This window comes from Arthrobacter sp. E1SS-5 (assembly GCF_057073715.1).
In genome coordinates this window covers 2,328,729-2,384,849 of sequence record NZ_CP172703.1, presented here as the reverse complement: position 1 = coordinate 2,384,849, position 56,121 = coordinate 2,328,729, and the positions used below count along the sequence as shown (strand labels likewise).

The window sequence follows — 56,121 nt, the reverse complement described above, 5'->3', positions numbered from 1 at the left end:
TCGAGGACGGGGTAGCGGAAAAGCTTGGCTCCGTACTCGTGTGCTCGCTTGGGCACAGCTCCAGCGACAATGGGGTCCTGCTGCTGGCGCGCTCACAGGGTACTGCTGTGTTCAGCCAGGCCGAGGCAGAGTCCAGCGCCATCTTCGGAAGCCGGATCGGACTAGCGCTGGACCTTGCCCGTGTGAACGCGTTGCGCGAACAGAACCTTCTGTTCACGGACCGGGAACGGATTGCCCGGGACCTGCACGACCTGGTCATCCAGCGTCTGTTTGCTGCCGGGCTGAGTATCCAGAGCCTGCGGCGCTACACCCTGGATCCGGTGGCGCATGAGCGCATCGCCGCCGTGACCACCGAACTCGATGAGACCATCCGCAAGCTGCGGGACACCATCTACTCCCTCCGCACAGCGGATGAGGAACGTGAACCGTTGACGGGCCGGATCCTGCGGGTGGTCCGGGAGAATTCCCGCAGCTACGCCCTGACCCCCAAGGTATCCCTGGACGGACCGGTGGACTCGATCCGCGAGGATGTGGCAGTGCATCTGTTGTCAGTACTGTCGGAGGGGCTCAGCAATGCACTCCGGCATTCCGGCGCCGACGACATCCAGGTCACCGTTGCCGTGGGGCCTGGCGATGCTTCGGGTACGAACGGTGATGGCAGGAAAGCCCGTGCCGGGAATGCAGTCCAGCTCCTCATCCATGACAACGGCCGGGGGTTCGCCGAGCCCGGCCAGGTGAGCGGCCTGGCGAATATGCGCCACCGCGCTGAATTGCTGAAGGGCAGCTGCCTCATCGAGAGCGTTCCGGGGCAGGGCACGTCTGTGCGTTGGTCGGCACCACTCGGTTGACCTGTCCGGTCAGGCGGACTCCGGTGAGCTCCTGGTGACGTAAACGGCCGCCTGCGTCCTGCGCTCGAAGCCCAGTTTGGCCAGGATGGACGAAACGTAGTTCTTGACTGTCTTTTCCGCCAGGAACAGCTCGTCGCCGATCTGGCGGTTGGTCAGCCCCTGGCCGATCAGCGCCAGCACCTTCTTCTCCTGCGCGCTCAGGCCCTCCAACCGGGGATCTGTCGGTACGGTGGAAAGCCCGGTGATGATCTGCTGCTCCATCCCCGGGTCAAACAGTGATTCGCCGGCAGCGGCCTTCCGGATCCCGGCCAGGAGATCGTCGCTCCTGATCTGTTTCAGGATGTATCCGGAGGCACCTGCCAGGACTGCCCCGCGCAGGGCCTGTTCGTCGTCGTAGCTGGTCAGGATTAGGCAGCGCAGGCGGGGATCGAGGGAACGAACGTCCCGGCAGACTTCGATGCCCGTACCGTCAGGAAGCCGCCCGTCGAGAATGGCAATGTCCGGGTGCAGGGCCGGGATGCGGCGGGTCGCTTCGGCCGCAGACCCGCTTTCGCCTACTACCAGGAACCCCTCGCCTTCCAGCAGGTCCTTCAGCCCCTGCCTGACAAGCTCATGGTCATCGAGGATGAACACGCGGACCGGCCCCAAGGATCCTGTTGGCCCATAAGTCCCTGCTTCATGCTTGTGCACCGAACGCTCCCAATGTCTTCAGGATCATGACCCCGCGGCATGCGGGGTAGCCCCGGGGAGGGCCTGGTCCCATTGTTACCCGGGGAGGCGGGTGCGGGAAGGGACCAAAGTCCACGTAACCGGATCCCACCGCCCGATGGCCCAGCCGCTCCTGCCGCGCGGACCTGATGACCTTCGGCCCTTCCCCGGGAAGCGTTTGTGGCCCATTCTGGGACGATCCGCCGGAGAGTACCCGGCCACAGGAAAGTACATGGCAGGACAGCGATTGGAGCCGGCATGAATGCCCCTGAACAGCACCCGAGGATCATCGTTGGCGTGGACGGATCCGAAGCCTCCGTCGCCGCGCTCCGGGTGGCCCGGGCCATGGCGGAACCTATGTCGGCGAAAGTCGAAGCCTGGGCGTGCTGGGACGTTCCGGCCGGCTACGGGGTGTACCTCGCCGTCGGGATCGAAGGGTTCAAGTATGCCGCGGAACAAGTACTCCACCAGGCCCTCGCAGAGGCTTTCGGGGAACTGCCTCCGTTCGTGCACCCCCGGCTGGTCCGGGGTAAGCCCGGCCCGGCGCTGATTGACGCCAGCCGCAATGCGTCCCTGCTGATCGTCGGCAAGAGGGGGCACGGGAGCTTCGTCCCCGGTTCGGTGAGTTCGGCGTGCGTGAGCCACGCGCACTGCCCGGTGCTGGTGGTTCACGGTCCGGAGGCGGAAGCCCCGGAGACAGAGACCCGGACAGAGGCGGCGGCTGAAGAAGCGGGCGGAGCCCATCCCCGTTCAGCCGTGGTGCCCTGACCGGCCTTCTCCCACCAGTTCATGCAGTCCTTCAACTGCATGGGCGAGTGACAGCCCGGGAGACTGGACGACGAAAGGCATCAGGAGGCGGTTCTCCTTGTCCAAATGCAGCGCGAAGATCCGCTGGATGGCACCGGCCGCAACTGCGGCAGGGACCCCGTCAGCCGTCCTGAGTTCCTCGACCAGGCCGACGATGACGTGGTGCTCGGCCAGCATGCCGTCCACCAGCAGTTTGGCCTCAGGCGTGCCGTGCGGCCCGCTGTAGAGCGGACCCTCCTCGGCCAGGGCATGGGGCACCAGTTCCTTGTCACACCAGTCGAGGAGGGTGGCCTGCGCAGCCTGCCCAGCGGCAGGTTCGGCCGCCTCCACGGCCTCGGTGAGCAGCCCTACCAGCCCGTTGAGGTGCCGCAGCATATCCGCATGGTGGGCCTCCACCGCCTGCAGCGCCTGCTGCTCGGACGAAAGGTCCTTGCCGTTCCCGTTCATTCGTTGTTGCCTTCCAGTTGCCCAACGTGCCGGTTCCTGCTGCGCAAGGACCACCGAAGGTCCTTGATGGCCCAGTAGGCGCCGCCGTTCATGACGGCAAACCCTGCGATGCCCACCGAAGGGACCCGGATCACCAGGCCAAGGAGGAGGACGCCCACGCCTGCGGCGAAGAGCAGTAATCCCCGGCTGATGCGGGTCCGGAGGGACAGCGCTGCGATGTCCCGGCTGAGCAGGCCGGCGAGCCGGGGATCGTCTCCTTCCAGGCCATGACCGATCAGTTCGAGTTCGCGTTTCTCGAATTCAGAGAGTGGCACAGCTGCACCCCACTGTCCGTTGCCTGCGGAAAGCACGGAATCAAGTACCCGGCTGGCCACGCAGGACGGCCAGCCTGTTCTGGTATTCCACCGCGTCGATCTCCCCGCGGGCGAAGCGCTCGGCGAGCACATCCTCCGCCATCCGCGGGGATTGCTGCATGGGGTGCTGGGAGGGTGCCCGCAGGGAACGGGCCAGCAGGACAATACCGGTGATGATCGCCCCCCAGACCACCACCATGCTGATGCTCATCAGGACATAGCCCCACAGGCCCATGCCGTCATTCCAGCCGTACACTTCCACGACCTCCGGTCTTACAAGGCGGGCGCCAGCCGTCTGCCTTTCCCTTTCAGTATCGGGCGCTCCCGGCGTGGGCGGGAGAGCCGTTGGTCCTGTTCAGCGCTGCCGGGACGGTGCTGTAATCGCATCGGCCTAGGCGGGCTGCTGAACCCGCGGCACTAAAAGCCCCGGCGCCGGAAGCGCTTGTCCACGGCGACGACGATGGCGGCCAGCAGCGCCAGGCCGAGGATCCGCAACCACGCCTCTGCGCTTATGGCAGCGGTGTGGAAGAGCTCGTTCATCAGCGGGATGTAGGTGAGGGCCAGTTGGCCGGCTGCCTGGACCAGGACGCCGAGGAGCAGCCAGCGGTTGCCGAAGGGCCTGAGCCGCCAGGCGGGGCGGGTCAGGGACCGGCAGCTGAAGAGGTAGAACACCTCCACCGCCACGAAGAGATTCACCGCGGAGGTGCGGGCCTGCGCTACCGACGCGCCTACGGCCACCTCGTGTTCGAAGAGCCACCAGGCCCCGGCCACCAGGAGGGCCGAGACGAGCAGGATCCGAACGGTGAGTGCCCATGTCAGGAGGGGGCGGTCAGGTGCCCGGGGCGGCCGGGACATCAGGCCCGGTTCCTTTGGCTCGAAGGCGAGCATCAGTCCAAGGGCGACGGCGGTGGTCATGTTGATCCAGAGGATCTGGGTGGGCAGGATAGGCAGCGTCGCCCCCAGCAGGATGGCCACGAGAATCACCAGTCCTTCGGCCATGTTGGTGGGGAGGGTCCAGACGATGAATTTGGTCAGGTTGTCGAAGACATTCCGCCCCTCTTCGACCGCTGCCTCAATGGTGGCGAAGTCATCATCGGTCAGGACGATGTCCGCTGCCTCCTTGGCCACCTCGGTTCCGGTGCGCCCCATCGCAATGCCCACGTTCGCCTGCCGCAGGGCCGGGGCGTCGTTCACGCCGTCGCCGGTCATGGCGGCCACGTGGCCGCGGGACTGCAGGGCATCAATAAGGCGAAGCTTCTGTGCAGGCGAAACGCGTGCAAACACCGTGGCGCGCTCCACGGCATCCGGGAACCGGTCGGCCGGTATGTCGTCCAACTGGGCACCTGTCAGGGCGGTCCCGGCGTCATGGTCCGCTGCCAAACCAACCGCCGAGGCTACGGTCACCGCCGTCCGTATGTGGTCTCCCGTGATCATCTTGACTCCCACCCCGGCGCGCCGGCAGGCCGCGACTGCGGCCGCGGCCGCTGACCGCGGCGGATCGTGCATGGCCTGGAGCCCGGTCAAGGTCATCCGGCCCCGCAACTCCATGGCGGACAGGTGGCCGTGGTCGGCTGGAAGGTGCATCACGGCGGTGGCAAGCACCCGGAGCCCGGTGTCCGCGAGCGCGTGTGCAGCAGTGAGCACCGAATGTCTGCGGAGGGGCCTGGCGCCGCCGGCGGTGTCCATTTCGTGGGCGCAGAGGTCCAGGACCCGTTCCACGGCGCCCTTGACGAACACTGTGCCGCCGCCGCGGGGAAGCGTCGAAGCGTGCAGTGTAGCCATGAACTGCCGCTCAGAGGTGAATGGCTGCTCCGCCTGCCGGGGGTTGGAGGCCAGGAAATCCCGGACCCGGATGCCGCCTTTGCCTGCTGCCACCAGCATCGCAGCCTCGGTAGGGTCACCCCGGACCTGCCAGCTGGACCCCTCGGACCGAATGCCTGCATCATTGCAGGCAGCACCGCCCAGGAGGGACCAGTACAGGGCCGCGTCCCGCTCCTCCGGCCGCGCTGCCGCGCGAGGCGCCTGTCCGCCGCGGACGCCGTCTCCGGTTGACGGGATGATGTGCCCCTCCGGTCCGTAGCCGGAACCCGTGACGTCATACCTTCCTGACGGCGTCCAGATTGTCCGGACTGTCATCTGGTTCTCCGTGAAAGTGCCCGTCTTGTCCGAGCAAATCACCGTGGTGCTGCCCAGCGTTTCCACCACGGGAAGCCGGCGGACCACTGCACGGCGGCGGGCCATCCTGCGGACGCCGATGGCAAGGGTCACCGTCACGGCGGCGGGAAGACCCTCCGGAATGGCGCCCACGGCCAGTGCGACGGCGGCTGTGAACATTTGTCCCGGACGTTCCCCATGGGCCAGGCCGGCGAGGAAGGCCACGGCGGCGAGGGCAAGGATGGCCAGGGTGAGCGTGGTGCTGAACCGTGCCAGCTTCAGGGTCAACGGCGTGGCCACAGGGCGGACGGCGCCCATGAGGCGGTGGATCTCGCCGAGTTCGGTTTCGCCGCCGATGGCGACGACGATTCCTGCGCCGGTGCCGGCGGTCACCAGCGTGCCGCTGTACAGCATGTTCCTCCGGTCAGCCACGGGCGTGACCCGGGGGAGTACCACCTCGTCCTTGGCCACGGGCTCAGATTCTCCCGTAAGTGCGGATTCGTCCACCCGGAGGGAGGACAGGCGTACCAGGCGCAGGTCGGCGGGTACCTTGTCTCCCGCCTCGAGCAGTACCAGGTCTCCTGGAACCAGGTCCTCGGAGGGGACCTGCTTCCTTTCACCGCCGCGCATCACGGCGGCGTGCGTGCGGACCAGCGAGTGGAGGGCATCCAGGGCTGCTTCTGCCCGCACCTCCTGGACGAACCCGATCAGCGTGTTGACCAGGACCACCGCGAGGATGACCCCCGAATCCAGGAATTCACCAAGGAACACGGTCACCACGGCGGCGGCCAAGAGGACATAGACCAACGGGTTGTTGAATTGGCGTCCCAGCTTGCGGGCAATGCCCCCGCTGCGCGACCGCGGAAGCTCGTTTCTCCCGAATTGCGCGCGCCGGCGCTGCACCTCGTCATGGCCCAGGCCCCCGGCGGCGTCCGTTCCCAGCAGGATCACCACCTCGTGGACCGGCAGCCCATGGTGGGCCGGATCCTGGGCACCCTCCTGCCTTCGGCTGCCCGATCCCGGCACCGGACTCTTCAACCGCCCCTTCCTGGTGGTCCGCCGTCGTGCTTCACTGGCCGGCACCGCCCTCACCCGTCCCGGACGTTAGTGGCCTGCCCCGGAGCTGTCCCGGTCAGCTGTTCCCGGAACCTTCGGGGTGCTCCTCCGGGGTGTGCACCACCAGGACGGGACAGTGGGCGTGGGCCACGATGGCGGAGCTGACGGAGCCCAGGAGCAGGCCGCCGAATCCGCCGTGCCCCCGGCGGCCCACCACGATCATGTCGGCGTCGCGGCTGGCGTCGATCAGCGCTTCACGGGGGTGGCTGCGGACCAGTGTGGAGGTGACATTTGCCGGCGTCTCCGCTCCGAACGCCTGCGCCACGGCCTCGTCCAGGACCTTTTTGGCACCTTCCTCGAAGCCTTCGATCCCCATCATGACGTAGCCGCTGTACATCTGCGGGTACTCCCAGCAGGCAATTGCCTGGACCTTCGCGCGCAGCGGAATGGCGAGCCGCTGCGCCTGGCGGAGTGCTTCCACGGACGGCTCAGAACCGTCAACGCCTACTACGATCCTGGCGATTGGTGCCCCGGCAATGCTCATTTCGCTCCCTAAGGTCCGGCCCGGCAGGGTTGCCCCGCGCTGTCACGCCAATCATGCCTGCATGCCTGGGCCCGGGCTAGGGCCGAAGGTCATGGCGCCCCGGCCGGTGGCATAGAGACGGGTGGCGTACCGGCCGGTGGAATGGCCGCGCCGGGCCAAACAGGCTCGGTGGCGCCCTGGTCCAGCCGGAACGGCGGATATTCGTCCCGCATCAGTGCGGTATACGCCAGGACCCGGTAGATCCAGCGGTCCACGCCGAGGATGAAGTCGAACAGCGGGCGCGGGTAGCGGCCGGTGAACAGCAGGATCACTGCCGCGATCAGGGCGTACCGGCCGGTGGAATGGCCGCGCCGGGCCAAACAGGCTCGGTGGCGCCCTGGTCCAGCCGGAACGGCGGATATTCGTCCCGCATCAGTGCGGTATACGCCAGGACCCGGTAGATCCAGCGGTCCACGCCGAGGATGAAGTCGAACAGCGGGCGCGGGTAGCGGCCGGTGAACAGCAGGATCACTGCCGCGATCAGGACCAGCACCCCCAGCAGGGACGGTCCCGCGTCCTGTACATAGGTTGTCCCGCCAAAGTTGTTGTCCGCCCGCCAGCGCCACGTGGTGTTGGTAAACGCGCCGATGACCAGCAGGTGCGGGATCGAGAGAAGCCACCATTTCACCAGGACCAGGCCGCGGGAGAGCCGCTCGGGGTAGTCCACGTCAAAGTCGGCGGGGTAATTGGTGCGCCTGAGGGTGAACGGCGGATACAGGTCCGTGCCGACGGCGGCGTAGGCGTAGAACGCCACCCGCCAGTTCCACCGCATGACCCCGACGTTGAAGTCGAACAGCGCCCGCGGGTAGCGGCCGGTGAACAGGATGCCGAACCCGGCCACGATGGTGGTAATGACTAAAGCGAACCAGAGGAAGAAGAGAAGGATGAAATGCGGGATGGCGAGGAACCATTTCACCAGCCACATCCACCGTGACAGGGCGGGATCCAGCTCACCGAAAAGCCTTGCGGGATAGCCGGGACCGCTTGGTACCGGGGCGAAGGGCCCGGAGGGCGTCGCAGCCCCGGGTGCCGGTGGCGCTCCCGTCAACGGCGGGGGATATGCGGGCGCGCCTGTTGCCGGGCCGCCGTAGGGCGGTCCGCCTGTTGCCGGGCCGCCGTAGGGCGGTGCGCCTGTTGCCGGGCCGCCGTAGGGCGGTCCGGCGGAAGGGGGTCCGGCAGGGGGCGGCGCGGCGTGCCGGCCGAGGCCGGAGGCCCCAAAGATGATGAGGGGAATGCCGATCACCAGGGCAATGATCCCGCCCACCAGCAGGCCCGTGGCTGCCGGCTGGAACAGGTCCGAGTGGAAGCCTGCCTGCAGCCGCACATCCACCCCCTGGGAGGCGTCGGCGTTCATCACCACTACTTCCCAGGTACCTGGCGCGATGTTCCAGGCGAGCTCCTGCTGCCCGGAACCGGAAGCGGAGGCAGTCCAAAAGCGCTGGTCCCCCGGGGCAGACGCCGGGTTGCCGCCCGGCACGTCCCGGTAGTCCGCACGGAACGGCTGCTGGCGGATGTTCAGCAGCTCCGAGTGGTGCACGCCTGACAGGTACCGCTCCACGTCGGCCTGGGGACCGATGCCAATGAACACCGGTTTGTCCGGGGTCTCTGATGCAGCCCGCAGCCGCAGCGTGCCGATGTCAAAGGGCAGCCTGCCGGGAACGTCCTCGCCGATTGCGTCAGCCCGCGGCGAGGTGAGCGCAAAGGAATTGACGGAAAAGCGTGACGTACCGGACGTCAGGTAGCCGTCGCCCTGGATGGTTCCCACCGCTGACGCCACGGCACCGCCTGCCAGCGCAGCCAAGCCAGGGAGCGTGATGAGGATCCCGAGGATAAGCATGATGATGGCAGCGGGCTTTTTCATGGGGTCAAAACCTTCCGCGCGCGGAATACAGGGTGCTGGCAGGAAGACCGGCAAAGGCGGTACTGCCTACAGAGCGTTGGCAGCGTCAGTCCGGGTGATGATCACGGGGCACGGAAGGTGCTTCAGGACGCCGTGCGCGGTGGACCCGAGCAGGAGGCGCTTGAAGGCGCCCTTGCCCCGGCTGCCCACCACCAGCAGCCTTGCCCCGGCGGCGGCCTCGACAAGGGCGGCAACCGCGCCGCGTTCGGTTTCAAGCCGCTGGTGCACAATCAAGTCCGGGTAGTCTTCCTTGAGCCCTGCCACCGCCTCGGAGAGCACCACCCGTTCCTCGTCGGCGATAAGCTCCGCCATGGCTGCGGGCGACAGGCCGGCGTCGATGATGGGATCCGGCACGTCAACGGCGTACACGACGGTGAGTTCGTCGCCTTCGCGGTCTGCCTCCGCGGCCGCGAAGGCGACCGCCTGGGTCGATTCCGGGGATCCGTCAACGCCCACCACAACACCGGACCTGCCTTCGAGATCCTGTGTTCCGACGACGGCGACAGGGACCTTGGCGGCTGTGGCCACCTGGAGTGCGCGGTCGGCAAGGGTGCCGCCGAAGTGGCCGCTGCCCGAACCGATGACCATCATCGAGGTCCTCTTGGAGTACTTGGCAAGGGACCCGCCCACGCTGCCGGTCAACAACTCCGTTTCAGGGGTGACCGTAACCGTTCCTTCGAGGCGTCCGGCGGCTGTTTTCAGGAGTTCCTCCCCGGCCTGCTGAAGCGTTCCAAACCACGGATACGGTTCGGCAACCCACCGGTCGTCCACCACATGGAGGATTACCAGCGGCAGGTCCGCACGGTGGGCGCGGCGGGCGGCCCACACGACGGCGGCCTGGCTTTGTGCTGAGTCGTTGGTGCCCACAGCGATGGGTTTCCGGGATGTCATGGCCGCACTTCCTGCCTGTCGTGAACTGGCTTCTGCCATTCAAGACTGGCCCGGGTTCCGCCGGCTCTCTAGGGCCGAAAGTCACGGAAGCGCTGTTCAGGGGCGCTTCACGCCCCGGGCGCGGCCGGAGCGATAGGCTCCGGGCCGGGTGTGTCCCTGTCGGCCAGCGTCTTGTAGATGGTCCAGCCGACGGCGGTCAGCGGCACGGCCAGCAGCGCACCGATGACGCCGGCCAGCGTTGCCCCCACGGCCAGTGCCAGGATGATCACCAGCCCGTGGATCCTCAGGACCCGGCCCATGAAGAGGGGCTGGAGGAGGTGGTGTTCCAGTTGGTTGGCAGCAACGAGGATCACCAGGACCACCAGCGCGGGAACCGGTCCGTTCTCCACCAGGGCCACCAGCACCGCCAGGCTGCCGGCGGTGGTTGCGCCGATAATCGGTATGAAACCACCCAGGAAGACCACTGCGGCGAGGGGGACCGCCAACGGAACCCGCAGGATCAGGAGCCCGGTAAGGACGATGACGGCGTCAATGGCTGCGATAATGAGTGTCCCCCGGACGTAGCCGCCCAGCACCACGATGCTGCGTTCGGCCGCCAAATGTGCCTTGCCCTGGCGGGTCCCCGGGAGGAATCCGATCAGGAACCCCCGGATCTTCTCGCCGTCCTTGAGGAAAAAGAACAGGATCACGGCTGTCAGGACTGAACCTGCCACAATCTCCCCGGCCGTCCGCAGGCCCGTCAGCGCGTCGGCGCCCAGGGTTCCTCCAGCCAAAAACTTCTGGAACTCGCCGCGGGCTGCGTCGATCTGGTCACTGGTAAGGGCCCCAGGGCCGGTGGTGATGAATTGCTGCAGCTGGCCAATGCCTGCTTCTGCCCGGGCAGCCAGGACGGAGGCCTGCTGCCTCACCAGGGCGATGATTCCACCCACCACTCCGGCCGCCACCGCCAGGATCACCAGGAAGGAAGACAGCACCGCCAAGGCGCGGGGCCAGCCCCGAGCCGCGAGCCAGCGGACGGCAGGAGCCATTGCCGACGCCAGGATTAACGCAACCAGCACCGGGATGGTGACCAGCGGGACACGGATGGCGGCCGTCACCGCCACCCAGGCAAGTGCCAGGACGGACAGTGCCTGGATGGCCCGGATGCCGGCCCGGCCCAATGCGTCGGTCCATAGGAGGGACATCCGGGCGGCGAAGGACTGGGGCCGGGGCGGCTGTGCCGGGGGCCCGTCGGGGGACATTTTGGGTTCCATGCGATTCTCCTTGCTGGCCATCACGTTTTCTGCCCCATTTGCCTGTTCCTTACCCAGGACGGTTCACATCCAAGCCAGTTCGTCAGTATGCTTACTATTGTCCGCTGAACGGCAACAGGAAAGGCATCATCATGACTGAGCAGAACGTCCCTGACGATGAGCTGGAAGTTGTGGAGGAGGACGATGTGCCTCTCGACGAAACTCCCGGCGCGGCATCGTCGCTGGAACTGGACCCTGTGATGGGGGAACCCGACAGCTACCCGGGCGCTGCGGAGAACAATCCGGAACGCTGGCAGGAAGACCCCCTGTTGCAGAACGAGGCGGTCTCGGGAGAAGAAGAGGACTTCCTGAGCGAGCAGACGCTGCGGGACGAAAGCGCGCAGGCCCGCTACCGCTCCGGCGATGAACAGGTGCCCCCCGGTACGCCCACGCTGGGGGAGGCTGCGGCCGACGTCGATTTCGGCGAAAACCCCACAGGTCCCGAAGCGGACGCCAGCGACGACGAGGAAAACTTCGGCGGCTCCCCGCTCAGCCAATTTGAGCCGGACGACCTGGAACGATAGCGGTCCAAGGGTCCGGGCCCGCGGGGCCCGGACCGCGGGAAGGAAAGAGATGCACTCCAAGGAACTGCTGCTGGAGGCCTTCGACCGGCTTCCTTCACTTGTCCGCCAGGCACTGGAAGGGCTGGACGAGGCGGACCTGCAGCGCCGTCCTGCCGGTAACGGCAATTCCATCGGCTGGCTGATCTGGCATACGGGCCGGGTGGAAGATGCACAGGTGGCCTCCGCCTCCGGGCTGGAGCAGGTTTGGACGGGAGAAGGCTTTGTATCCCGTTTCGGGCTCCCGCTTGCGGAACGGGACACGGGCTACGGCCACTCCAGTGAACAGGTGGACGCAGTCAGGGCGCCCCGCGGGCTCCTGCAGGAATACTACGAGGCGGTCCACCGGCAGACCGCCAAGGTCCTGCAGGGTATTGATGATCCGGACCTGGACCGCGTGGTCGACGAACATTGGGATCCGCCGGTAACCCTCGGAGTGCGGCTGGTCAGCATCCTGGGGGACTGCCTCCAGCACCTCGGCCAGGCAGCATATGCCAAAGGGCTGCACGCGGAGCCGGCAGACGCCCCAAGTGCGTGAACTCGTGGTGCTGGGCACGGCTTCCCAGGTTCCCACCCGCACACGGAACCACAACGGGTACTTCCTGCGCTGGGACGGCGAAGGACTCTTGTTCGACCCCGGCGAGGGCACCCAGCGCCAAATGATCCATGCCGGGGTGGCGGCAAGCCAGATCACCAGGATCTGCCTCACCCACGTGCACGGAGACCACTGCTACGGCCTGCCGGGGGTCCTGTCCCGAATGGCCCTGGACGGTGCTTCACACCCCGTTCACCTTCACTATCCTGCCTCCGGCGAACAGATTGTCCAGGCCCTCGTGGCTGTCAGTTCGCCCGGTATCGACCTGCGGCTCCATCCGCACTCCGGCGCCGGACCCGTGGCGGACGGCCTGGAGATCCGGCCGCTGAGGCATCGCATCGAGACGTACGGATACCTGCTCACCGAGCCTGACGGCCGCACCTTCCTTCCGGAACGGCTCCGGGCGGCAGGAATCGAAGGGCCTGACGTGGGCCGACTGCAGCGCCAAGGCTTCTTCGGCGCAGTCGCGTTGGAGGACGTAAGCGTCCCCAGGCCCGGCCAGCGCTTCGCGTTCATCATGGACACCGCGCCGTGCGCCGGCGCGGAGGAACTGGCCGAGGGCACGGACCTTCTGGTCAGCGAATCGACATTCAGCAACGACGACGGCGGGCTGGCGCACCAGTACTTGCACCTGACCGCCGGGCAGGCAGGGGAGCTGGCGGCGTCCGGAAAGTCCCGGACGCTGGTGCTCACCCATTTTTCCGCACGGTATGGCGACGACATGTCCCTGCTTGCGGAGCAGGCGCAGGCACGTGCTGCAGGGACCACGGTCATCGCAGCCCATGACCTGCAGCGCATAGCCGTGCCTCCGCGGCGGCACCAGGTGCGGGAATCAGCGGACCATCATGACGGCGATAGGGTTAAACCATGACGGCAGCAGCTGAATCCATGGTGGCTTTTGACGGCCGCTTCGCGCGTGAACTGTCGGAACTCGCTGTTCCCTGGCAGGCCGAGGAGGCCCCCAGCCCCGGCCTCCTTGTCCTCAACGAGAAACTGGCGCGTGACTTGGGCCTGGACGCGGAGTACCTGCGCAGTCCCGAAGGCGTGCGGCTCCTGGTGGGAAATCACGTTCCTCCTGGCGCCACACCGGTGGCGCAGGCTTACGCCGGCCACCAGTTCGGCGGATACTCGCCCCTGCTCGGTGACGGGCGGGCGCTTCTGCTGGGCGAGGTCACGGACCGGAGCGGACGACTCCTGGACATCCACCTCAAAGGCTCTGGACGCACGCCGTTCGCCCGCGCGGGGGACGGCAGGGCCGTCGTCGGGCCCATGCTGCGCGAATACCTCGTCAGCGAGGCTATGTACGCCCTGCACATTCCCACCACCAGGGCACTCGCCGTCGTGGGCACGGGCCGCCAGGTCCGGCGCGACGGTATGCTGCCGGGCGCCGTCCTGGCCAGGGTGGCAAGCAGCCACCTGCGCGTGGGCAGCTTCCAATATGCGCGTGCCACCGAGAACCTCGACCTTCTGAAGCGCTTGGCGGACCATGCCATCAGCAGGCACTACCCCCAGGCCGCGGAAGCCGAAAACCCCTACCTGGCACTGTTCGGGTCGGTCGTCTCCGCGCAGGCGGAACTGGTGGCCCGCTGGATGCTGGTGGGATTCGTCCACGGGGTCATGAACACGGACAACATGACCATCTCAGGGGAAACCATCGACTACGGCCCCTGTGCGTTCATGGATGCCTTCAATCCTGCGGCCGTCTACAGTTCAATCGACGTCAGCGGCCGCTACGCCTACGCCAACCAGCCGGTTCTGGCCGAATGGAACCTTGCCCGGCTGGCGGAGGCGATGCTGCCGCTTATCCACGAAGACCAGGAGCAAGCGGTGGCCCCGGCGGTGGAGGTGCTCGGCCGGTTCCGGGGGCATTACAGCAGGGCATGGACCAGCGGGATGAAGGCGAAGCTGGGACTCGGCGGCGGCGCAGGAAGTGACGACGCGGCGGCATCCGGGCTGGTGGATGAAGCCATTGCCATCCTGAAGGACGGCCCCGTGGATTACACCCTCTTCTTCCGTAACCTTGGCAAGGCGGCCCGGGGCGAGCTTCGTCCGGTGCGGGGGATGGTGCTGGATTTGGCCGCGTTTGATTCCTGGGCGGAGCGGTGGAAGGCACTTAAACCAGATGCGGAGCTGATGGACAGGGTCAACCCGGCGTACATCCCCAGGAACCACCTTGTGGAGGAGGCGTTGGCCGCTGCCACGGACGGAAACCTGTCACCCTTGGAGCAGCTGCTGGAGGCAGTCAGCGACCCCTTCACCGAGCGGTCCGGGCTTGAACGCTACGCGGAAGGCGCCCCTGAAGACTTCGGCAACTATATGACCTTCTGCGGGACCTGACAGCTGCAGACGCGAAGGGCGGATGCAAGAGAAGGGCGGCAGCCGGTTTTACCGGCCGCCGCCCTTCTTGTTTAGTGCCTGCGCGGTTGCGCGCCTGCGGTTGTGCGAAGACTAGGCGACGCGGACCGCGGAGTAGCCGCCGAGCCAGCTGATGGAGTGCACCTCGGTGTCGTAGCCGTTCACGCCGCCGCTGACAACCTGGCCGTTGCCGGCGTAGACGCCCACGTGGCCGGAGGTGATGATCAGGTCGCCGGGAGCAGGAGCGCTTACCACGGTGCCGTACTGGAAGAACTGGGTGGGGGCAAGATCGCCCACGGACTTGCCCACCGAGCGCAGCGCCTTCTCAACCATGGCAGTGCAGTCCTGCTGCACGCCCAGCTGGCTGTAGGCGTTCGCCAGGATGGCAGCGCCGGTGCCCGTGCCGGTGGGGGCTGACACGGGGGTGGCCGAGGCGTAGGACATGTTCATGACGGTGTTGGCCGGAGCGGAGGCTGCAGTCTGCACGGGTGCTGCTGCGGGAGCCGGTGCCGCGGTGTAGCTTGCTCCGGGGATCTGGATCTGGTCGCCGGGGTAGATTACCGAGGACAGGGCCAGGCCGTTGGCGGACAGGACATCGTTCAGGCTGACACCGTAAGCCGACGCGATGGCTCCGAGGGTGTCGCCGGAAACAACGGTGTGAACGCTTCCTGCTGCCGCTGCCGGAGCGGCAACGGGGGCCGCAGGTGCGGAGTAGGCCTGCACGTTGGTCTTTTCAGTGGTGTCCGGGCCGGTGACACCGGCGTGGGCCGGGGCTCCGACGCCGAAGGCAATGCCGGACGCTGCAGCAACTGCCAGCGCAGGGCGGCCCAGCGAACGGGCCTGGGACTTGGCTGTCACGGCGAGGCCCTCGAGAACAATGGAGCGGGCCGGAGTTGCGCGGTGACGGGCAGGGGTGGAATTTTTTGACACGGTTGATCGCCTCTCCCATGCCTGCGGGGTGAGCTGTCGGGTTCGGGCTGGAGATACCCGGCCGGAAGCAACCCCGTTACGGACGGAGGCGCTATCGACTTAACCCCAAGGCCACAAGGTGGCCGCGGAAACTTGGTTCCCCCGTCCCTGCCAGCTGGAGCGGTTGTATCCCATGATCAGCGGCAGGGCTCGGCATACTGATGGGAATGTCCCGACTGAGAGGGACACCTGAAGACCATAACCCACATGCAGGGGCATTGTCACATTTGGATAACAGACGAGGTCCGGCTCTCGAATTACGCAAACGTGTGGATGTTACCGGCCGTCCTCGCCTGACGTCGCCTTATAGCCCCGGCATCCAGAGAGGTAACGCTACGGATACGGACCCGTGATGATAGTGCGGCTCCCTCATCGCAACCGGCCGTTTCCATACATCAGTCCGCCATTGGACCGCTAGGCTGTTTCCATGCCAGATTTCCACCGGTTCCGGGTGCTGCTCGAAGAGGAGCGGGCGCGGCGGCTGGAGCTGCTGCCGGCGCTGCGGGCTGATATCGCCGCGGCGAATTCGGCCCGGCAGGACTCCAATGTCGATGACGAGCACGATCCCGAAGGGGTCACGATTGCTTTCGAGCTTTCGCAGGCTTCGGCCCTCCTGAAGCAGAGCTCGGCCGGGCTTGACCAAATAGATGCGGCGCTGGCCCGCCTGGCCGCGGGGACCTATGGAACCTGCGCCGTGTGCGGGGAACCCATTGCCGAAGGCAGGCTGGAAGCCCGGCCGTGGACGCCGTTCTGTATCCGGCACGCCTCGTCCGGCCGGGGACGATGACCGGCCCGGCGGATGTGGTGTCCGCGGCGGTGGAGTTCGTTGACCGGACCCTCCAGAACGAGGGCGCCTGGTACCGTGCGGACGACGTCGGGAACCGGCTGGGCTGGGCGTTGGACTCTTATGGCTCCTCCATCGGCGCGGTGCGCGGCACGGTGCGCGACACGCTGCGTAAATTCAAGGACCTGGACCACGACGCCACGGTGATGCTTGCCTCCGCCCTGTGGGGACAGCCCAGGCCCGGCTCCCGTCCGGTGTTTGAGCGCAGGTTGGCGGCCGTTGTGCTGTTGCAGTCAAGGGTGCGCCTGCTCCGGCATTCGGACCTGACCCGGCTGGAAGGCTTCCTGCGTTCTGCCCAGGCGGCTGACCTGGCGCAACCCCTCCTTGCCGACGTCCTGGTGCCGCTGCTGTCCGGCCTTGGGGAGCGCGAGCGGCAGCGGGCCAGCGTGGTCCTGGCCCGGTGGCGGGACGACCCCGATCCGCAGCTTCAGGCAGCGGCAGCCGCCCTCGAAAACGATTTGACCCTTTGACCTCGAAACCGGGAGATCCACATGAACGAGCACTTTGACCTTGACCGTTTTGTTGCCGCTCAAAACAGCGCCGGAACCTACGACCAGGCGCTGGGGGAGCTGCAGGTCGGCAGGAAATCCGGGCACTGGATGTGGTTCGTCTTCCCGCAGATCGCTGGCCTGGGGCAGAGCGCAACGTCCCGCAAGTACGCCATCTCTTCACTCGCCGAGGCGCGCGCCTACCTGGACCACGAGGTACTGGGACCGCGGCTGCTGGAGTGCGCGCTGGTCCTGGCGAACCATGCCGACCAGTCCGCCGAGGACATTTTCGGCGGCATCGATGCCAAAAAGCTCCGGTCGTCCATGACACTGTTTCTCCGGGCGGCACCCGGAGAAACAGTGTTCAAGACCGTCCTGGCCCAGTTCTTCGACGGCCAGCCTGATCCTGCCACCGACGAAATCCTGGCCGGCCAGGCGGCTAACTGACCTTCTGTTGACGGTCCTGCCAGCCTGGCGCTCACGCTAGGGCGTGGGGCTGCCGCCGTTGACGTTCAGCGTCTCGCCCACCACGTAGCTGGACTCGGGTGAGGCCAGGAAGACGTAGGCGGGTGCCAGCTCCGCAGGCTGTCCTGCCCGGCCCAGGGGAGTGGACTGTCCGAATTCCGGCAGCTGCTCCTTGGGCTGGCCGCTGCTGACCTGCAATGGGGTCCAGATGGGCCCCGGCGCCACGGCGTTCACCCTGATCCCCTTGGGGGCCAGTTGCTGCGCCAGCCCCTTGGTGAAGTTGTTGATGCTGGCCTTGGTGGTGGCGTAGTCCACCAGGGTGGGGGACGGGTTGTACGCCTGGATCGACGTGGTGTTGACGATGGTCGACCCGGCCGGCATGTGCGGGACGGCGGCCTTCGTCACCCAGAACATGGCGTACACGTTGGTCTTCAGGGTGTGGTCGAACTGCTCGTCGGTGATGTCCTGCAGGTCCTCCTGGGCCACCTGTTTCCCGGCGTTGTTGACCAAAATGTCCACCCCGCCCAGCACGGCAACAGCCGTATCCACCAGTTCCCGGCAGGTCGCCGAATCCTTGAGATCGCCCGGCACCTTCACAGCCTTGCGGCCGGCGGCCTCGATGATCCCGGCAATACGGGAGGCGTCCTCCTCTTCCTGGGGCAGGTAGGAAAGGACGACGTCGGCGCCTTCCCTGGCAAAGGCAATGGCCGTTGCGGCACCGATGCCTGAGTCCGCGCCGGTCACGATGGCGCGGCGGCCTTCCAGCCGTCCCGTTCCCCGGTACGTTTCTTCGCCCAGATCGGCCTTGGGTGCCAGGTCGGCATCCAGTCCCGGCTCGGGCTGGTGCTGCTTGGGCGGGGAAATCTTTTCGTAGGCAGTCACGGGATTGCGGAAGGTGTACTGGTCAGTCATGGTGGTCCTCCTGTTCGTGCGGACTCGGGCTGTTTCGTCGCCCCGGAAACTGAAGCAAAACCCCAAAAAGCTAAGCATGCTTACGGTTCCCTAGCCTAGGCAATGCAACCCCGCCCTGCCAAGCGGCCGTTTGGGCCGGCCACGTCAATCCCGGCGCACTTCCACCAGCCTGACTTCCGCCAGCCGCCCGCCGTCCACCACCGCTTCCATAAACGTGCAGAAGGGCTGCCGGCGGCGGTCCGTGGGCGAGCCGGGATTCAGCAGCCGCAACCCGCCGGGCGACACCGTGTCCCAAGGGATGTGGCTGTGCCCGAACACCAGGACATCGACCTCCGGATACAGCGCTTCGCACCGTTGTTCGCGGCCCTTTGCCTGCCCTGTCTCGTGCACCATCGCAAACCGGACACCGTCCAGCGTGGTGGTGGTTGTCGCCGGAAGCCGCTGGCGCAGCTCCGGGCCGTCGTTGTTGCCAAACACCCCCAGCAGCCGCTTGCTTCGGCGCTCGAACTCGTCCAGCAGCGCCGCCTCCACCCAGTCACCGGCGTGGAACACCACATCGGCACTTTCGATGGCCCGCCACACCGGCCCGGGCAGGTCTTTGGCGCGCTTTGGCACGTGGGTGTCGGCGATGAGGACAAGGTTCAACGGCATATCCGCATCCTGCCATGGTGCCCTGTTCCCGTGCCCCCGGCAGTCGTAATCTGGGGGCTGGGAGGTGATTGCCATGGAGGCAGCCCAAGGCGACCGCATCGTGGTGCACGGAAGGACAGTGGGGTCCTCGGACCGGCACGGGGTTATTGTGGAAGTCCGCGGCGAGGGCGGAAGCCCGCCCTATGTCGTCCGCTTTGACGACGGGCACGAAACGGTCATGTATCCCGGCGGCGATTTCGCCGTCGACCGAGCACACAACACCTGACGGGTGGAGCGGCGGGACTGCGGCCGGCCGCACCACCTGTCAGACTGGGGGAATGGATCACTTTCCGTACTCCAGCACATCCTCCACCCCGCCGCCACGCTCCGGTCCACGCGACCCGGGCGACGCCTGGGTGGAAGGGGACCGTGGCCGGTACTGGGGCAGGTTCGGCGCAGCCGGCGTCCTGGCCTACGACCCCGCCAAGGGCGTGCTCCTGCAGCACCGCGCCGTCTGGAGCCACAACGGGGGAACGTGGGGGCTGCCCGGCGGGGCGCTGCATGAGGGCGAAGAAGCGGTGGAAGGCGCGCTCCGGGAGGCCTTTGAGGAGGCTGCGGTCCCGTCGGAGAGTGTGGAGGTGCTGTTCACCTCGGTACTGGACCACGGGTACTGGTCCTACACCACCGTAGTGGTGCGGGTGCTGGAATCCTTCGAGCCCGTCATCAGCGATCCCGAAAGCATTGCGCTGCTCTGGATCCCGGTAGCCGAGGTGGAGGCCCTGGAGCTGCATCCAGGCTTCGCGGCCGCCTGGCCGGACCTGCTGCCGCGACTGGATCCCGGGGAAGCCTGGTAAACCCGGACTGCGCCTTTTGTCAGTAGCCTTCGCCGTACTCGGCCGTCACCAGGATCGGCAGATGGTCCGAATTGCCGCGCGGCAGCGTCTCCACGCTGGCGATGTCCAGGCCCAGTGACGTAGCGAAATCGAAGTGGCCCTTGAACACCTTGTACCGGGTGTAGGTCCGCCTGTTGCTGAGGGACAGGGCGTATCCGGAGTTCTTCATGTGCATGTCAAGGTTCTTGGTGAAGAACGGGTAGTTGAAGTCGCCCACCATCAGGGTCATCAGGCCCCTGCCCATGCTTAGCAGTTCGGCGTGCGCCGCGTGGATCTGCTTGCGGCGCAACGAATTGGAGGCCGTGAGCGGGGCTGCATGGAAAGAGCCGATCACCAGCTCATGCTGCGTTTCGTTGTCCATCACCCTGGTGCCGATCAGCCGCTCATGGGCCGGGGCCAGCACCCTGTCATGCATGGACTTCTTCAACGCGAACGACTGGGTGTCCAGGGCAGTAAAACGGCTGCTGCGGTAATAAATGGCCAGCCCCAGCCGGTTGCCCTTGGTGGCGTCGGCGAGATGGAGGGGGCCCAGGGTTTCCGGAAGGTCGCTGGCATCCACTTCCTGGAGGCACAGCGCATCGATGTCATGGTTCCGTGCCAAGGCGAGGAGTTCGCCGCTGGCAGCGTGCTTGCGGAGGTTGTAGCTGATGACGCGCATGAAACACCTCTTTTGAGGGTTGCTGACAGGACCAGTTCCTTACTCTAGCCGGATTGCCGCCGCCATCCTCCAACATTTCGCCGGCCGCCCCGGCGCGCCCTTCACGCGAAGGATAGAGTTAGTGGCAATTCACTGAATGTTTCGTAAGGGGCCAGCCTTGACTGCAGACCTGCCCGAACTCGCCGAGGGCAACTTTTACTACCAGGACCTGGGAGAGGGCCGGTTCCGGTCCACCATCCACGCCCAGGGCGCCTGGAATGCCCATGAACAGCACATGGCACCGGCATCCGGCCTTCTGGCCGACGTCCTGGAACGGCACCAGCCCCGGGAAGACATGCGGATGGCGCGGATCAGCTACGAGATCCTTGGCCTGATCCCGGGTGGGGAGTTCAGGATCGACACCACCACACTGCGGCCCGGCAGGACCATCGAACTGGTGCAGGCCGAACTGGTGGCCGGCGGCCGCACAGCGATCCGCGCCACCGGGTGGCGGATGATGACCAGCGACACCGTCGAGGTGGCCGCCGTCGAGGACGCCACCATTCCGGGCCCTGACGAATGCAAGCCTTATGACGGCTCTGCCGTCTGGCCCGGTGGCTACATCCGGTCCCTCGAAATGCGGGTGGCCGAAGGGCACCGGCCAGGGGCCGGGAAAGTGTGGCTGCGCACCGAACATCCGCTCACCGACCGGGCCGACAGTGGGGATTTCGCGCGCCTCATGGGACTGGTTGACACCGCCAACGGCATCGCCGCCCGGGTTCCGCCCGGCAAGGACAGCTACGCGTTCCCCAACCTGGACCTGCAGATCCACATGTACCGCAGGCCTGAGGGGGAGTGGCTGGGGCTGGACAATGCCGTGTCGTTCGGCCGTGACGGGATCGGCCTCACGTCCACCGTGCTGCACGACCGGCAGGGCCCGTTCGGCCGCGCCGAACAGATCCTGACGCTTCGGAGGACGTGACCGGCAGCTATGGTGCCCTCCTGTATCGCTGAGTATCGTTGTATATCGTTCGCGATTGACAAAGGAGTTCATCATGCGCGCGTCATACCCTGCAGGCGGATTCGGTCCCGGTAATTTCGACGGGATGTGGCAGGCCGTCGAAGAGCTGAGGTCCAGGTTCGAAAAACGGGGTGGAACCCGTGCCGGGAAAGGCGAGGTGAGGGTAGCTGTCCTGGCCCTGCTCGCAGAGCGGCCCATGCACGGTTACCAGATCATCCGTGAAATCGAGGAGCGCAGCGGCGGCAGCTGGAAGCCCAGCGCTGGTTCTGTCTATCCCACCCTGCAGCTGCTGGCCGATGAAGGAACCATCAGCGCCGAGGAATCCAACGGCCGGAAGATCTACTCCCTCACCGAAGCAGGCCGCGAGGAGGTGGCGGCCCACCACGGTGCTGCCCCCTGGGATCCGGCGGGCACCCAGTCCGGAACCGGAGTTGCTTCCCTCCCCAAAGCCGGGATTGAGCTGGCCCAGGCGGCGGCCCAGGTGGCCCGGATCGGCTCGCCGGAACAGGTGCAGCAGGCGGTGGCGGCGCTGGACGAGGCCCGGCGCCGGCTGTACGCCATCCTCGCCCAGGACTGACCCGGTGGCGTCGACTGTCCAGGACAAGGCCGCCGACCCGCTGCCCACGCGCGAGCACCGGGGGCGCTACCGGCGCATCCTGCGCTTCGCCGCCCGGAACCTCGCCGCCACGTGGTGGTTCGAACTGTTCCTGCCGCGGATAGGACTCGGCCGGATCTCCGCGCGCACCCGGTCCAGCCGGATGCGCCGCTTCGCGCAGCGGTTCCACGATCTGGCCGTGGAACTCGGCGGCCTAATGATCAAGGTGGGCCAGTTCCTCTCCTCCCGGCTCGATGTCCTTCCACCGGAGATCACCAAGGAGCTTGAGGGGCTGCAGGACGAGGTGCCGCCGGTCGCCTTCCCGGCCGTCTCTGCCCTGGCGGAACAGGAACTGGGGACGCCACTGGCAAGCGTCTTTGCCGCCGTGGACCAAACGCCCATCGCCGCTGCCTCCCTGGGCCAGGCCCACCGGGCCCGCCTCAATGCCGTTGACGCCGGCGACACCGGGCTCGACGCCGTGGTCCTGAAAGTGCAGCGCCCCGGCATCGGAGCCATCGTCGACGTCGACCTCGCCGCGCTCCGCAAGGTGGCCGGCTGGCTCAGCCACATCCGGCTCGTGTCCCGCAGGGCCGACATGCCGGCCCTTGTGGAGGAATTCGCCCAGACCAGCCTCATGGAAATCGACTACCTGCACGAGGCCGTCAACGCAGAGCGTTTCGCCGCGGACTTCGCCGGCGATGACCGCGTGGAGGTTCCGGGCGTGGTGTGGGAGCGGACCACCCGCCGCGTGCTGACCCTCGAGGACGTGACGGCCATCAAGATCACAGACGTCCGGGCGCTCCGGGCCGCCGGCATCGATCCCGCCGAGGTTGCGCCCGTGTTCGCATCCATCATGTTCGACCAGCTCTTCACCAACGGCTTCTTCCACGCGGACCCCCACCCGGGAAATATCTTCGTGACCCCGGTTCCGCCAGGAACAGGGGAACTTGCATGGAAACTGACGTTCATCGACTTCGGCATGATGGGGGAGGTAACAGCCTCCACCCGCAGCGGGCTGCGGAAGCTGCTGATCGCCGCCGCCGCGCGTGATGGCAAGGGACTTGTTGCGGCCATCAACGATGTAGGCGTCCTGATGCCGTCAGCCGACAGCGCGGGGCTGGAGCGGGCCATGACACAGCTCTTTGCCCGCTTCGGCGGCATGGGCTTTGCCGAGCTGCGCGAAGTGGACCCCCGGGAGTTCCGCGATTTTGCCGTGGAGTTCGGCGACGTGGTCCGTTCGCTGCCGTTCCAGCTGCCGGAAAACTTCCTGCTGATCATCCGGGCCATGTCCCTGACATCCGGAGTCTGCAGCGCCCTCGATGAACGGTTCAACCTGTGGGACTCGGTGGAACCTTACGCGGCGCAGCTGCTGCGGGACGAGCGCGGCAACGTTGTGCAGGATGTGGCCAGGCAGGCTGTCGACGCCGCCGCCGTGGCCTTCCGCCTGCCCCGCCGGCTGGACGCCCTGGCCACCCGAATCGACGAGGGATCCCTTCAGGTAGCCGTTCCGCGGCTCGAGCGGCAGGGTGCCCGGCTTGAAAGGGCTGTGCGCCGCTCCGCCTCCGCCGTGGTTTTCGGCGCGCTGCTGCTCGCAGGCGCGATCGTCCGCGTCGACGACCTGGCGCTAAGCAATGTGCTGATGGCAGCATCGGCCTTGCCCCTGCTGCACGCGCTGTGGGTGGGCCGCCGGGGGCATTAAGGCCCGTGCCGCCGTCGGGCGTACCCTAGGGAGGGCCTGTCCGGGCCGCCATCAAACCTGTCGCCACCGAAACCGTCGACGCCACAGCCCAGGGAGCTTCGCCATGCAAGACACCGCTACCGGACTCCGCCCGCTTACCGTGGTGCGGCAGGACGTATCCCTTGGTGCGGGCCGCGACCTCGAATTTGGCCTGGAGCTGCTGGCCAGGGCCAGGAGTGGCGGGATAGGGCCCACCCTGCGGCTGTACCGGCCTGCTCCCACCGTGGCGTTCGGGCAGCGGGACACCCGGCTGCCTGGTTTCGATGCCGCAGCCCGGGCCTGCCGCGATAACGGTTTTGAACCCCTGGTCCGCAGGGCGGGGGGACGCGCTGCCGCCTACCACCAGGGCACGCTGGTGGTGGACCATATCGAACCGGACGCGGATGCCGTGGCCGGGTCCAAATGGCGGTTCGGCTACTTTGGCGAACTTTTTGCGACGGCGCTGCGAAGCGTGGGGGTGCAGGCGGCGGTGGGCGAGATCCCGGGAGAGTACTGCCCCGGTGAATTCAGCGTGCACGGCACCGACACGAAGGACGGCTCACGGCGCTTGAAACTTGTGGGAACTGCCCAGCGGGTGGTGTCCGGCGGATGGCTGTTCAGCTCCGTCATTGTGGTGGAGGATTCGGCCCCGATCCGCAAGGTCCTCACGGACAGCTACGCGGCACTGGGCCTGGACTGGGACCCTGCCACCGCCGGTGCTGCCAATGACCTGGTGCCCGGCCTGGACGTGGCAGCTGTTGAGCAGGCCCTGCTGGAAACGTATGCGGGCCATGCCGCCCTGGAAACTGCCTCGTTCAGCAGCCTGGGGGCATGACCCGCAAAAAGTTGTACGGCGGGCGCCGCAGGTGGATGTAACCGATCAGGCGGCCAAGCGGCTCTTGACCTCTGCCGCAGACGGGTTGGTGGCTGCGGTGCCGTCCGGGAAAAGGACGGTGGGAACGGTCCGGTTGCCGCCGTTCAGCTGCTCCACGAGCTCTGCGGTCCCCTCCACCTCTTCGATGTTGATTTCGTTGTAGCCGATGCCCTGCGCATCGAGCTGCTTCTTCAGCCGGTTGCAGTAGCCGCACCAGGTGGTGGAAAACATGGTGATGGTGCCGGATTCGGGAGTGAAGTCCACAGGGAGCTCCTTTACGTCGCTTGGAAGGTTTCCTTACGTTCAACCGTAGCGCGGCCGCCGGTATTCCCCCGTACAGCAGTGCCGGGGCGGTGCCGGATGACAGTTTATGGCGGGCGGTGGGAAGCTGGTGCCATGTGTGGACGCTACGTAATGGCCCGTGCCGTGGGGGACCTCCTGGCTGAGTTCGACGCCGAACTGGAGGACGAGGCGAGCATCCCGCCGTCGTGGAATGTGGCGCCCACCGACGCCGTCCCCATCGTGCTGGAGCGCCTGAAGGAGGACGACGCCGGGCCCAGGCAGGTACGGCAACTGCACGTGGCACGCTGGGGCCTGGTTCCGTCCTGGGCGAAAGACCTGAAAATCGGGTCCAGCATGATCAACGCGCGGAGCGAAACGGTGCTGGAGAAACCCGCGTTCCGGAAAGCGGCAAAGTCCCGGCGCTGCGCAGTCCCGGCCGACGGCTACTACGAATGGAAGCAGGGCCCCGGGAAGTCCAAACAGCCGTACTATGTGCACCCGGGCCAGGACCACGGCCTGGTTTTCGCCGGCCTCTATGAATGGTGGAGGGACCTGTCCGTGCCCCAGGGGGAGCCGGCGCGCTGGCTGCTGTCCATGTCCATCCTCACCGCTGACACGCCTCCGCCGGGTACGGAATCCACCATCTTTGGGAAGTTAACGGAACTGCACGACAGGGTACCCCTGCCCATGGACCAGGCCACCATGGAAGCCTGGCTGGACCCTCAGGCCGATGACGCGGCCGGGCTCGTGGACCTGGTGCGGTCACGGGTCAAGGATGCCGCCGCCCACTGGCAGGTTGAGTCGGTGGGCAAGGAAGTGGGCAATGTCCGGAACAACGGCCCGGAACTGATCCGCCCGGTGGAGGCGCTGTTCTAGCAGCCCCGCTTAAGGAACCCTGCCCTCATACGGTGACCGTGCCGGCGTCGTCCACTGCCCAGGTGGGGTTGTAGGCCACTTCCCAGCGGAAGCCGTCGGGGTCGGCGAAGTAACCCGTATAGCCGCCCCAGGGCTGGGTGACCGGCTCGGCGATGATGGCAGCGCCGGCGTCCGCTGCCTCCTCCATGACCCTGTCCACGTCCGCCGGACTTGCCACATTGTGGCTGAGGGTGATGCAGGGGACGCCGGACGGGGGATTGGTGCCTGCTTCAGCCTGCATCTGGCGCGCGTCCCAGAGGGAGAGCACCAGGCCGTGGTTCACCTGGATGAACAGCACCTCCCCGGCCTCCTCCCGGTGGACCGGCCAGCCAAGGCCGTCAATGTAGAAGGCGCGCGAATCCGCAACGTTGCGGACACCGAGGGAGATAAAGTCGACTCTGGGCTCCATGCTTCGATACTGTCAGACGATGGCGACAATTCAAGGAAACGACAGGGATGCCCGGGCGGACAAGGAACAGCTCGCGGCCGTCCGGATTGCCGTTGACGAGGTGGATGAGCAGATTGTCACCCTCATCGCCCGCCGCGAACGGCTGATCAGGATTGCCGGAACCCTCAAGGGTGATGACGCCGAGGTGCGCGCCCCCGGACGGGTGGAGCGCATCATTGAGCATGTCCGTTCCGCGGCGGAGAAAAAGGACATCGACCCGGACATCGTGGAGTCAACGTACCGGGCCATGATTTCCGCGTTCATTGAACTTGAACTGCGGATCCACAAAGAAAACAGCTGACCTTTAAAGTGTTTGTGGAGGTGGCCTAAAGAGCCTCCTCCACCGGCACGCCGTGCTGGAACTCCCGTCCGTCAGCCTCGCTGAAGGCAGAGATGACGTGCCCCTGCCCCAGCCCATCAAGCGCTGACAGGGGAAAGCTCCCGGTAATGCTGTTGTCCGAATGGGACACCCCGGACAGGTCGTAGTCCTCCTCGACCCCCTGGTCACGGTTGAACGAGTAGCAGGCGATTGCCTCCCCGTTCATGAATTCAATGCACAGCCGCCGCTGGAATGAATAGTCCGGCGAGGCTCCCATCAACCCCACCACGTAGGCGCCGGATTCCGGAATGGCGCCGTCGATATCGAATGTGGCAAGGATGGTGGAGTCCTGGGCCTTGATGCTTGCCTGCTTGAGGAGTGCGTCATCGGTACTCATGCCAACATCCTGCTCCCTGCCGCACGCTCCGTCCACCCCCGCCTATGTTTTGCTGCGGAGGCGGCGTAGACTGGCAGTATTCGAATACATGTTCGAATACTCGTTTCAGGTTTATCGTCCGGGGAGGCGTCATGGGCATGTTCAGTGAGTCTGTTGACGTCGTGTGTTCCGCCGCAGGCCAGCCTGAATCGATTACCTGGGCGGGCAGGTCCTACACGGTCTGCGCCGAACCTGTCAGGTGGTACGAACGCCGGCAATGGTGGGCGGAGGACGCCAGGGCTCCCTTGGGAAGCGGGCAGGGCGTGGTGGACCACGAAATCTGGCGCATTCAGGTGCTGCCCGTCCGGAAGCCATCCCGTTCCGGGGAGTTCAATGATGCTGCCGGCGCAGAACCACTCACCCTTGACCTGTCCCGCCACCTCCCCAGCGGCCGGTGGCGGTTGCTGCGGATCCATGACGCGCTACGCCCCAGAACTGCTTGAAACAGAACAGCATGAGCTTCACCCACCTTCACGTTTCCACTGCATTCAGCGCCCACTACGGCGTCTCCTGGCCGGAGGAGTTGGCTATGGCAGCCGCCGCGGACGGGGCCACTGCCCTTGCCTGCACCGACAGGGACGGCCTGTACGGCACCATCAAGCACCTCAAGGCCTGCATGGCTGCCGGCATCGATCCCATTGTGGGGGTGGACCTGGCAGTCTTTGACGACGACGGCGATCACCGCACGCAGGTAGCCGGCCGGGCGGTGGTGCTGGCCAGGGGCAACAACAACGGTGCAGGTTACCGTGCGCTTTGCCGCCTGGTTTCCGATGCCCACGCCAGGACTTCGGGGAAGGCCGGGGGAGCGGTGCCCGCGGCAGTCACCCGCGCCGAACTTGCCTCCCGCACCCTGGACCCCCAAACACTCAAACCGGTGCTGACTGTCCTGCTCGGCCCTGATTCCGACGTCGGCCGGGCAATGGGCGGGCGGAGGTACCTGCGCCCCCGGACCCTGTTCAAGCAATGGATCGATGCCATGCCCGCGGGAACAGTGGTGGCGGAAATCGTCTCCCAGCTCAGCGCGCCGGGTACCCCGTTCAGCACTGCCCATGCCGTCCGCATGCTCAGGCTGGCCGAGGAACACCATGTACCAGCCATCCTCACCAATGCCGTCCGCTATTGCGCTGCCGATGGAGCCCCGACTGCCGACGTCCTGGACTCTGCCAGGACCTTGAAGTCCCTGCCGGAACTGGCAGGGGAGCCGCTGCTGCAGCCAACCGGACAGGGGTGGTTGAAAACCGGGGAGCAAATGCTTGCACTGGGGAAGGAGATCATTTCCGCTGCAGGTTATGGTGCCGCGGACCTCAAACAGCTGATGGCCCAGACCGAGGCGCTCGCCGACCTCTGCCGGATCGATCCCTCCACCGATATGGGGTGGAAGCAGCCGGTGGTCCCAGAGGCATCAGTCATTGGCATCGAGCAGGATCCGCACGCCGAACTCATCCAGCGCTGCCATGCGGGAATCGGCAGGCGGTTCGCCGGTGTCAGCGGCAAGGCTGAGAGGGACATGTTGCTTCGGCTGGACCATGAGCTGGGCATCATCAACAACCTCGGTTTCTCCTCCTACTTCCTCACGGTGGCGGAGGTATCCCGGATGATCCAGGACATGGGGGTCAGGGCGGCCGCCAGGGGATCGGGGGCCTCCAGCCTGGTCAACTACCTGATCGACGTCAGCCATGTGAACCCCCTTCAGCACGACCTCATTTTTGAACGGTTCCTTTCCAACGACCGCGCCACCCTTCCAGACATCGACATCGACGTCGAAAGCGCTGAACGCCACAACGTCTACCGGCGGATTTTTGAGCGGTTCGGCTCTGAACGGGTCACCCTGATGAGCATGCAGAACGGATACCGGGCGCGGGGGGCAGTACGCGACGCCGGGCTGGCGCTGGGTATGGACGACGGCGAGGTAGGGGAGATCGCAAAGCAACTGTGGCGGTTCTCGGCGCGAAAGTTCCGTGAGGCGCTGCAGGAAAAGCCAGAGCTGCGGGAGTTTGCAGGCCGGGTTGAACAGCGCGATACCGATGGCAACCAACAGTTGGACCTGCTGGTGGACCTGACCGAACGCCTTGACCGGCTTCCCCGCCACATCTCCATGCACCCCTGCGGGGTGATACTGGGCGATGCCACGCTTCTGGATCGTACCCCGGTCCAGCCAAGCGGGCTTGGCCTGCCCATGAGCCAGTTCGATAAACATGACATGGATCCCATGGGCATGCTCAAACTCGATGTCCTGGGTGTCCGCATACAAAGCGCCATGGCTTTCGCAGTACGGGAAATCATCCGCATCCACCCCACCAAAAAAGAGGTGGTGGCAGCCGGCGGGCACCCGCTGGGAGCTGACGGCACAGGGCCGGATTACATTGCCGGGGATGGCCGGATCGACCTTAACGCCGTCCCCCTTGACGATGAACCAACCTACGAACTGATCAGGAGCACGCACACCTTGGGCTGCTTCCAGATTGAATCCCCCGGGCAGCGGGAACTGATCGGCAAGATGGCTCCCCGGGAATTCAACGACCTCATCATCGACATCTCCCTGTTCCGCCCAGGGCCGATGAAATCGGACATGGTGCGGCCCTTCCTGGAACACCGCCACGGGTTTGCCCCTGAGGTGTATCCGCATCCGGATCTCAAACCCGTGCTGCAGGAAACCCACGGGGTTACGGTCTTCCACGAACAAATCCTGAAAACCCTGGACATCATGACCGGTTGCGGGCTGGCCAAGGCCGACGAGTTCCGCAGGGCGTTGAGCAACGAGGTGGGGGAGGCGCAGGTGGAGGAATACTTCCGGCGCCACGCAAAGGCCAGGGGGTACACCCCCGAGGTAGTGGACAAGGTATGGGGGACGTTGAAGTCCTTTGCCAGTTTCGGCTTCTGCAAGGCCCATGGCGCTGCCTTCGCCGTTCCCACCTACCAGTCCGCCTGGCTCAAAGCACACCATCCTGAAGCTTTTCTGGCAGGCTTGTGGGAGCACGATCCCGGAATGTATCCCAAACGGCTTCTGGTGGCCGAAGCCCGGCGGCTGGGCATCCCCATCCTTCCCCTCGACATCAACAGGAGCAAAGCCGAGTACAGGGTGGAGCGGATCGAATCCGGAAAGGACACCGGCAGGCTGGGAATCCGCCTCAGCCTGAACGGTATCTACGGACTGTCGGCCGCCGAATTGAAGCGCATCGTGGCCGGGCAGCCCTATGATTCGCTGGCTGACCTTCGGGCGCGCTCGCGGCTTAGCAAGCCAAGCGTCCGGCGCCTTGCCCAACTGGGTGCCTTTGATTCCCTGCACCGGGAAGCAGGAGGCCAGGCCAACCGCGCGGACCTGGTGCAGCACCTGCAGCAGCTCCAAACCGCCAACGGAACCCGCAAAGGCATGGAGGTGCTGGAGGGGCAGTTGGCGCTTCCCCTGGGCGACATCGAACTGCGGAACATCAAGCCCGGGCTCCCCGCCCCCACACTGGTGGAAAATGTCAGGGCAGAACTGGACCTCATGGCCGTCGACGTCAGCACCCACCTGATCGACAGCCACCGGCCGCTGCTGGAAGGGCTGGGAGTCACCACGGCGGACAAGCTCCTCAGTCTGCGCAACGGCACTGAAGTGCTGGTGGCAGGAGTGCGCGTTGCAACCCAAACGCCTCCCATGCGCGGCGGCAGGAGGGTGGTGTTCATCAGCATCGACGACGGTACCGGCTGTGTGGATTCGGTCTTCTTCCACGAGGCCCAGGAAAGTGCCGGGCCGCTCCTGTTCGGCACCCGCCTGCTGCTGATCCGCGGCACCACCCGCAGGACCGGTCCCCGGGGCATCAGCATCAGTGCAAGCATGGCATGGGACCTCAGCAGGACAGAGACCCTGCCCTTCCCGGAGGCCACGACGGCGGGCGGCGGGGACGTGGCCCATCCCCTGGATGGCATCAGCAGGACATTGGCGATCACCGGTTTTAACGGATGAGCCTGCAGTTTTTATGGTGCGGGCCTGCCGTGCGCCGCGTTGGTCGGGCCTGACCGGAACCGATAGCATTGACGGTGGCTGGCTGTGGTCCCCGTATGCCACAAGCTATGAAGCCTCAACTTTGAATAGGAGACACCCGTGTCAGATGCCCAGCAGATCACCCTTCTCGTCGATGGCGAAGAGACCAAGGTGACTACCGGGACAACCGGTGCGGAACTCTTCTTTGAGCGCCGGGACGTAGTGGTTGCCCGCGTCAACGGCGAACTGAAGGACCTGGACCAGGAGCTTCCCGAAGGCGCCGAGGTGGAGGGTGTCACCATTGATTCGCCCGACGGCCTGAACGTGTTGCGCCACTCCACAGCCCACGTGATGGCCCAGGCCGTGCAGCAGCTGCGTCCCGACGCCAAGCTCGGCATTGGCCCCTACATCACCGACGGCTTCTACTTCGACTTCGAAGTTGCCGAGCCGTTCACCCCCGAGGACCTCAAAACCCTCGAAAAGATGATGCAGAAGATCGTCAACCAGAACCAGAAGTTCGTCCGCCGCGTGGTCAGTGAGGACGAGGCCCGGGAGGCCATGAAGGACGAGCCCTACAAGCTCGAACTGCTCGGCAAGAAGAACGACGCCGCCGAGGCCGGGGAAGGCGTGAACGTCGAGGTCGGTGCCGGCGACATCACCATTTACGACAATGTGGAACGCAAGGAAGGCACCACCGTCTGGTGTGACCTGTGCCGCGGCCCGCACCTGCCCAACACCAAGCTGATCTCCAATGCCTTCGCCCTGACCCGCTCGTCGTCGGCCTACTGGCTGGGCAACCAGAAGAACCAGCAGCTGCAGCGCATCTACGGCACCGCCTGGCCCACCAAGGAAGCGCTGAAGGCCTACCAGGAGCGCATCGCCGAGGCCGAACGCCGGGACCACCGCAAGCTGGGCTCCGAACTTGACCTGTTCTCCTTCCCGGACGAGCTCGGTTCAGGCCTGCCCGTCTTCCACCCCAAGGGCGGCATCATCCGCAAGGAGATGGAGGACTACTCGCGCCAGCGCCACGTCGAAGCAGGCTACGAGTTCGTCTACACCCCGCACATCACCAAGGGGCACCTGTACGAGGTCTCCGGCCACCTGGACTGGTACAAGGACGGCATGTTCCCGGCCATGCACGTGGACGCTGAACTCAACGAGGACGGTACGGTCCGCAAGCCCGGCCAGGACTACTACCTGAAGCCGATGAACTGCCCCATGCACAACCTCATCTTCCGCTCCCGCGGCCGGTCCTACCGCGAGCTGCCCCTGCGGCTGTTCGAATTCGGCTCGGTTTACCGGTACGAAAAGTCCGGTGTGGTGCACGGCCTCACCCGTGTCCGTGGCATGACACAGGACGACGCCCACATCTACTGCACCCGCGAGCAGATGAAGGATGAGCTCACCAAGACCCTCAATTTCGTCCTGGACCTGCTCAAGGACTACGGGCTGAACGACTTCTACCTGGAACTGTCCACCAAGGACCCGGAAAAGTACGTCGGCGACGACGCCACCTGGGAAGAAGCCACCAGGACCCTGGCCGAGGTGGCCCAGGAGTCCGGACTGGAGCTCGTGCCGGACCCGGGTGGAGCTGCGTTCTACGGTCCGAAGATCTCAGTGCAGGCCAAGGATGCGCTGGGGCGTACCTGGCAGATGTCCACCATCCAGCTGGACTTCAACCTGCCCGAACGCTTCGAGCTGGAGTTCCAGGCCGCCGATGGCAGCCGCCAGCGCCCCGTGATGATCCACCGCGCGCTGTTTGGCTCCGTGGAGCGGTTCATGGGCGTCCTCACCGAGCACTACGCCGGTGCGTTCCCTGCCTGGCTGGCGCCGGTCCAGGTGGTGGGCATCCCCGTTGCCGAGGCGTTCAACGAGTACATGTTCGACGTCGTGGACCAGCTTAAGGCTGCCGGTATCCGCGCAGAGGTGGACACTTCATCCGACCGGTTCCCCAAGAAGATCCGTACCGCCAGCAAGGACAAGATCCCGTTCGTGCTGATCGCGGGCGGCGACGACGCGGAGGCAGGCGCGGTGTCGTTCCGCTTCCGCGACGGAAGCCAGGACAACGGCGTACCGGTGGAGGAAGCCGTCAAACGGATCACCGACGCCGTCCGCAGCCGGACCAGCTAGCCGAACGGAAGCAGCACAGTGCAGGAGAACACAGGCGCAGGTTATCCAGGCGATGACGGCGTTACCGACGATTTTGCCCTCGCCGGTGTCCCGGACGCCTTTCAGCGCCTGTGGACTCCGCACCGCATGGCCTACATCAAGGGCGGGCAGCACCAGTTCAAGAACGAGAACGACTGCCCGTTCTGCGTGGGTCCAGGCCGCACCGACGAAGAGGCCCTCATCGTCCACCGCGGCCGGACCTGCTACGTGGTGCTCAACCTTTTCCCCTATAATCCGGGCCACCTGCTGGTCTGCCCGTACCGGCACATCCCGGACTACACGGACCTCACGGTGGAAGAAACGGCAGAATTCGCTGACCTGACCCAAACGGCCATGCGGGTGCTGCGCAAGGTCTCCAATCCCGGCGGCTTCAACCTGGGCATGAACCAGGGAGTGGTGGGGGGTGCCGGAATCTCAGCGCACCTGCACCAGCACATCGTTCCGCGGTGGGGCGGGGACGGCAACTTCTTCCCCATCATCGCCCAGACCAAGGCCATCACCCAGACCCTCGATGAGGTCCGTCAGCAGGTGGCCAACGCCTGGCCCGGGGAGTCGGATGCTGAATAGGCATGCCCGCGGCTTCTTCACCGCCCTGTTCACTCCGCTGGCCCGCTGGCTCCTGAAGATCGGTGTCTCCCCGGACGCGGTGACAATCCTCGGTACGGCTGGGGTTGCTGCAGGAGCCCTGGTGTTCTACCCCTTGGGCCAGCTCTTCTGGGGCACCCTCTTCATTACGGCCTTCATCTTCTCCGATGTCCTGGACGGCATCATGGCCCGCATGCAGGATGTAAAAAGCCGGTGGGGCAACTTCCTCGACTCCACCCTGGACCGGATCGCCGACGGTGCTCTCTTCGCCGGCGTTTCCGTCTGGTTCTTCACCGGCGGCAACAACACCGCCATCGCCGTCTCCGCCCTGCTGTGCCTTGTCCTGGGCATGGTGGTTTCCTACGCCAGGGCCAAGGCCGAATCCCTGGGGTTCACCGCCAACGTGGGCATCGCAGAACGTGCCGAACGCCTGGTATCCGTCCTGGTGGTCACCGGCCTGACCGGCCTGGGGCTCCCGCCGGTGGTCCTCCTGGTGACGCTGGTCCTCCTTGCGGTGGCGAGCCTCGTGACGGTGGTGCAGCGCATCGTTTCCGTCCGCCGGCAGGCGCTGGCGGAACCCACGCCCGCTGATTAAGCATGATTAAGCCGGGTGCGTGGCGGGGGACTAGTATATAAGTGCCCGGTCAAGGGACCCGGCAACCCGTGCGTGCACCCCCGGCAGCTGCCGCCGCATGCCCGGCGAAGATCATCTGTCTACCCATAGGGGTTTTTGTGTCTACACCTGATGTAAGCAACGAGGCCGGTTCGTCCGCGAACAGCGTCACGGGCAGCAGCCGCGTGAAGCGTGGCATGGCCGAGATGCTCAAGGGCGGCGTCATCATGGACGTCGTCAACGTCGAGCAGGCCCGCATCGCCGAAGACGCCGGTGCCGTGGCGGTCATGGCGCTGGAGCGTGTTCCCGCCGATATCCGCGCCCAGGGCGGCGTGTCCCGCATGTCCGATCCCGACATGATCGACCAGATCATCGATGCCGTGTCCATCCCGGTCATGGCCAAGGCCCGCATCGGCCACTTCGTCGAGGCCCAGGTCCTGCAGTCCCTCGGCGTTGACTACATCGACGAGTCCGAGGTCCTGACCCCGGCCGACTACATCAACCACATCGACAAGTGGAACTTCAAGGTCCCCTTCGTCTGTGGCGCCACCAACCTCGGTGAGGCCCTGCGCCGCATCAATGAAGGCGCGGCCATGATCCGCTCAAAGGGCGAGGCCGGCACCGGCGACGTCTCCAACGCCACCGGCCACATGCGCAAGATCCGCTCCGAAATCGCCAAGCTCTCCTCCCTGCCCGAGGACGAACTGTACGTCGCGGCCAAGGAACTGCAGGCCCCCTACGAACTGGTCAAGGAAGTCGCTGCCGCCGGCAAGCTCCCCGTGGTCCTGTTCACCGCAGGCGGCATCGCCACCCCCGCTGACGCCGCCATGATGATGCAGCTCGGCGCCGACGGCGTGTTCGTCGGTTCCGGCATCTTCAAGTCCGGCAACCCTGCCCAGCGCGCCGCCGCCGTCGTCAAGGCCACCACCTTCTACGACGACCCCGACGTCATCGCCAAGGCCTCCCGCGGGCTGGGCGAAGCCATGGTGGGCATCAACGTCGACGAGATCCCCCAACCGCACCGACTCGCTGAGCGCGGCTGGTAATTCGTTTTTGGCGTCCTCTTGGGGCGCCAGGCGGCGCTGATCCTCTGCACGCTATTCCCCGCGCTCCGTTGGCGGCTTTGTCGCTGGTCAGGGCGCGGGGCCCCTTTTACGCGTGCTGCCGGATCACCCCCGCCTGGCGCTCGTGGTCGCCTTAGGTATTTATGACGACGCCGGTTCCTCACCCTTCTCGGTGGGGCACCGGCGTCGTCCGTTTTTATGTTGTTCTAACCGTCGATTGCTCCTTAAACGTCGTTTTCGGGACTCTAAACGACGTTTACGGAGCAATGGATGGGGTTAGTCCAGGCCGCGGCGCTTTAGCAGGGGCTCCAGCCGGGCGTCCCGTCCGCGAAGCGTCCGGAAGGAGTCCAGGGGGTCGCGGCTGTTGCCGCGGCTCAGGAGCTCCTGGCGGAAGCGATCGCCGTTGCTCCTGGTGAGACCGCCGTTCTCCGTGAACCAGTCCACCGTCTCGGCGTCCAGGACCTCGCTCCAGATGTAGGAGTAGTAGCCCGCCGCGTAGCCTGCCCCGGCGAATATGTGCTGGAAGTAACCGGTCCGGTACCGCGGCGGGATCAGCGGATGTGCAATTCCTGCCGCGGCGAGGGCCTTCGCCTCAAACTCCACGGCATCGTCCGGCACCTCACCCGGCTCCAGCGTGTGCCAGGCCAGGTCCAGCAAGGCCGCGCCCAGGTACTCCGTGGTGGCAAAGCCTTCACCCCACAGCCGTGATTCGTTGAGCCGGTCCACAATGTCCTGCGGAAGCGGCTCCCCAGTGACGTGGTGCCGGGCGTAGTTGGACAGCACCTGCGGCCACATGATCCACATCTCGTTGACCTGCGACGGATACTCGACGAAGTCCCGTGGCACAGCGGTGCCGGAGAAACGGGGATAGGTGACGTTGGAGAACAGGCCGTGCAGGGCGTGGCCGAACTCGTGGAAGAGGGTGCGCAGCTCGTCCAGGGTGAGCAGCGTCGGCTCTCCCGCAGGCGGTTTGGAAATGTTGAGCGTGTTGATCACCACGGGTTTGGTGCCCAGCAGGGCCGACTGGTCAACGAGCGAGTTCATCCACGCGCCGCCCCGCTTCGACGCACGCGCATAGTAGTCGCCGAGGAACAGGCCCAGGCTGGTGCCGTCCTCATTTCGGACTTCCCAGATGCGCACATCCGGATGGTACGCCTGGAGATCAGCCCTCTCCTGGAAGGTGATGCCGTACAGCGACGTGGCAGCAAAGAACACGCCGTCGGTAATGACCCGGTCCAGTTCGAAGTAGGGGCGGAGCGCCTGTTCGTCCACGTCGTACTTCTGCCGACGCACCATCGCGGAATAGTAGGCCCAGTCCCATGCTTCCAGCGGGTGGCCGGCAACCTCGGCCAGGGCTGCAGCCTCGGCGTCGGCGTTGCGGACGGCTGCCGGTGCCATCCGGCTAAGCATGGTCTGCACTGCCTCGAAGTCGGGCGCCGTCTGGCGGTCCGCCACCAGTTCGGCGTAGTTGGCGAAACCCAGCAGCTGCGCCTTTTCCGCCCGCAGCCCGGCCAGTTCCTTTGCGAGGTCCAGGACATCCAGGCTGCCGCGGTCACTGCCCCGGGCCATCGATGCTTCGAAGAGACGACGGCGGACGTCCCGGTTTTCGAGCGACGCCAGGGCAGGCTGGTTGCCGGGCTGGATCAGGGTGAGCAGGTATTTGCCATCGTGCCCGGCGGTGCGGGCAGCTTCCGCAGCGCTGGCGACGTCGTCGGCGGGCAGGCCCGCCAGGTCATGGGCGTCCTCCAGCAGGAGGGCCGCGGATGTCATTCCTTCTTTGACCCGTTGGCCGAATTCGGTGCCCAGCCGGGCCAGCCCGGCGTTGATGGCCCGCAGGCGTTCCTGGCCCGGTCCGTCCAGCTGGATGCCTGACTGGCGGAACTCCCTGAGGTACTCGTCCACCAGCCGGATGGATTCGGGGTCATGGCCGGCCGTATCAATGGCTGCAAAGCGCTCAAACAGCCTCCTGTTGAGGTACACCTCGTCCTGGTGGGCGGAAAACCGAGGCGACAGCACGGTTTCCAGTTCCCTGATCTGCTCAGACGCGTCTGCTGACACCAGGGTAAAGAATGCCGCCGCTGCCCGGTTCAGGAGTTGTCCGGAGCGTTCCATCGCGACGGCCGTGTTCTTAAACGTGGCCGGTTCGGCGTTGGAGGCGATGGCCTGAATTTCGTCCAGGTGCGCGGCCAGGCCCGCTTCGATGGCCTCGCCGTACTGCTCCGGCGTGACCGCCGTGAAGGGTGGAAGGCCGTAGGGCAGGGGACTGGCGGTGAGGAGGGGGTTCGTCATGGGGTAAACCTTTCACAGCGGGGCACGCTTCTCAATCACCGCCAATGGCAGCGTCCTCCCAGCCGGCATCCCTACAATTGCCGCTAGGGAGTCCAGCCAGGACTGCAACCAGTGCGCCCAGCAGGGCAAACGCCCAGTTCGGGAAATGACGAAGGAGACCGTGGCCCATGACCAAAGGTGGCACGAGGCCCGGGACCACCTTCCTGGGCATACCGTTCCGGTGGCTGGGTCCGGGCGTGGTCATGGTGCTCGTGGGGGCGTACGGCATCTTCTGGTATCTGGCGCGTCCCGAAAACGAGCCCCTCACGGGCTACATAGGGCAGCTTTTCGGCGGCGAGTCCGTGCTGCTGTATTCGATCGCACTGGTGCTGGTCAGTACCCTTCCCCTTGTCGAGCCTGTTTTCGGCGGCATTGACCACGCCGCCATCTGGCACCGCAGGGCGGCAATTACGGCAACTGTTTTGCTGCTGCCGCACATCGAACTCGCGGCCAACCCCGAGGCCACCAGCCTGGGAAAGACCCTGGCCGTGGTGGCCATCTGCGGCCTGGCGGCGCTGGTGGTGTGGGCAATCCTGCCGCGCTGGCGCACCATGCTTCCGGCACCCATCCGGCGGCTGGTGGTTACCGCTCTCCAGTCCAAGCCGGTCCAGGTGGCGGTCCGGCTGGTGGGCGGCTACGAGCGGTGGCGGGGCTTCCACCGCCTGACCGGCTTGTTCCTGGCCGCTGGATTCCTGCACGGCCTGCTCGATGCCAGTGCATTCGAAGCTGTGCCCGCGCTGCGTTGGAGTTACGTGGCCATCGGCGGAACGGGCCTGGTTTTCTATGCCTACCGGGAACTGCTGGCGCGCCGTTTCCTGCCGCATCACGACTATCAGGTGGCAGGGGTCAGGCCGGTTGCTGCCGACCTGGTGGAAGTAGCACTGCGTCCCCTGGGCCGCCCTTTGGCCTTCAAGCCCGGCCAGTTCGCAATGGTCTACCTCGAAACCGCCGACGGCTGGCAGCGGCACCCGTTCTCCATCTCAGGACCTGCCCCGGAGGGTGGAATCAGCATCACGGTCAAGGCACTTGGAGACCACACAACAAAGCTCCCCGACGTGGTCCAGCCAGGCATGCCGGCGGTTGTGGGTGGTCCCTATGGCCGTTTCGACCGGCACCGCGGCACCGCACACCAGATCTGGATTGCGGGAGGAGTGGGAATCACGCCGTTCCTCAGTTGGTTGCGGGCCCTGGATGCGGAGCCCGACCGGGAATTGGAGGAAGAGGTCCATTTCTTCGTCACCTCGGCAGGACGCTCTCCGTTCGCTGACGAGATTACCGCCGTCGCGGGGAAGCATCCCCGGCTTACCGTGCATCTGGTGGACACCGCGGCCGACGGCCGGCTCACCCCGGAAGAGGTCCTTGCCTCAGTGGGCACCGAACCGCGCCGCCTGTCGGTCTTCATGGGCGGTCCGGACGTCATGCTGCGCCAGTTCCGGAAGGCCTTCCAGGCGGCGGGCGTCCGGCGGGCCAACATCCACCGCGAATACTTCCAGTGGCGTTGAGGCGTCACTGAAGCGGCCCCAGTCGGGGAGCAGATCACTCCAGGGAGCGGTCAGTCCCGCATGCCATCCGGCAGGGCCCGTCCCAGCTCAGCGGGGGCGGCGGGCAGCGTGCTCCCGGGCCAGGACCGCGTAGGTGTCGTCCGGATGGCCGGGGGAGAAGCTGCCGAACTTGCGCTCTGCGGCGGTACGGATGAGGAAATCCGCGATGGCCGGATTCTTGGGCAGCAGCGAGCCATGCAGGTAGCTGGCAACGATGTTGCGGTAGCGGGCACCCTCATGGCCGTCGTTGCTGTTGTTTCCCGTACCCTTGGCCACCGTACCGAGCGGCCGGACCCCGTCGCCCAGCGTCGTCTGTCCGCTGTGGTTTTCGTAGCCCAGGACTTCGCCGAACTCCGTGGTTGCGACCTTGACGTTGCCGATCAGGCGCTCATCGGTGCCGTGCGTTTCCACGTCCAGGACGCCGATACCGGGGATGACAGAGCCCGTGCGGGTCTTGAAGAACCGTCCGAAGAGCTGGTAGAGGCCGCAGATGACCAGCATGGGCGCGCCGTCCTCGGCCAATTCCTTGAGTTCGCCGGCCCGGGCCTGCAGGTCGTCCTGGATCACCAGCTGCCCACTGTCCTGCCCCCCGCCGCCAACAATGATGTCCACGCCATCAGGGAAGGGATCGCCAACGTTGTACTCGAGCAGTTCCGGGGTGTACCCGTGCCACTGGATGCGGCGCTGCAGCACCAGCGCATTGCCCCAGTCGCCGTAAATGTTCATGTCGCGGGGATAGAGCTGGACCACGCGGATGGTGCCTTTGGACCCGCTGTCTACCGCCTCTGCTTGTGCCGGATTCACGAGACAACCTCCACGGTGGTGATTTTGGACAGTTCGCGGCGGATGGCCAGCATGGCTGTGTACGTGCAGAAGATCCTCTTGGGTTTGCCCTGGCCTTCCCTGATGAATGCTGTCAGTGCGGCGGGGATATCCGTTTCCACGGCTCCCACGGGAACCTGGTCGTACTGCAGCCGCAAGGCCATGTCATAGGCCCGCGACCCGGTGATCACGTCCACCCCGCCCTCGCGGAGGGAATCGAACTCCACGTCCCAGAGCCAGGACATGTCCCGGCCGTCCGCGTAGTTGTCGTTGATGGCGATCATGGTGGCGTAGCCGGCGGCAGGGAAGGATTTCAGGCCCAGCCGGAAACCGCTGGGGTTCTTCACCAGCACCAGGTCCAGCGGCTGGCCGTCCACAGTGAGGCTTTCACCACGGCCAAAGGCCGGTGCCACCTTGGACAAAGCCTCCAGCAAGGTGGCGTGGTCCGCCGTGGCAGCGCCCGCGCCGCAGATGCTGCGGGCAAGGGTGAGGGCCGCAGCCGCATTGAAGATGTTGTACACGCCGCGCAGCTTCATCGCCGTGGTGACCGTACCGCCGTCGTACTCAAACTCTGCGCTATCCGCGCCCACTTTCCGGAGCACGACGTCGGCAGCCGGCTTTTCCGGCAGGCCCGCCGGGGCGGGGCTTCCGGGAGCAGCCCGCATGTCATCGTCGTTGGGAAAGGTCCCCAGCAGGGAGTCGTCAAGGCCGAAGTACTTGACCTCCTGGCCCGTCAGGGTGTCCGCGATCCGCGCCACCCGGGGATCCTCACGGTTGAGGACGACTGTTCCGGTGGTCTTGGCGGCGATGTGCTGCAGGAGCTGCGCGGTCTTGTCGATCTCGCCAAAGCGGTCCAGTTGGTCGCGCAGCACGTTAAGGAGCAGGCAGTACCGGGGCGGAACACTGTTCACGAAGTGGACCGCGTGAGCTTCGTCGAGTTCCAAAACGGCTACGTCCGCGTCCAGCCTGCCGCGCCAGTCCACTTCACCCAGGAGGGCCGCCGCCACGCCCCGCGTGAAGTTGCTGCCGGTGCGGTTGGTGAAAACCTTGAGGCCCTGGCTTTCCAGCAGTTCTACCACCATTTTGGTGGTAGTGGTCTTGCCGTTGGTGCCGCTGACAACCGCCACACCGTGGGGCAGGGTGGTGAGCGTCCGCCGCATGAACCCGGGATCGATTTTTTCGACCACCAGGCCCGGCAGGGCGGACCCGCCGCCCCGCAGCCGGGACACCCTCCGGACCAGCTTGCCGAGCGGAACACTGTAGAAGACCATGTTTTGAATATATCCCAGCAGCGGCATGCAACCTCTGCGGGCAGGATGGCGGTGGCAATGGTCATACAGCCCGGGCCGTATGCTGGAAAGATGACAAACCCCCCATCTGCTGCCCAGGCGCGCGTGGGGTCAGGCCTGAAAATCGGCGTCCTGGCCCTCCAGGGCGACTTTCGTGAACACCTGCGTGCCGCGGAAGCCACGGGCGCCCAGGCTGTACCCGTGCGCCGCCCGGAGGAGCTCGACGGCCTGGACGGCCTCATTATTCCAGGCGGCGAGTCCACCGCCATCGATAAGCTGGCCCGGGCCTTCGACCTTGCCGACCCCCTTCGCAAGTACATCGGAGAGGGCCTGCCCGTATACGGCTCCTGTGCAGGCATGATCCTGCTCGCGTCCGACATCGCAGATCCGGCAACCGATCTCTCCGGTGCGCCCCAGCAGACCTTCGGCGGCCTTGACATCACTGTCCGCCGCAACGCCTTCGGCCGCCAGCGCGAGTCCTTCGAAACCGACCTGGACTTCAAGGGCCTCGATTTCAGCGCCACGGAATCGGGCGTGGATCCGGTGCATGCAGTTTTCATCCGCGGTCCTTGGGTGGAGCGGGTGGGAGAGGGCGTCGAGATCCTCGCGCAGGTGGAACCGGCAGACCCCGGCCAGGCCTCCCACGCCGCCCAGCTGCCGGGGGCGGCTAGAATTGTGGCAGTGCGTTCCGGCCAGCTGCTGGCCACCTCCTTCCATCCGGAAGTGACCGGCGAGAAACGCGTACACGAACTTTTTATCCGAATGATCAGAGGAGAAGCGTAAAGCATGTCAGGCCACTCCAAATGGGCTACGACCAAGCACAAAAAAGCCGTCATTGACGCCAGGCGTGCAAAGTCTTTCGCCAAGCTGATCAAGAACATCGAAGTCGCCGCCCGCATGGGTGGACCCGACATGGCCGGCAACCCCGGCCTCGAACTTGCGGTGACCAAGGCCAAGAAGACCTCGGTTCCCAACGACAACATCGACCGCGCCATCAAGCGCGGCGCCGGCCTCACCGGCGAAGTGGTGGACTACACCGAAATCATGTACGAGGCCCGCGGCCCGCAGGGTTCGGCCCTCCTCATCGAGTGCCTTACCGACAACAAGAACCGTGCAGCTTCCGAGGTCCGCCTGGCCATCTCGCGCAACGGCGGCACCATTGCCGACCCCGGTTCGGTCAGCTACCTCTTCACCCGCAAGGGCGTGGTGAACCTGCCCAAGAACGGCCTGAGCGAGGACGACGTCCTGATGGCCGTCCTCGATGCCGGAGCCGAGGAAGTCAAGGACAACGGGGAGACCTTCGAGATCCACTCGGAGCCGGGCGACCTGCAGGCCATCCGTGAAGCGTTGAAGGAAGCCGGCATTGAATACGACACGGACGAAGTTGAGTTCGTGCCCTCGATGCAGGTGGAGCTGGATGTTGACGGCGCCCGCAAGTTCCTGAAGCTGGCAGATGCCCTCGAGGACCTCGACGACGTCCAAAACGTGTACAGCAACGCCGACCTCAGCGACGACGTCCAGGCCGCCCTGGAATCCGAGTGACGTCCCGCGTTGCCCGCTAGTCCGCAGGAGTTGGCGCCGGGGTCCCTGGCCGGGGCGGAGTACAAGTGACCCTCCGTGTCCTGGGCGTTGATCCCGGCCTCACCCGGTGCGGTATTGGCGTGGTGGACGTTGAACGGAACCGGCGCGCCAGCATGGTGGCCGTCGGCGTCGTGGGCACGTCCCCGGACGAAACCCTCGATCGCCGGTTGCTGGTGATCGCCACGGCCATCGACGATTGGCTGGACCGCTACGAGCCGGAGGTCCTCGCCGTCGAACGCGTTTTCTCGCAGCTCAATGTGAGCACGGTGATGGGGGTGGCTCAGGCCTCCGGCGTGGTAATCGCGGCAGCCGCACGGCGGGGAATCCCGGTGGCCCTGCACACGCCGTCGGAGGTGAAGGCAGCTGTCACCGGCAGCGGGTCCTCCAATAAGGACGCTGTGACCAAGCTGGTCACCAAGATCCTCCGGCTGGACGCCCCTCCGCGGCCCGCCGATGCGGCCGACGCACTGGCGCTGGCCATCACGCATGCGTGGCGCGCCGGAAGCGGTGCCGCCGTGGCCACGACCGGTCCGGGCAGTTCTTCCCTGACACCGGCCCAGCGCGCGTGGGCCGAAGCGGAGGCGAAGGCGCGCCGCACACGCTGATTGTCCCTGCTGCTTGCTAGGGTATTCGTAGATATGTTCGGATAGCCGGGCCCCGCCTTTGGGGCCCGCAGTACCACGGGAGCCCGGCCTTGATCAGTTTCCTCCGCGGAACGGTAGCGCACGTTGGCCTGTCAACGGCCGTGATTGACCTCAACGGCGCCGGGATGAGCGTGTACGCCACCCCGCAGACCCTCAGCCGCCTCCGCGTCGGTGAAGAGGGAAAGGTGTTCACTTCGCTGATCGTGCGCGAGGACTCCCTGACGCTCTTCGGCTTCGCGGACGACGACGAGCGTGAGGTGTTTGACATCCTGCTGAGCGTCAGCGGCGTCGGCCCCCGGCTTGCCCTCGCCGTCCTGGCCGTCCACGATCCCGAGGCCATCCGCGTGGCGGCGCACACGGGAGACAGCAAGACCTTCACCAAGGTCCCCGGAATCGGCCCCAAGGTCGCCGGCCGGATCGTCCTGGAGCTCGCAGGCAAGCTCGTTCCGCAGGGAACCGCGCCCACTGCAGGGGCCGGCACCCCGGCCGAATCCGCCTGGAAGCCCCAGGTGGTGGCCGCCATGACCAGCCTGGGCTGGTCCGAAAAGGACGCCTCCGCCAGCATCGACAAAGCACTTGCCGACGAACCGGAAGTGTCCTTCCGCGGCAACGTTCCCGAGATCCTCCGCACCACGCTCCGGTGGCTGGGCCAGGACGGCGCACGCGCCGGCAACCGCGTAGGCACCCGTGGCTGAACCCTCATTGGTTGCCGCGGGGGAGGAGCCGGAAGAGCGCGCCATCGAGGCGGCGCTGCGGCCCAAGAACCTGGACGACTTCGTTGGCCAGCACCGGGTGCGCAAACAGTTGTCACTGGTGTTGCAGGCCTCCCGGATGCGCGGACGCACCGCGGACCACGTGCTGTTCTCAGGGCCGCCCGGCCTGGGCAAGACCACCCTCGCCATGATCGTTGCGGCGGAGATGAACGCCCCGCTGCGCCTCAGCAGCGGACCCGCCATCCAGCACGCGGGCGACCTCGCGGCCATCCTGTCCTCGCTCTCCGAAGGCGAGGTCCTGTTCCTCGACGAGATCCACCGCATGTCCCGGCCGGCCGAGGAAATGCTCTACATGGCCATGGAGGACTTCCGCGTCGACATCGTCGTGGGCAAGGGTGCGGGCGCCACCGCGATTCCACTGGAACTGCCGCCGTTCACCTTGGTTGGCGCCACCACCCGTGCGGGTCTGCTGCCGGGGCCCCTTCGCGACCGGTTTGGCTTCACCGGGCACCTGGAGTTTTACTCGGTCGAGGAACTGGAGCTGGTCCTGCGCCGTTCCGCGGGCCTGCTGGACCTGAAGGTCAATTCCGCGGGATTCGCCGAGATCGCCGGCCGGTCCCGCGGGACGCCGCGTATCGCCAACCGCCTGCTGCGCCGTGTCCGGGACTGGGCGCTGGTGCACGGCATCGAACAAATCGACTCCAGGGCCGCTTCCGCTGCCCTGGACATGTATGAAGTGGACAAGAAAGGACTGGACCGGCTGGACCGGGCCGTCCTGGAGGCCCTCATCACCAAATTCGGCGGCGGTCCGGTGGGCCTTTCCACCCTCGCCATTGCCGTGGGCGAGGAAACCGAAACGGTGGAAACCGTCGCCGAACCCTTCCTGGTCCGCGAAGGCCTGCTGGGCCGGACGCCCCGCGGCAGGATCGCGCTGGCGCCCGCATGGACGCATTTGGGCTACGCCATCCCGTCCAACGTCTTCGCGCAGGAGCAGTTGGACCTCTTCGATCCCGGCGTGGACGCTTCCGCAGCAGGGGAATGGGCTCCGGAGGGCCAATAGCAGGCTCCCTTCAGCTTTTCCCTTTAGACTGGTATGACGCCCGGCACGTTCGGGTCTTTGTTTCGCGGGTGGCCCTGACGCCCCCGTCGCTTGGGGAAGGAAAAGTCAGGCTCTCTGCCTGCATCACCAGCCCGCCCCGGCCGAAGCGAAGCCGACGTCGCTGGAAAACCAGCTGTACCAGAAAAAGAACGGAATTCCCCTTGGATCCAATGTCAATTCTCCTGTTCGTCATGCTCGGCGTGTTCATCTTCATGATGTTCCGCCGCAACAAGAAGACGCAGCAGCAGCAGGCAGAGCTCCAGTCGAAGTTTGGCCCGGGCGTGGAGGTCATGACCAGTTTTGGCCTTTTCGGCCGGATCGTGGACATCGACGAGGCCGACAACAAAGTCACCCTTGAACTTTCTCCGGGCAACCTTGCCACGGTCCACCGCCAGGCCGTCACCAAGGTCATCGAGCCTGCCGTGGAAACCCCCGCCGAGCCCGCCGCTGCTTCCCCAGTGGTACCGGACGATGCTTCCTCCCTCACCACCCCGGAGACCGGGAGCACCACCACCGGCGCGGAGACCCCGGAAGAAACCCTGAAGCGCCTCAACGACGAGGGCAAGAAGGACAGCTAGGCCCGCTGGCCCCTTTCCTCCCTCTACCGCTGCGGACCACCGCCGGCGCGGGCCACAGCCTGCGCCGGCGGTTCCTCCGCGAATAAGAGAAAGATCGACAATGGCACGAACTGGCCGCAAGAAGCCGGGGCTCCGCGTCCTGGTCTGGCTTGGCGTACTCCTGGCGGCTCTGACCGCCGTCCTGGCAGGCGGCACCATCGCCGGACAGGCCAGCTGGGCACCCAAACTTGCCCTTGACCTTGAGGGCGGCACCCAGATGATCCTCGCTCCCAAAGTGGAGGGCGGATCGGACATCAACGAGCAGCAGCTCAACCAGGCCGTGGCGATCATCCGCCAGCGTGTTGACGGCTCTGGCGTCTCCGAGGCCGAAATCAGCACCCAGTCCGGGCGCAACGTGGTGGTCAGCCTTCCCGGCACGCCCTCCGCCGAAACGCGGAACCTGATCCAGGCCTCCGCCGACATGAACTTCCGCCCCGTCCTGCTGAACGGCGACGGCGCAGCAGTGCCCCCGGAGAAGCAGACTCCAGAGGACCAGCTGCCCAAGCCGACGGCCGCCCCGGCCAACAGCAGCGACACCAACTGGATCACGCCGGAGATCTACAAGCAGTTCGAGGCACTGGACTGCAACAGCCCCGCCGCCGAAAAGTCCCAGCGGTCGGATCCCACCAAGCCGCTGGTCACCTGCGAGCCTGCCACTGACAAGTCCCCGGCAATCAAGTACATCCTGGGTCCGGTAGAGGTTAAGGGCAGCAACATTGTCACGTCCAGCTTCCAGCTGCAGCAGGGCGCGCAGGGTGCGGTGACCAATGACTGGGCCGTCAACATCCAGTTCGACGCCGACGGTACGGCGAAGTTCAAAGAGGTCACCGAGCGCCTGAACCAGTTCTACACGGCCGCCGGCGGGCAGTCGGGCAGCGACCCCAAGGCGCAGTTCGCCATCGTCCTGGACGACCAGGTCATCTCCGCGCCGCGGGCGCTGGCCGTCATCACCGACGGACGTCCGCAGATCACCGGCGGCTTCACCGAGCAGACCGCCAAGGCGCTGTCCGACCAGCTGAAGTTCGGCGCACTTCCCATCAGCTTCGACATCCAGAGCGAACAGCAGATTTCCGCCACACTGGGTGGGGAGCAGCTGCGTATGGGCCTGCTGGCCGGCCTGATCGGGCTCTTGCTCGTGGTGGTCTACTCGCTGTTCCAGTACCGTGCCCTGGGCTTCGTCACCATTGCGTCCCTGGTCGTGGCCGGTGCACTGACCTACCTCGCTATTGCCATCCTCGGCTGGACGGAAAACTACCGACTGTCCCTGGCAGGCGTCGCGGGCATTATCGTGGCCATCGGCCAGACAGCCGACTCGTTCATCGTCTACTTCGAACGCATCCGCGACGAACTGCGTGAAGGGCGCGGCCTGGTGTCCGCCGTCGAAAACGGCTGGAAGCGGGCCAAGCGCACCGTCCTGGCCTCCAAGGCGGTCAACCTGCTGGCCGCGCTGGTCCTCTACTTCGTCGCCGTGGGCAACGTGCGCGGGTTCGCCTTCACCCTGGGCCTGACCGCCATCGCCGACCTCATCGTGGTGTTCATGTTCACACACCCCACGCTGCAGCTTTTGGCCCGCACCCGCTTCTTCGGCGAAGGCCACAAGTTCTCCGGCCTGGACCCCGAACGCCTGGGCGCGGTGCCGCTGTACCGCGGTGCCGGGCGGATCCGGACCCCGGAGGACCGGCCTGTGGTGGTCCGCAGCAAGAACACGGGCGCGGCGGCCGAGGCCGAGCGCCGCATGACCATCGCCGAACGCCGCCTGGCAGAAAAGCAGGAACAGCTGGCTGGCTCGTCCAAGACGTCCGCGAAGGAGAACAAGTAATGTCAGGCTTCGCCACTTTCGGCAACGAGCTCTACTCGGGCAAGCGCTCCTACGACTTCGTCGGCGCCAAGAAGATCTGGTTCATCATTGCCGCCGTGGGCGTGGCGCTGTCCATCATCATTCCGGTGGCCAAGGGCGGCTTCAACCTCGGTATTGAATTCCGTGGCGGCTCTGAATTCACGGTCTCCAACGTCAAGACCACCGATGCCACTATCGGAGAAAAAGCCGTCACCGACGTTGTGTCCGGCAGTGTTCCGCGCGTGGCAAACGTGGCCGGCAACACCATGCGTATCCAGACGGACAAACTCACGGATGACGAGACCCTCAAGATCAAGCAGGGCCTCACCAGCGCCTATGGCGTTACGGACAATGAGGTAACGTCCACGTTCGTCGGCCCCACGTGGGGCGCTGACGTAACAAAGCAGGCGCTGATCGGCCTGGTGGTGTTCGTGCTGCTCGCGGCGCTCCTCATGGCCCTCTACTTCCGCACCTGGAAGATGTCCCTCTCGGCGCTTGCGGGCATGGCGGTGACCATGTTCATCACCGCCGGGGTCTACGCCCTCAGCGATTTTGAGGTGACCCCGTCGGCCATCATCGGCTTCCTGACCGTGCTCAGCTACTCCCTGTACGACACGGTGGTGGTCTTCGACAAGATCCGCGAGAACACCTCCGGCATTGACGCGTCCACGCGCCGGACCTTCGCCGAGGAGGTCAACCTGGCGGTCAACCAGACACTGGTGCGGTCCATCAACACCATGATGGTGGCCATCCTTCCCGTGGGGGCCATCCTGTTCATCGGGGCCGGACTCCTGGGCGCAGGCACCCTGCGCGACCTCTCCCTGGCACTGTTCGTCGGGATCCTGATCGGCACGGCGGCGACCATCTTCGTGGCCGCACCGATGTACGCATGGCTCCGCCAGGGCGAACCGGACCTGGTCAAGCAGGCGCGGCGCGTCGAACAGCGCCGTGCCGGGGCAGCGGAGCGGTCAGCTCCGGCAGCGCCGGCGAAAGCCTGACCGGCAACCGCGGAGCCTGACGGGCAGCCGCAGGCAGCTGTAAAGCCATCAAGGGCCGGGTGACGCAGACCTTGCGTCGCCCGGCCCTTGACTATTCTGTCCCGGTTATAAAAGTGGCCACCCGGAGGAATAGACTGGGGTAATTAAAACGTGGTGAGGGGTGCTTCATTGGAAGAACGTTCGGCGTCGGCGCCAACGGCACAGGAAGAAAAGAATCCTGCCGGTGTACAAGCCGGTGCGGCAGCGCCCGCGCGCCCTGGTTCCCTGGTTCCTGTTGACAACTCAGGATCCCGCGCCACGTTCCCCGGCCGCCGTGAGCGCACCCGTTCCCGCCTTGCCCGCCTGACCGGCCGTGGCACCGCCACTTACTCTCCCATTCTTGAGCCGCTGCTCCGCACGGTCCGCGCCAACAATCCCAAAGAGGACTTCGACCTCATCCAGCGCGCCTTTGACGTGGCGGAACGCAGCCACCGCGGGCAGAAGCGCAAGAGCGGGGACCCGTACATCACCCACCCCGTGGCCGTGGCCACCATTCTCGCTGAACTGGGCCTCAGCGGCACCACGCTGGCTGCAGCGCTGCTGCACGACACCGTGGAAGACACTCCCTACACGCTTGCTGACCTGAAACGGGACTTCGGGCCGGAAGTAGCCATGCTGGTGGACGGCGTCACCAAACTGGATAAGGTCAGCTTCGGCGAGGCTGCCCAGTCGGAGACCGTCCGCAAAATGGTCGTGGCCATGGCCAAGGACATCCGCGTCCTGATGATCAAACTGGCGGACCGGTTGCATAACGCCCGCACCTGGCGTTTCGTCTCCGCTGAATCCTCCGCCCGCAAGGCCCGGGAAACCCTGGAAATCTTCGCGCCGCTGGCCCACCGCCTGGGCATGAACACCATCAAATGGGAGCTCGAGGACCTTTCCTTCGCGGCGCTTTATCCCAAGGTGTACGAAGAAATCGTCCGGATGGTGGGGGACCGGACCCCCGAGCGGGAAAAGAGCCTGGGTGTCATCCGCGACCAGATCACCGAGGACCTGCGCGGCGCCAAGATCAAGGCCACCATTACCGGCCGGCCCAAGCACTACTACTCCATCTACCAAAAGATGATTGTCCGCGACAAGGACTTCGACGACATCAACGACCTCATGGGCGTCCGTGTCCTGGTGGACTCCGTCCGGGACTGCTACGCCGCCCTGGGCATCATGCACTCGCGCTGGAACCCGCTGCCCGGCAGGTTCAAGGACTACATCGCGATGCCGAAGTTCAACATGTACCAGTCCCTGCACACCACCGTCATCGGCCCGGGCGGCAAGCCGGTGGAGATCCAGATCCGCACGCATGAGATGCACCGCCGTGCCGAATACGGTGTGGCGGCACACTGGAAGTACAAGGACCAGCCCAACCGCACCGCCGTTGGTCCCGGAAGCCCCCGCGACGGCGACATGGGGTGGCTGCGGTCCCTGGTGGACTGGCAACAGGAGACGTCGGATCCCGGGGAGTTCCTGGACTCGCTGCGCTTCGAAATCAACGCCCGCGAAGTGTTCGTCTTCACCCCCAAGGGTGAAGTCATGGCCCTACCGGCGGGGTCGACACCGGTGGACTTTGCCTATGCGGTCCACACCGAGGTGGGCCACCGCACCATCGGCGCCCGGGTCAACGGCAAGCTGGTCCCGCTCAACAGCGAACTGAACCATGGCGACTGGGTGGAAATTTTCACCTCCAAAGCGGAGGGCGCAGGGCCCAGCCAGGACTGGCAGCACTTCGTCAAAAGCGCCCGGGCGCGCAACAAGATCCGACAGTGGTTCAGCAAGGAACGCCGCGAAGAGGCGATCGACCGCGGCAAGGAGCTGCTGACCCGCGCCATGCGGAAGCAGAACCTTCCGCTGCAGCGGCTGATGACGCATGAGGCCCTTGCTGCCGTGGCGGAGGAGTTCAAGTACGCCGACATCTCCGGCCTCTACGCCGGCGTGGGCGACGGACACACGTCCGCGCAGTCGGTCATGGAGAAGCTCATTGAAAGCCTGGGCGGCAATGAGAGTGCCGATGATGACGTCGAAGAGGTCAGCATCCCCACCCAGGTCACCAAGGCGCGCTTCTCCGACTCCGGTGTCGTGGTCCGCGGTGTAGGCGACGTCTGGGTCAAGCTGGCCCGCTGCTGCACTCCGGTTCCACCGGACCCGATCCTCGGCTTCGTGACCCGGGGCTCCGGTGTCTCCGTACACCGGACCGACTGCACGAACATCTCGGACCTGAAGGACCAGCCGGACCGGATCGTGGACGTGGACTGGGCGCCGACGCAGTCCAGCGTCTTCCTGGTGGAAATCCAGGTTGAGGCTCTGGACCGCAAGTCCCTGCTCTCCGACGTGACCCGCGTCCTGTCGGACAACCACGTCAACATCCTTGCGGCCAGCGTGCATACCTCCACGGATCGGGTAGCAATATCAAAGTTCGCTTTCGAGATGGGCGACCCCAAGTACCTCAGCCACGTGCTGAGCGCCGTGCGGCGGATCGACGGGGTGTTCGACGTCTACCGCACCACCGGGAACAAACGCCGGAGCTAGCAGGGCTAGTTTTTCCAGGGCCGCCCGCTTGTGGGGCACCCGGGGTGTCGCCTCGATGGCCCGGACCAGGAGACGCAGCTTCACGTCCTGCTGCGGCCGTGCCAGCAGCCCGGTGAGGGCGGGAACAGCGCGCTCCGGTTCCACGTGCAGGGCGATATCAAGGGCTGTCCGCAGGGGACTGGACACCATCAGCCCGCCGAGGCTGATCACGTCGAACGGGCCCAGCTTCACTTCATGCAAGGTACAGCCCCGCGTATTCCGCAGGCTGGATACCCTGCGCTTGGCGTCCACCAGCAGGGCCAGGCGGTCAGGTTCCGCTGCGCAGCCGTAGATCCAGGCCGCCGTCATCCGCCCCGCAACAACGCGCTGCCGTATTGCAGCCGGTACGGCCCCTGCCGCTGCCCGTGCGCGAAGCTGAGGAGACACAGGGATCCCGGGAAGCGTGTAGCCGTGCTGATGGAAGCGGGCCAGCAGGCCATCTGCAGCGAGGGACTGCAGCTCCGGACCGGCGAAGGGGCCACCGGGAGCGTAGAGTTCCGGAAAGCGGGGCGCTGCGCCGGCTTCCGCACCATTTTCCTGCCAGCCCACACGGGAAGCATGCGTGCGGGCTTCCCTGCCCGGGCCGGCGGCGGGTGGAGTTGGAGGAATGGCCATAGCCCCATCCTGCCCGGACGCCCTTAAACGGCACAGGCCCCGCCCGGGTTATGTGGATAACCGGAACGGGGCCTGGGCCCGTCAGCTCAGTGGGGTGTCAGGACAGCTCGCTGGCGGACCGCTGGATCTGGTCGAGCCAGGCCTGGCGGGCTTCGAGGGCTTCCTGGGCGGCCTTGATCTTGCGCTGGTCACCGCTCTTCTCGGCCTTTGCGAGGTCTTCCTGGAGCCCGGCGATGGCGGATTCCAGCTGTGACAGTGCACTGTTGGTGCGTGCCTTGCGCTCAGGGTTGGACCGCTGCCACTGCTCTTCCTCGGCGTGGCGCACGGCGTCCTCCACCTTCCGCAGCCCGGCTTCAATCCGCCCCATGTCCGCCCGCGGCACCTTGCCGGCCTCTTCCCAGCGGTCACGGATGGACTGCAGGGCCTTCTTAGCCGCAGCGAGGTCCTTCACGGGAAGAATCGTGTTGGCTTCGGCCAGCAGTGCTTCCTTCACGGTGAGGTTTGCCGCGTATTCCTGGTCGATTTCGTCGTTGGCAGCCTGGCGCGACGTGAAGAAGACGTCCTGCGCGGCGCGGAAGCGTGCCCACAGCGCGTCGTCGTCCTTGCGGCTGGCCCGGGGTGATGCCTTCCACTGGTCCATGAGCCGGCGGTACTCGCCGGCGGCGAAGCCCCAGTCCGTGGACGAGGACAGGGCTTCCGCTTCCGCGATCAGCTTCTCCTTGGCGGCCTTGGCCGCCGAGTTGTTGCTGTCCAGCTGGGAAAAGTATGCCCTGCGGTGGCGGTCGAAAACCGTCCGGGCAGCACGGAAGCGCTTCCAAAGGGCGTCCTCGTTGCTGCGGCCCAACCGCACGCCGCTCTTCTGGGCTGCCTTCCAGTTCTCGAAAAGCTCGTTCATCCGGGCGCTGGAAGTCTTCCACTGGGTTTGAGCGGGATCCTGGCCGGAAATCTGCTCCGCCTCGGCAACAATGGCTTCACGCGCTGCCAGCTCTGAGGCCCGCACGGCGTCGTGCTCGGCCTTTTCTGCCTTTTCCAGCTCCGTGATCTGGCCGGACAGCTTATCCAGGCGCGCCTCGGCAGACCGGAGGTCGCCCACCATGTTCCGCTCCGCAAGCTGCTCACGCAGGTGCGTCACCGTCTTCTGCATGTCGGTGCTGGGGGCCTTGGAGCTGACCCGCTGTTCCAGCAGCACGATCTGCGCCACGACGTCGTCGTACTTCCGCGCGAAGTACAGCAGGGCTTCGTCGTCGCTGACACCCGGGTACTGGCCGACGGGGTGCTCGCCGTCGTCGATCTTCAGGAAGACGTGGCCGTCCCCCTCCACCCGGCCCCACTTGGACGCCTCGGCCACCGAGGTGCTGGGGGCGGCGGGAGCCGGTGCGGCCGCCGGTGCGGTGGCTGCAGGCTTGGGCCTGGAGGCGAAAGCGGCTGGAGACGGTGCAGACGGCCGGGGCCCGGGAGCCGGCGCAGGTGCCGATGGCGCTGCCGGGGCCTCAGGCGCGGCAGCCGACTGCTCGGCATTCGCATCAGGACCGGCAACCTCGCCGGGGGCAGGAGCTGCCGTTTCGGTCAGGTCTGTTGCTGTTTCGTCGGATTTCTGACTGTCTGTCACCGCTAAAAGTCTTTCGCTTGGAGGGAAATACTCACGTACTCACCGTGGCCAGTCCGGCCCGGCTTCCTACTTCAGAGAAAACGAGTCTATCGTGACTGGTTGTTTTGGCGCGCCGTCCGTGTCGCTGGCTCCCGGCGTGATTCCTGCGGCCGCGATGGTGGTGACGACGTCGAGCCCGGAGGTCACCTTTCCTACAACGGTGTAGCCCCCGGCGGCGTCGGCCGGGATGACCGTGTCCTTGTAGACAATGAAGAACTGTGTTCCGTTGCCGTACGCGTTGTTGCCCGTGCGGGCCACTGCGATGGTGCCGGCCGGGTAGGTGTTGTCGGCCGGGGTGTTCTCGAGCGGACCCCACGTGTAGTTCGGGTCGCCCTGGCCGTCCCCCTTGGGGGAACCGCACTGCAGGACGCCGAACTTGTCTGCCGTGGTGAGCCGATGGCACGTTTTGCCGTTGAAGTAGCCTTCGTCGCTCAGGGACTTGAAGACGGCGGCCGCCTGCGGGGCCTTGGTCCCGTCCACTTCCACGCCCAACGGGCTGCCGTTCAGCAGCAGCTGGCCGGAGAACGTTTTGCCGGCCGCCGTGTCCGCAGCCGGGATGTTCGGCCCGTTGGTTGCCGGTGCGGACGGCGTGGGGGAGGAGCTTGCGGAAGCGGACGGTTCCGTCAGCCCCGCCTGCGCGGCAGCGTATTCGTCCTCCGTGGGATTGCCGGCGAACGCAGTGAGTTGGAGGACGACGGCGAGCACCACGGCGGCGGCCCCGGCACCGGCGGCGACGAGATTGTCGCGCTGACGCCGCTTTTCCTGGCCGCGCCGGAGCTCACGCTTGGCTTCCATCTGTTGGATGCGCCGTTTTGTTTCGCGTGCACTGCGTGAACTGGCCGCCAAGGGTCCTCCTCATCGTCGGGCTGCTGATGCCCGGCGGTTGGCCGCAGGGCGCAGGTGTCAGGGGCCAGTCTTCGCGGGTCCGCTGCATTAGAGATGCACACGGATGACGCATAAACTGGCTGCCGCACATAGTTTATGCACGGCTGGCTGTGCTGCCGCCGCATGCCACCTTTGAGGGGCGCGGGGCGGCAGTTCCGGCGCACCTTCCATTCCTAAGGAGAACCTTCCCCATGGCACGCACCGCCTCCCTGTCCGGATTCCCCGAGTGGCTTCCCGAGGAGCGGCTGGTGGAGCTGCATGTGCTCGATACCCTGCGCAGGGTTTTTGAACTGCACGGCTTTGGCTCGATCGAGACCCGCGCCGTGGAAACGGTGGGCCAGCTGCTCCGGAAGGGTGAGATCGACAAGGAAGTGTACGGCCTGAGTCGGCTGCAGGAGGATGAAAGCGAAAACCCCGTCAAAGGCGGCAAGGCCGATCCCAACGCGCTTGCCCTGCACTTTGACCTGACGGTTCCGTTCGCCCGGTATGTCGTGGAGAACGCCGGCTATTTGTCCTTCCCGTTCCGCCGCTACCAGATCCAGAAGGTGTGGCGCGGCGAGCGGCCCCAGGAAGGGCGGGCCCGCGAATTCACCCAGGCGGATATCGACGTGGTGGGCGACGGCGAGCTTCCCTTCCGCTACGACGTCGAGATCGCGCTGGTCATCGCCGAGGCACTCAGCGCCCTGCCCATCCCCGACTTCCGCCTCCGGATCAACAACCGCAAGCTGGCCGAAGGCTTCTACCGCGGCATCGGACTCGACGACACCGCAGGCGTGCTGCGCAGCATCGACAAGCTGGAGAAGATCGGCCCCGAAAAGGTCGCAGAGCTGCTGAAAACAGAGCTGGGCGCCACGGACCAGCAGGCCGCCAAAGCCCTGCAGCTGGCTGCCATCCGCACCGAGGACACCTCCTTTGTGGCCCAGGTCCGGGCCTTGGGCGTCAGAAACGAACTCCTTGATGAAGGCCTGGACGAACTGGAACAGGTGATTGATGCGGCCGTCCAGCGGGCACCGGGCAAGGTCCTGGCGGACCTCAGCATCGCCCGCGGCCTGGACTACTACACGGGAACCGTGGTGGAAACCGTCCTGGTGGGCCACGAACAGCTGGGTTCCATTTGCTCCGGCGGCCGCTACGACGCACTGGCGTCCAAGGGCAACCGCAAGTTCCCGGGCGTCGGCCTCTCCATCGGCGTCACCCGCCTGGTGTCCCGGATCCTGAGCCAGGACCTGGCCAAGGCTTCCCGTTCGGTTCCCACCACCGTCCTGGTGGCCCTGAACCATGACGACAGCTGGGGAGCGGCCCAGGACGTCGCCGCCCTGCTGCGGAGCCGGGGGATTCCCACGGAGGTTGCGGCCAAGGCGGACAAATTCGGCAAGCAGATCAAGTTTGCGGACCGGCGGGGCATCCCCTTCGTGTGGTTCACGGAGGAGGACGGCACCCACCAGGTCAAGGACATCCGCACCGGCGAACAGGTGCTGGCTGCCCCCGAAACCTGGATGCCGCCGCTGGAGGACCTC

Annotated in this window: 57 protein-coding genes and 1 riboswitch (2 of these 58 running past the window's edge); of the genes, 34 read left to right on the top strand and 23 right to left on the bottom strand. The window is 65.9% G+C overall.

All coding sequences use genetic code 11. The annotated features are described in order from the left end of the window. Positions 1-848, top strand: partial view of a GAF domain-containing sensor histidine kinase gene (locus ACIGJD_RS11045; RefSeq protein WP_483689478.1) — the 3' portion only. It extends 853 nt beyond the left edge of the window; only the last 848 of its 1,701 coding nucleotides appear in the window; the start codon falls outside the window, past its left edge; it ends in the stop codon at positions 846-848. Between the two features lie 9 nt (positions 849-857). On the opposite strand, the gene ACIGJD_RS11040 is transcribed toward ACIGJD_RS11045, so the two are convergent. Then, the gene (locus tag ACIGJD_RS11040) at positions 858-1,481 is read right to left on the bottom strand and encodes a response regulator (RefSeq protein ID WP_483689477.1); all 624 of its coding nucleotides are present in this window, start codon (positions 1,479-1,481) and stop codon (positions 858-860) included. A gap of 333 nt (positions 1,482-1,814) precedes the next feature. Here ACIGJD_RS11040 and ACIGJD_RS11035 point away from each other — a divergent pair, with 333 nt between their 5' ends. Further along, positions 1,815-2,324, top strand: coding sequence for a universal stress protein (locus ACIGJD_RS11035; RefSeq protein WP_483686240.1), 510 nt, complete (start codon positions 1,815-1,817; stop codon positions 2,322-2,324). On the opposite strand, the gene ACIGJD_RS11030 is transcribed toward ACIGJD_RS11035, so the two are convergent. From ACIGJD_RS11030 to ACIGJD_RS10990, 9 genes are all read right to left on the bottom strand, one after another. Beyond that, a complete protein-coding gene (locus tag ACIGJD_RS11030) occupies positions 2,307-2,810 on the bottom strand; it encodes a hemerythrin domain-containing protein (RefSeq protein ID WP_483686239.1) in 504 nt (167 codons plus the stop codon). The genes ACIGJD_RS11035 and ACIGJD_RS11030 overlap by 18 nt on opposite strands. After that, complete coding sequence (locus ACIGJD_RS11025; RefSeq protein ID WP_286397386.1) at positions 2,807-3,124, bottom strand: DUF3040 domain-containing protein; 318 nt, start codon at positions 3,122-3,124, stop codon at positions 2,807-2,809. The genes ACIGJD_RS11030 and ACIGJD_RS11025 overlap by 4 nt, the downstream gene beginning before the upstream one ends. Positions 3,125-3,164: 40 nt before the next feature. Then, entirely contained in the window at positions 3,165-3,425 is a 261-nt protein-coding gene (locus ACIGJD_RS11020) for an SHOCT domain-containing protein (protein ID WP_483686238.1), read from the bottom strand. 155 nt (positions 3,426-3,580) lie between these two features. Further along, on the bottom strand, positions 3,581-6,355 hold the full coding sequence (locus tag ACIGJD_RS11015) for a cation-translocating P-type ATPase (RefSeq protein WP_483686237.1): 2,775 nt from the start codon (positions 6,353-6,355) through the stop codon (positions 3,581-3,583). A 94-nt stretch (positions 6,356-6,449) separates the two neighbouring features. Next, a complete protein-coding gene (locus tag ACIGJD_RS11010) occupies positions 6,450-6,917 on the bottom strand; it encodes a universal stress protein (protein ID WP_483686236.1) in 468 nt (155 codons plus the stop codon). A gap of 89 nt (positions 6,918-7,006) precedes the next feature. Continuing rightward, positions 7,007-7,276 carry a DUF4389 domain-containing protein gene (locus ACIGJD_RS11005; RefSeq protein ID WP_483686235.1) on the bottom strand — a complete coding sequence of 90 codons (270 nt, stop codon included), beginning with the start codon at positions 7,274-7,276 and terminating at the stop codon, positions 7,007-7,009. Continuing rightward, a complete protein-coding gene (locus tag ACIGJD_RS11000; protein ID WP_483686234.1) occupies positions 7,237-8,817 on the bottom strand; it encodes a DUF4389 domain-containing protein in 1,581 nt (526 codons plus the stop codon). The genes ACIGJD_RS11005 and ACIGJD_RS11000 overlap by 40 nt, the downstream gene beginning before the upstream one ends. A gap of 66 nt (positions 8,818-8,883) precedes the next feature. Beyond that, positions 8,884-9,747: a universal stress protein gene (locus ACIGJD_RS10995; protein ID WP_483686233.1), complete on the bottom strand. Its 864-nt coding sequence runs from the start codon at positions 9,745-9,747 to the stop codon at positions 8,884-8,886. Positions 9,748-9,854: 107 nt separating this feature from the next. Continuing rightward, the gene (locus tag ACIGJD_RS10990) at positions 9,855-11,000 is read right to left on the bottom strand and encodes an AI-2E family transporter (protein WP_483686232.1); all 1,146 of its coding nucleotides are present in this window, start codon (positions 10,998-11,000) and stop codon (positions 9,855-9,857) included. Between the two features lie 131 nt (positions 11,001-11,131). Between ACIGJD_RS10990 and ACIGJD_RS10985 the strand changes: the two genes are divergently transcribed. From ACIGJD_RS10985 to ACIGJD_RS10970, 4 genes are read left to right on the top strand one after another with little or no spacing between them, the layout of a single operon-like run. Next, positions 11,132-11,563, top strand: a complete 432-nt coding sequence (locus tag ACIGJD_RS10985; RefSeq protein ID WP_483686231.1) for a hypothetical protein — start codon at positions 11,132-11,134, stop codon at positions 11,561-11,563. A 49-nt stretch (positions 11,564-11,612) separates the two neighbouring features. After that, positions 11,613-12,137 (top strand): mycothiol transferase, encoded by a 525-nt coding sequence (locus ACIGJD_RS10980; RefSeq protein ID WP_483686230.1) that lies wholly within the window; start codon positions 11,613-11,615, stop codon positions 12,135-12,137. Further along, positions 12,130-13,065 carry a ribonuclease Z gene (locus ACIGJD_RS10975; RefSeq protein WP_483686229.1) on the top strand — a complete coding sequence of 312 codons (936 nt, stop codon included), beginning with the start codon at positions 12,130-12,132 and terminating at the stop codon, positions 13,063-13,065. The genes ACIGJD_RS10980 and ACIGJD_RS10975 overlap by 8 nt, the downstream gene beginning before the upstream one ends. Further along, on the top strand, positions 13,062-14,531 hold the full coding sequence (locus ACIGJD_RS10970; protein WP_483686228.1) for a protein adenylyltransferase SelO: 1,470 nt from the start codon (positions 13,062-13,064) through the stop codon (positions 14,529-14,531). Before ACIGJD_RS10975 ends, ACIGJD_RS10970 begins: the two co-directional genes overlap by 4 nt. Positions 14,532-14,642: 111 nt before the next feature. Here ACIGJD_RS10970 and ACIGJD_RS10965 read toward each other — a convergent pair whose 3' ends face one another. Further along, positions 14,643-15,479, bottom strand: a complete 837-nt coding sequence (locus ACIGJD_RS10965; RefSeq protein WP_483686227.1) for a LysM peptidoglycan-binding domain-containing protein — start codon at positions 15,477-15,479, stop codon at positions 14,643-14,645. 3 nt (positions 15,480-15,482) lie between these two features. Then, positions 15,483-15,654: riboswitch (cyclic di-AMP (ydaO/yuaA leader) on the bottom strand. A 291-nt stretch (positions 15,655-15,945) separates the two neighbouring features. On the opposite strand from ACIGJD_RS10965, the gene ACIGJD_RS10960 reads away from it, so the two are divergent. Genes ACIGJD_RS10960 through ACIGJD_RS10950 form a run of 3 tightly spaced genes read left to right on the top strand, consistent with a single transcriptional unit; the run spans position 15,946 to position 17,297 of the window. Beyond that, positions 15,946-16,305 carry a TraR/DksA family transcriptional regulator gene (locus ACIGJD_RS10960; protein ID WP_483686226.1) on the top strand — a complete coding sequence of 120 codons (360 nt, stop codon included), beginning with the start codon at positions 15,946-15,948 and terminating at the stop codon, positions 16,303-16,305. Further along, positions 16,302-16,832, top strand: a complete 531-nt coding sequence (locus ACIGJD_RS10955) for a DNA alkylation repair protein (protein ID WP_483689476.1) — start codon at positions 16,302-16,304, stop codon at positions 16,830-16,832. Before ACIGJD_RS10960 ends, ACIGJD_RS10955 begins: the two co-directional genes overlap by 4 nt. 21 nt (positions 16,833-16,853) lie before the next feature. Next, the gene (locus ACIGJD_RS10950) at positions 16,854-17,297 is read left to right on the top strand and encodes a DUF1810 domain-containing protein (protein ID WP_483686225.1); all 444 of its coding nucleotides are present in this window, start codon (positions 16,854-16,856) and stop codon (positions 17,295-17,297) included. Positions 17,298-17,333: 36 nt separating this feature from the next. On the opposite strand, the gene ACIGJD_RS10945 is transcribed toward ACIGJD_RS10950, so the two are convergent. Next, the gene (locus ACIGJD_RS10945) at positions 17,334-18,227 is read right to left on the bottom strand and encodes a glucose 1-dehydrogenase (protein WP_483686224.1); all 894 of its coding nucleotides are present in this window, start codon (positions 18,225-18,227) and stop codon (positions 17,334-17,336) included. A 144-nt stretch (positions 18,228-18,371) separates the two neighbouring features. Beyond that, positions 18,372-18,878: a metallophosphoesterase family protein gene (locus ACIGJD_RS10940; protein WP_483686222.1), complete on the bottom strand. Its 507-nt coding sequence runs from the start codon at positions 18,876-18,878 to the stop codon at positions 18,372-18,374. A 73-nt stretch (positions 18,879-18,951) separates the two neighbouring features. Here ACIGJD_RS10940 and ACIGJD_RS10935 point away from each other — a divergent pair, with 73 nt between their 5' ends. Both ACIGJD_RS10935 and ACIGJD_RS10930 read left to right on the top strand, forming a co-directional pair. After that, positions 18,952-19,143: a DUF1918 domain-containing protein gene (locus ACIGJD_RS10935; RefSeq protein WP_483686221.1), complete on the top strand. Its 192-nt coding sequence runs from the start codon at positions 18,952-18,954 to the stop codon at positions 19,141-19,143. 52 nt (positions 19,144-19,195) lie between these two features. Further along, positions 19,196-19,711 carry an NUDIX domain-containing protein gene (locus ACIGJD_RS10930; protein WP_483686220.1) on the top strand — a complete coding sequence of 172 codons (516 nt, stop codon included), beginning with the start codon at positions 19,196-19,198 and terminating at the stop codon, positions 19,709-19,711. 19 nt (positions 19,712-19,730) lie between these two features. On the opposite strand, the gene ACIGJD_RS10925 is transcribed toward ACIGJD_RS10930, so the two are convergent. Further along, positions 19,731-20,408, bottom strand: coding sequence for an endonuclease/exonuclease/phosphatase family protein (locus ACIGJD_RS10925; RefSeq protein WP_483686219.1), 678 nt, complete (start codon positions 20,406-20,408; stop codon positions 19,731-19,733). Positions 20,409-20,565: 157 nt separating this feature from the next. On the opposite strand from ACIGJD_RS10925, the gene ACIGJD_RS10920 reads away from it, so the two are divergent. From ACIGJD_RS10920 to ACIGJD_RS10905, 4 genes are all read left to right on the top strand, one after another. Further along, positions 20,566-21,369, top strand: a complete 804-nt coding sequence (locus ACIGJD_RS10920; protein WP_483686218.1) for a thioesterase family protein — start codon at positions 20,566-20,568, stop codon at positions 21,367-21,369. A gap of 73 nt (positions 21,370-21,442) precedes the next feature. Then, positions 21,443-21,985 (top strand): PadR family transcriptional regulator, encoded by a 543-nt coding sequence (locus ACIGJD_RS10915; protein WP_483686217.1) that lies wholly within the window; start codon positions 21,443-21,445, stop codon positions 21,983-21,985. A 4-nt stretch (positions 21,986-21,989) separates the two neighbouring features. Beyond that, positions 21,990-23,702, top strand: a complete 1,713-nt coding sequence (locus ACIGJD_RS10910; protein WP_483686216.1) for an ABC1 kinase family protein — start codon at positions 21,990-21,992, stop codon at positions 23,700-23,702. A gap of 103 nt (positions 23,703-23,805) precedes the next feature. After that, complete coding sequence (locus ACIGJD_RS10905) at positions 23,806-24,555, top strand: lipoate--protein ligase family protein (RefSeq protein WP_483686215.1); 750 nt, start codon at positions 23,806-23,808, stop codon at positions 24,553-24,555. 45 nt (positions 24,556-24,600) lie between these two features. Here ACIGJD_RS10905 and ACIGJD_RS10900 read toward each other — a convergent pair whose 3' ends face one another. Then, on the bottom strand, positions 24,601-24,858 hold the full coding sequence (locus tag ACIGJD_RS10900; RefSeq protein ID WP_236798496.1) for a mycoredoxin: 258 nt from the start codon (positions 24,856-24,858) through the stop codon (positions 24,601-24,603). Positions 24,859-25,008: 150 nt separating this feature from the next. Between ACIGJD_RS10900 and ACIGJD_RS10895 the strand changes: the two genes are divergently transcribed. Beyond that, complete coding sequence (locus ACIGJD_RS10895) at positions 25,009-25,752, top strand: SOS response-associated peptidase (RefSeq protein ID WP_483689475.1); 744 nt, start codon at positions 25,009-25,011, stop codon at positions 25,750-25,752. Between the two features lie 25 nt (positions 25,753-25,777). Here the strand turns inward: ACIGJD_RS10895 and ACIGJD_RS10890 are convergent, their stop codons facing one another. Next, a complete protein-coding gene (locus ACIGJD_RS10890; protein ID WP_483686214.1) occupies positions 25,778-26,200 on the bottom strand; it encodes a VOC family protein in 423 nt (140 codons plus the stop codon). Positions 26,201-26,219: 19 nt separating this feature from the next. Here ACIGJD_RS10890 and ACIGJD_RS10885 point away from each other — a divergent pair, with 19 nt between their 5' ends. Continuing rightward, a complete protein-coding gene (locus ACIGJD_RS10885; protein ID WP_142133710.1) occupies positions 26,220-26,540 on the top strand; it encodes a chorismate mutase in 321 nt (106 codons plus the stop codon). 25 nt (positions 26,541-26,565) lie between these two features. Here ACIGJD_RS10885 and ACIGJD_RS10880 read toward each other — a convergent pair whose 3' ends face one another. Then, on the bottom strand, positions 26,566-26,955 hold the full coding sequence (locus tag ACIGJD_RS10880) for a hypothetical protein (RefSeq protein ID WP_483686213.1): 390 nt from the start codon (positions 26,953-26,955) through the stop codon (positions 26,566-26,568). Between the two features lie 131 nt (positions 26,956-27,086). Here ACIGJD_RS10880 and ACIGJD_RS10875 point away from each other — a divergent pair, with 131 nt between their 5' ends. From ACIGJD_RS10875 to pdxS, 6 genes are all read left to right on the top strand, one after another. After that, the gene (locus tag ACIGJD_RS10875; protein ID WP_483686212.1) at positions 27,087-27,437 is read left to right on the top strand and encodes a hypothetical protein; all 351 of its coding nucleotides are present in this window, start codon (positions 27,087-27,089) and stop codon (positions 27,435-27,437) included. A gap of 11 nt (positions 27,438-27,448) precedes the next feature. After that, a complete protein-coding gene (locus ACIGJD_RS10870) occupies positions 27,449-30,940 on the top strand; it encodes a DNA polymerase III subunit alpha (RefSeq protein ID WP_483686211.1) in 3,492 nt (1,163 codons plus the stop codon). Between the two features lie 138 nt (positions 30,941-31,078). Continuing rightward, a complete protein-coding gene (thrS, locus tag ACIGJD_RS10865) occupies positions 31,079-33,088 on the top strand; it encodes a threonine--tRNA ligase (RefSeq protein WP_483686210.1) in 2,010 nt (669 codons plus the stop codon). Between the two features lie 18 nt (positions 33,089-33,106). Beyond that, positions 33,107-33,694 (top strand): HIT family protein, encoded by a 588-nt coding sequence (locus ACIGJD_RS10860; protein ID WP_483686209.1) that lies wholly within the window; start codon positions 33,107-33,109, stop codon positions 33,692-33,694. After that, a complete protein-coding gene (gene pgsA / locus ACIGJD_RS10855) occupies positions 33,684-34,307 on the top strand; it encodes a phosphatidylinositol phosphate synthase (protein WP_483686208.1) in 624 nt (207 codons plus the stop codon). The genes ACIGJD_RS10860 and pgsA overlap by 11 nt, the downstream gene beginning before the upstream one ends. A gap of 137 nt (positions 34,308-34,444) precedes the next feature. After that, the gene (pdxS, locus tag ACIGJD_RS10850; RefSeq protein WP_142133717.1) at positions 34,445-35,371 is read left to right on the top strand and encodes a pyridoxal 5'-phosphate synthase lyase subunit PdxS; all 927 of its coding nucleotides are present in this window, start codon (positions 34,445-34,447) and stop codon (positions 35,369-35,371) included. Between the two features lie 294 nt (positions 35,372-35,665). Here the strand turns inward: pdxS and ACIGJD_RS10845 are convergent, their stop codons facing one another. After that, a complete protein-coding gene (locus tag ACIGJD_RS10845) occupies positions 35,666-37,678 on the bottom strand; it encodes a M3 family metallopeptidase (protein WP_483686207.1) in 2,013 nt (670 codons plus the stop codon). 167 nt (positions 37,679-37,845) lie between these two features. Here ACIGJD_RS10845 and ACIGJD_RS10840 point away from each other — a divergent pair, with 167 nt between their 5' ends. After that, complete coding sequence (locus ACIGJD_RS10840) at positions 37,846-39,219, top strand: ferredoxin reductase family protein (RefSeq protein WP_483686206.1); 1,374 nt, start codon at positions 37,846-37,848, stop codon at positions 39,217-39,219. An 87-nt stretch (positions 39,220-39,306) separates the two neighbouring features. Here ACIGJD_RS10840 and ACIGJD_RS10835 read toward each other — a convergent pair whose 3' ends face one another. Continuing rightward, a complete protein-coding gene (locus tag ACIGJD_RS10835; RefSeq protein WP_483689474.1) occupies positions 39,307-39,984 on the bottom strand; it encodes a type 1 glutamine amidotransferase in 678 nt (225 codons plus the stop codon). Between the two features lie 74 nt (positions 39,985-40,058). Beyond that, on the bottom strand, positions 40,059-41,351 hold the full coding sequence (locus ACIGJD_RS10830) for a MurT ligase domain-containing protein (protein ID WP_483686205.1): 1,293 nt from the start codon (positions 41,349-41,351) through the stop codon (positions 40,059-40,061). A gap of 90 nt (positions 41,352-41,441) precedes the next feature. On the opposite strand from ACIGJD_RS10830, the gene pdxT reads away from it, so the two are divergent. From pdxT to ACIGJD_RS10785, 9 genes are all read left to right on the top strand, one after another. Further along, positions 41,442-42,152, top strand: a complete 711-nt coding sequence (pdxT, locus tag ACIGJD_RS10825; RefSeq protein ID WP_483686204.1) for a pyridoxal 5'-phosphate synthase glutaminase subunit PdxT — start codon at positions 41,442-41,444, stop codon at positions 42,150-42,152. Positions 42,153-42,155: 3 nt separating this feature from the next. Continuing rightward, a complete protein-coding gene (locus tag ACIGJD_RS10820; RefSeq protein WP_142133723.1) occupies positions 42,156-42,911 on the top strand; it encodes a YebC/PmpR family DNA-binding transcriptional regulator in 756 nt (251 codons plus the stop codon). A gap of 65 nt (positions 42,912-42,976) precedes the next feature. Continuing rightward, positions 42,977-43,555: a crossover junction endodeoxyribonuclease RuvC gene (ruvC, locus tag ACIGJD_RS10815; RefSeq protein WP_483686203.1), complete on the top strand. Its 579-nt coding sequence runs from the start codon at positions 42,977-42,979 to the stop codon at positions 43,553-43,555. A gap of 89 nt (positions 43,556-43,644) precedes the next feature. Next, positions 43,645-44,289: a Holliday junction branch migration protein RuvA gene (gene ruvA, locus ACIGJD_RS10810; RefSeq protein WP_483686202.1), complete on the top strand. Its 645-nt coding sequence runs from the start codon at positions 43,645-43,647 to the stop codon at positions 44,287-44,289. Further along, positions 44,282-45,367 (top strand): Holliday junction branch migration DNA helicase RuvB, encoded by a 1,086-nt coding sequence (gene ruvB / locus ACIGJD_RS10805; protein WP_483686201.1) that lies wholly within the window; start codon positions 44,282-44,284, stop codon positions 45,365-45,367. Before ruvA ends, ruvB begins: the two co-directional genes overlap by 8 nt. Positions 45,368-45,576: 209 nt before the next feature. Further along, a complete protein-coding gene (gene yajC / locus ACIGJD_RS10800; RefSeq protein ID WP_483686200.1) occupies positions 45,577-45,984 on the top strand; it encodes a preprotein translocase subunit YajC in 408 nt (135 codons plus the stop codon). A 100-nt stretch (positions 45,985-46,084) separates the two neighbouring features. After that, entirely contained in the window at positions 46,085-47,842 is a 1,758-nt protein-coding gene (gene secD, locus ACIGJD_RS10795; RefSeq protein ID WP_483686199.1) for a protein translocase subunit SecD, read from the top strand. Beyond that, positions 47,842-48,858, top strand: coding sequence for a protein translocase subunit SecF (gene secF, locus ACIGJD_RS10790; protein WP_286397276.1), 1,017 nt, complete (start codon positions 47,842-47,844; stop codon positions 48,856-48,858). The genes secD and secF overlap by 1 nt, the downstream gene beginning before the upstream one ends. A gap of 168 nt (positions 48,859-49,026) precedes the next feature. Then, entirely contained in the window at positions 49,027-51,417 is a 2,391-nt protein-coding gene (locus tag ACIGJD_RS10785; protein ID WP_200830712.1) for a RelA/SpoT family protein, read from the top strand. Here ACIGJD_RS10785 and ACIGJD_RS10780 read toward each other — a convergent pair. From ACIGJD_RS10780 to ACIGJD_RS10770, 3 genes are all read right to left on the bottom strand, one after another. Then, positions 51,298-52,071 carry a hypothetical protein gene (locus tag ACIGJD_RS10780; protein ID WP_483686198.1) on the bottom strand — a complete coding sequence of 258 codons (774 nt, stop codon included), beginning with the start codon at positions 52,069-52,071 and terminating at the stop codon, positions 51,298-51,300. The two genes, ACIGJD_RS10785 and ACIGJD_RS10780, sit on opposite strands and share 120 nt — an antisense overlap. 97 nt (positions 52,072-52,168) lie before the next feature. After that, entirely contained in the window at positions 52,169-53,680 is a 1,512-nt protein-coding gene (locus tag ACIGJD_RS10775; RefSeq protein WP_483686197.1) for a DUF349 domain-containing protein, read from the bottom strand. A gap of 66 nt (positions 53,681-53,746) precedes the next feature. Then, positions 53,747-54,565 (bottom strand): peptidylprolyl isomerase, encoded by an 819-nt coding sequence (locus ACIGJD_RS10770; protein ID WP_142133731.1) that lies wholly within the window; start codon positions 54,563-54,565, stop codon positions 53,747-53,749. 230 nt (positions 54,566-54,795) lie between these two features. Between ACIGJD_RS10770 and hisS the strand changes: the two genes are divergently transcribed. Further along, positions 54,796-56,121 carry the 5' portion of a histidine--tRNA ligase gene (gene hisS / locus ACIGJD_RS10765; protein ID WP_483686196.1) on the top strand. Its footprint extends 45 nt past the window's final position, so 1,326 of the gene's 1,371 nt are visible here — the first part of the coding sequence; its start codon is at positions 54,796-54,798; its stop codon lies beyond the right edge, outside the window.

Bases quoted from the DNA above. Each gene is read 5' to 3' on its own strand.
- ACIGJD_RS10830 (WP_483686205.1), bottom strand. From the start codon at position 41,351: ATGGTCTTCTACAGTGTTCCGCTCGGCAAGCTGGTCCGGAGGGTGTCC.
- ACIGJD_RS10930 (WP_483686220.1), top strand. From the start codon at position 19,196: ATGGATCACTTTCCGTACTCCAGCACATCCTCCACCCCGCCGCCACGC.
- ACIGJD_RS10845 (WP_483686207.1), bottom strand. From the start codon at position 37,678: ATGACGAACCCCCTCCTCACCGCCAGTCCCCTGCCCTACGGCCTTCCA.
- ACIGJD_RS11030 (WP_483686239.1), bottom strand. From the start codon at position 2,810: ATGAACGGGAACGGCAAGGACCTTTCGTCCGAGCAGCAGGCGCTGCAG.
- ACIGJD_RS10780 (WP_483686198.1), bottom strand. From the start codon at position 52,071: ATGGCCATTCCTCCAACTCCACCCGCCGCCGGCCCGGGCAGGGAAGCC.
- ACIGJD_RS10985 (WP_483686231.1), top strand. From the start codon at position 11,132: ATGACTGAGCAGAACGTCCCTGACGATGAGCTGGAAGTTGTGGAGGAG.
- ACIGJD_RS10915 (WP_483686217.1), top strand. From the start codon at position 21,443: ATGCGCGCGTCATACCCTGCAGGCGGATTCGGTCCCGGTAATTTCGAC.
- pdxT (WP_483686204.1), top strand. From the start codon at position 41,442: ATGACAAACCCCCCATCTGCTGCCCAGGCGCGCGTGGGGTCAGGCCTG.
- ACIGJD_RS11035 (WP_483686240.1), top strand. From the start codon at position 1,815: ATGAATGCCCCTGAACAGCACCCGAGGATCATCGTTGGCGTGGACGGA.
- ACIGJD_RS10905 (WP_483686215.1), top strand. From the start codon at position 23,806: ATGCAAGACACCGCTACCGGACTCCGCCCGCTTACCGTGGTGCGGCAG.
- ACIGJD_RS10820 (WP_142133723.1), top strand. From the start codon at position 42,156: ATGTCAGGCCACTCCAAATGGGCTACGACCAAGCACAAAAAAGCCGTC.
- ACIGJD_RS10895 (WP_483689475.1), top strand. From the start codon at position 25,009: ATGGCCCGTGCCGTGGGGGACCTCCTGGCTGAGTTCGACGCCGAACTG.
- ACIGJD_RS10990 (WP_483686232.1), bottom strand. From the start codon at position 11,000: ATGGAACCCAAAATGTCCCCCGACGGGCCCCCGGCACAGCCGCCCCGG.
- ACIGJD_RS10840 (WP_483686206.1), top strand. From the start codon at position 37,846: ATGACCAAAGGTGGCACGAGGCCCGGGACCACCTTCCTGGGCATACCG.
- secF (WP_286397276.1), top strand. From the start codon at position 47,842: ATGTCAGGCTTCGCCACTTTCGGCAACGAGCTCTACTCGGGCAAGCGC.
- ACIGJD_RS10925 (WP_483686219.1), bottom strand. From the start codon at position 20,408: ATGCGCGTCATCAGCTACAACCTCCGCAAGCACGCTGCCAGCGGCGAA.
- ACIGJD_RS10885 (WP_142133710.1), top strand. From the start codon at position 26,220: ATGGCGACAATTCAAGGAAACGACAGGGATGCCCGGGCGGACAAGGAA.
- ACIGJD_RS10935 (WP_483686221.1), top strand. From the start codon at position 18,952: ATGGAGGCAGCCCAAGGCGACCGCATCGTGGTGCACGGAAGGACAGTG.
- ACIGJD_RS10835 (WP_483689474.1), bottom strand. From the start codon at position 39,984: ATGAACATTTACGGCGACTGGGGCAATGCGCTGGTGCTGCAGCGCCGC.
- ACIGJD_RS10945 (WP_483686224.1), bottom strand. From the start codon at position 18,227: ATGACTGACCAGTACACCTTCCGCAATCCCGTGACTGCCTACGAAAAG.
- pgsA (WP_483686208.1), top strand. From the start codon at position 33,684: ATGCTGAATAGGCATGCCCGCGGCTTCTTCACCGCCCTGTTCACTCCG.
- ACIGJD_RS10970 (WP_483686228.1), top strand. From the start codon at position 13,062: ATGACGGCAGCAGCTGAATCCATGGTGGCTTTTGACGGCCGCTTCGCG.
- ACIGJD_RS10890 (WP_483686214.1), bottom strand. From the start codon at position 26,200: ATGGAGCCCAGAGTCGACTTTATCTCCCTCGGTGTCCGCAACGTTGCG.
- ACIGJD_RS10870 (WP_483686211.1), top strand. From the start codon at position 27,449: ATGAGCTTCACCCACCTTCACGTTTCCACTGCATTCAGCGCCCACTAC.
- ACIGJD_RS10980 (WP_483686230.1), top strand. From the start codon at position 11,613: ATGCACTCCAAGGAACTGCTGCTGGAGGCCTTCGACCGGCTTCCTTCA.
- ACIGJD_RS10955 (WP_483689476.1), top strand. From the start codon at position 16,302: ATGACCGGCCCGGCGGATGTGGTGTCCGCGGCGGTGGAGTTCGTTGAC.
- yajC (WP_483686200.1), top strand. From the start codon at position 45,577: ATGTCAATTCTCCTGTTCGTCATGCTCGGCGTGTTCATCTTCATGATG.
- ACIGJD_RS10950 (WP_483686225.1), top strand. From the start codon at position 16,854: ATGAACGAGCACTTTGACCTTGACCGTTTTGTTGCCGCTCAAAACAGC.
- ACIGJD_RS10875 (WP_483686212.1), top strand. From the start codon at position 27,087: ATGGGCATGTTCAGTGAGTCTGTTGACGTCGTGTGTTCCGCCGCAGGC.
- ACIGJD_RS10940 (WP_483686222.1), bottom strand. From the start codon at position 18,878: ATGCCGTTGAACCTTGTCCTCATCGCCGACACCCACGTGCCAAAGCGC.
- ACIGJD_RS10960 (WP_483686226.1), top strand. From the start codon at position 15,946: ATGCCAGATTTCCACCGGTTCCGGGTGCTGCTCGAAGAGGAGCGGGCG.
- ACIGJD_RS11000 (WP_483686234.1), bottom strand. From the start codon at position 8,817: ATGAAAAAGCCCGCTGCCATCATCATGCTTATCCTCGGGATCCTCATC.
- ACIGJD_RS11010 (WP_483686236.1), bottom strand. From the start codon at position 6,917: ATGAGCATTGCCGGGGCACCAATCGCCAGGATCGTAGTAGGCGTTGAC.
- ACIGJD_RS10880 (WP_483686213.1), bottom strand. From the start codon at position 26,955: ATGAGTACCGATGACGCACTCCTCAAGCAGGCAAGCATCAAGGCCCAG.
- secD (WP_483686199.1), top strand. From the start codon at position 46,085: ATGGCACGAACTGGCCGCAAGAAGCCGGGGCTCCGCGTCCTGGTCTGG.
- ACIGJD_RS10995 (WP_483686233.1), bottom strand. From the start codon at position 9,747: ATGACATCCCGGAAACCCATCGCTGTGGGCACCAACGACTCAGCACAA.